At 66.2% G+C, this 56,838-nt stretch carries 52 protein-coding genes, 3 tRNA genes and 1 pseudogene (2 of these 56 running past the window's edge); 30 read left to right on the top strand and 26 right to left on the bottom strand.

Annotation, left to right across the window (positions count from 1 at the left end):
• The 5 genes from IAI53_RS03065 to IAI53_RS03085 all read right to left on the bottom strand — a co-directional run.
• On the bottom strand, positions 1-481 hold the 5' portion of the coding sequence (locus IAI53_RS03065) for an ANTAR domain-containing response regulator (RefSeq protein ID WP_187716674.1). Its footprint begins 137 nt before the window's first position; the window shows 481 of its 618 coding nt (coding positions 1-481); it begins with the start codon at positions 479-481; its stop codon lies off the left edge, out of view.
• A gap of 214 nt (positions 482-695) precedes the next feature.
• Positions 696-2,855, bottom strand: a complete 2,160-nt coding sequence (locus IAI53_RS03070) for a methyl-accepting chemotaxis protein (RefSeq protein WP_187716675.1) — start codon at positions 2,853-2,855, stop codon at positions 696-698.
• Positions 2,856-3,150: 295 nt separating this feature from the next.
• Positions 3,151-3,633 (bottom strand): hypothetical protein, encoded by a 483-nt coding sequence (locus IAI53_RS03075; protein WP_187716676.1) that lies wholly within the window; start codon positions 3,631-3,633, stop codon positions 3,151-3,153.
• Positions 3,634-3,858: 225 nt separating this feature from the next.
• Positions 3,859-3,935, bottom strand: a tRNA-Met gene (locus IAI53_RS03080).
• 39 nt (positions 3,936-3,974) lie between these two features.
• Positions 3,975-4,868 (bottom strand): LysR family transcriptional regulator, encoded by an 894-nt coding sequence (locus tag IAI53_RS03085; RefSeq protein WP_187716677.1) that lies wholly within the window; start codon positions 4,866-4,868, stop codon positions 3,975-3,977.
• A gap of 109 nt (positions 4,869-4,977) precedes the next feature.
• Here IAI53_RS03085 and IAI53_RS03090 point away from each other — a divergent pair, with 109 nt between their 5' ends.
• The 4 genes from IAI53_RS03090 (at position 4,978) to IAI53_RS03105 (ending at position 19,517) form a co-directional block, all read left to right on the top strand.
• On the top strand, positions 4,978-6,177 hold the full coding sequence (locus tag IAI53_RS03090) for a YbfB/YjiJ family MFS transporter (RefSeq protein WP_187717935.1): 1,200 nt from the start codon (positions 4,978-4,980) through the stop codon (positions 6,175-6,177).
• A 432-nt stretch (positions 6,178-6,609) separates the two neighbouring features.
• Positions 6,610-7,314 (top strand): response regulator transcription factor, encoded by a 705-nt coding sequence (locus IAI53_RS03095; RefSeq protein ID WP_187716678.1) that lies wholly within the window; start codon positions 6,610-6,612, stop codon positions 7,312-7,314.
• 381 nt (positions 7,315-7,695) lie between these two features.
• A complete protein-coding gene (locus IAI53_RS03100) occupies positions 7,696-15,384 on the top strand; it encodes a DUF7933 domain-containing protein (protein ID WP_187716679.1) in 7,689 nt (2,562 codons plus the stop codon).
• Positions 15,381-19,517, top strand: a complete 4,137-nt coding sequence (locus IAI53_RS03105; protein ID WP_187716680.1) for an OmpA family protein — start codon at positions 15,381-15,383, stop codon at positions 19,515-19,517. Before IAI53_RS03100 ends, IAI53_RS03105 begins: the two co-directional genes overlap by 4 nt.
• 279 nt (positions 19,518-19,796) lie before the next feature.
• Here IAI53_RS03105 and IAI53_RS03110 read toward each other — a convergent pair.
• Positions 19,797-19,874: transfer RNA gene (locus IAI53_RS03110), tRNA-OTHER, on the bottom strand.
• 156 nt (positions 19,875-20,030) lie between these two features.
• On the opposite strand from IAI53_RS03110, the gene IAI53_RS03115 reads away from it, so the two are divergent.
• From IAI53_RS03115 to IAI53_RS03175, 13 genes and pseudogenes are all read left to right on the top strand, one after another.
• Positions 20,031-21,410 carry a tyrosine-type recombinase/integrase gene (locus IAI53_RS03115; protein ID WP_187716681.1) on the top strand — a complete coding sequence of 460 codons (1,380 nt, stop codon included), beginning with the start codon at positions 20,031-20,033 and terminating at the stop codon, positions 21,408-21,410.
• 82 nt (positions 21,411-21,492) lie between these two features.
• On the top strand, positions 21,493-21,777 hold the full coding sequence (locus IAI53_RS03120) for a type II toxin-antitoxin system RelE/ParE family toxin (protein ID WP_262407726.1): 285 nt from the start codon (positions 21,493-21,495) through the stop codon (positions 21,775-21,777).
• Entirely contained in the window at positions 21,770-22,051 is a 282-nt protein-coding gene (locus IAI53_RS03125) for a helix-turn-helix transcriptional regulator (RefSeq protein WP_187716683.1), read from the top strand. The genes IAI53_RS03120 and IAI53_RS03125 overlap by 8 nt, the downstream gene beginning before the upstream one ends.
• Before the next feature lie 217 nt (positions 22,052-22,268).
• Positions 22,269-22,634 (top strand): annotated as a pseudogene (locus IAI53_RS03130) (JAB domain-containing protein); the annotation flags it as partial.
• A 102-nt stretch (positions 22,635-22,736) separates the two neighbouring features.
• Positions 22,737-23,555: a hypothetical protein gene (locus IAI53_RS03135; RefSeq protein ID WP_187716685.1), complete on the top strand. Its 819-nt coding sequence runs from the start codon at positions 22,737-22,739 to the stop codon at positions 23,553-23,555.
• 91 nt (positions 23,556-23,646) lie between these two features.
• Positions 23,647-23,877, top strand: a complete 231-nt coding sequence (locus IAI53_RS03140) for a MerR family transcriptional regulator (RefSeq protein WP_187716686.1) — start codon at positions 23,647-23,649, stop codon at positions 23,875-23,877.
• A complete protein-coding gene (locus IAI53_RS03145; protein ID WP_187716687.1) occupies positions 23,874-24,197 on the top strand; it encodes a hypothetical protein in 324 nt (107 codons plus the stop codon). The genes IAI53_RS03140 and IAI53_RS03145 overlap by 4 nt, the downstream gene beginning before the upstream one ends.
• A 3-nt stretch (positions 24,198-24,200) precedes the next feature.
• On the top strand, positions 24,201-24,740 hold the full coding sequence (locus IAI53_RS03150) for a hypothetical protein (RefSeq protein ID WP_187716688.1): 540 nt from the start codon (positions 24,201-24,203) through the stop codon (positions 24,738-24,740).
• Between the two features lie 102 nt (positions 24,741-24,842).
• A complete protein-coding gene (locus IAI53_RS03155) occupies positions 24,843-25,220 on the top strand; it encodes a hypothetical protein (RefSeq protein ID WP_187716689.1) in 378 nt (125 codons plus the stop codon).
• 55 nt (positions 25,221-25,275) lie between these two features.
• Positions 25,276-25,464 (top strand): hypothetical protein, encoded by a 189-nt coding sequence (locus IAI53_RS03160; protein ID WP_187716690.1) that lies wholly within the window; start codon positions 25,276-25,278, stop codon positions 25,462-25,464.
• Between the two features lie 80 nt (positions 25,465-25,544).
• Positions 25,545-25,748 carry a hypothetical protein gene (locus tag IAI53_RS03165; RefSeq protein WP_187716691.1) on the top strand — a complete coding sequence of 68 codons (204 nt, stop codon included), beginning with the start codon at positions 25,545-25,547 and terminating at the stop codon, positions 25,746-25,748.
• 4 nt (positions 25,749-25,752) lie between these two features.
• Positions 25,753-26,382, top strand: a complete 630-nt coding sequence (locus IAI53_RS03170) for a hypothetical protein (RefSeq protein ID WP_187716692.1) — start codon at positions 25,753-25,755, stop codon at positions 26,380-26,382.
• A gap of 53 nt (positions 26,383-26,435) precedes the next feature.
• Positions 26,436-26,648, top strand: a complete 213-nt coding sequence (locus IAI53_RS03175; RefSeq protein ID WP_187716693.1) for a hypothetical protein — start codon at positions 26,436-26,438, stop codon at positions 26,646-26,648.
• 63 nt (positions 26,649-26,711) lie between these two features.
• On the opposite strand, the gene IAI53_RS03180 is transcribed toward IAI53_RS03175, so the two are convergent.
• The 3 genes from IAI53_RS03180 to cobA all read right to left on the bottom strand — a co-directional run bounded on the left by IAI53_RS03180 (position 26,712) and on the right by cobA (position 28,033).
• Entirely contained in the window at positions 26,712-26,984 is a 273-nt protein-coding gene (locus IAI53_RS03180) for a hypothetical protein (RefSeq protein WP_187716694.1), read from the bottom strand.
• A 149-nt stretch (positions 26,985-27,133) separates the two neighbouring features.
• Positions 27,134-27,209, bottom strand: a tRNA-Thr gene (locus IAI53_RS03185).
• 29 nt (positions 27,210-27,238) lie between these two features.
• Complete coding sequence (gene cobA, locus IAI53_RS03190) at positions 27,239-28,033, bottom strand: uroporphyrinogen-III C-methyltransferase (protein ID WP_222948150.1); 795 nt, start codon at positions 28,031-28,033, stop codon at positions 27,239-27,241.
• Positions 28,034-28,332: 299 nt separating this feature from the next.
• Here cobA and IAI53_RS03195 point away from each other — a divergent pair, with 299 nt between their 5' ends.
• The 11 genes from IAI53_RS03195 (at position 28,333) to IAI53_RS03245 (ending at position 38,821) form a co-directional block, all read left to right on the top strand.
• A complete protein-coding gene (locus IAI53_RS03195; RefSeq protein ID WP_187716695.1) occupies positions 28,333-30,012 on the top strand; it encodes a cytochrome D1 domain-containing protein in 1,680 nt (559 codons plus the stop codon).
• 91 nt (positions 30,013-30,103) lie between these two features.
• The gene (locus tag IAI53_RS03200; RefSeq protein ID WP_187716696.1) at positions 30,104-30,715 is read left to right on the top strand and encodes a NapC/NirT family cytochrome c; all 612 of its coding nucleotides are present in this window, start codon (positions 30,104-30,106) and stop codon (positions 30,713-30,715) included.
• A 51-nt stretch (positions 30,716-30,766) separates the two neighbouring features.
• On the top strand, positions 30,767-31,639 hold the full coding sequence (locus IAI53_RS03205) for an ethylbenzene dehydrogenase-related protein (protein WP_187716697.1): 873 nt from the start codon (positions 30,767-30,769) through the stop codon (positions 31,637-31,639).
• On the top strand, positions 31,639-32,001 hold the full coding sequence (locus tag IAI53_RS03210; protein ID WP_187716698.1) for a plastocyanin/azurin family copper-binding protein: 363 nt from the start codon (positions 31,639-31,641) through the stop codon (positions 31,999-32,001). Before IAI53_RS03205 ends, IAI53_RS03210 begins: the two co-directional genes overlap by 1 nt.
• A gap of 186 nt (positions 32,002-32,187) precedes the next feature.
• Positions 32,188-32,553, top strand: a complete 366-nt coding sequence (locus tag IAI53_RS03215; protein ID WP_187716699.1) for a c-type cytochrome — start codon at positions 32,188-32,190, stop codon at positions 32,551-32,553.
• Positions 32,550-33,719 (top strand): cytochrome D1 domain-containing protein, encoded by a 1,170-nt coding sequence (locus IAI53_RS03220; RefSeq protein ID WP_187716700.1) that lies wholly within the window; start codon positions 32,550-32,552, stop codon positions 33,717-33,719. Before IAI53_RS03215 ends, IAI53_RS03220 begins: the two co-directional genes overlap by 4 nt.
• Before the next feature lie 2 nt (positions 33,720-33,721).
• On the top strand, positions 33,722-34,738 hold the full coding sequence (gene ahbB, locus IAI53_RS03225; protein ID WP_187716701.1) for a siroheme decarboxylase subunit beta: 1,017 nt from the start codon (positions 33,722-33,724) through the stop codon (positions 34,736-34,738).
• Complete coding sequence (locus IAI53_RS03230; RefSeq protein WP_187716702.1) at positions 34,731-35,210, top strand: Lrp/AsnC family transcriptional regulator; 480 nt, start codon at positions 34,731-34,733, stop codon at positions 35,208-35,210. The genes ahbB (IAI53_RS03225) and IAI53_RS03230 overlap by 8 nt, the downstream gene beginning before the upstream one ends.
• Positions 35,207-35,725, top strand: coding sequence for a siroheme decarboxylase subunit beta (ahbB, locus tag IAI53_RS03235; RefSeq protein WP_187716703.1), 519 nt, complete (start codon positions 35,207-35,209; stop codon positions 35,723-35,725). Before IAI53_RS03230 ends, ahbB (IAI53_RS03235) begins: the two co-directional genes overlap by 4 nt.
• A gap of 154 nt (positions 35,726-35,879) precedes the next feature.
• Positions 35,880-37,100 carry a heme d1 biosynthesis radical SAM protein NirJ gene (gene nirJ / locus IAI53_RS03240; protein WP_187716704.1) on the top strand — a complete coding sequence of 407 codons (1,221 nt, stop codon included), beginning with the start codon at positions 35,880-35,882 and terminating at the stop codon, positions 37,098-37,100.
• A gap of 185 nt (positions 37,101-37,285) precedes the next feature.
• Positions 37,286-38,821 (top strand): nitrite reductase, encoded by a 1,536-nt coding sequence (locus IAI53_RS03245; protein WP_285891454.1) that lies wholly within the window; start codon positions 37,286-37,288, stop codon positions 38,819-38,821.
• A 90-nt stretch (positions 38,822-38,911) separates the two neighbouring features.
• On the opposite strand, the gene IAI53_RS03250 is transcribed toward IAI53_RS03245, so the two are convergent.
• From IAI53_RS03250 to IAI53_RS03325, 16 genes are all read right to left on the bottom strand, one after another.
• Positions 38,912-39,844, bottom strand: a complete 933-nt coding sequence (locus IAI53_RS03250; protein WP_187716705.1) for a hypothetical protein — start codon at positions 39,842-39,844, stop codon at positions 38,912-38,914.
• A 270-nt stretch (positions 39,845-40,114) separates the two neighbouring features.
• Positions 40,115-40,318 carry a hypothetical protein gene (locus IAI53_RS03255; RefSeq protein ID WP_187716706.1) on the bottom strand — a complete coding sequence of 68 codons (204 nt, stop codon included), beginning with the start codon at positions 40,316-40,318 and terminating at the stop codon, positions 40,115-40,117.
• A 154-nt stretch (positions 40,319-40,472) separates the two neighbouring features.
• Positions 40,473-41,246, bottom strand: coding sequence for a Crp/Fnr family transcriptional regulator (locus IAI53_RS03260; RefSeq protein ID WP_432813908.1), 774 nt, complete (start codon positions 41,244-41,246; stop codon positions 40,473-40,475).
• 4 nt (positions 41,247-41,250) lie between these two features.
• Entirely contained in the window at positions 41,251-43,110 is a 1,860-nt protein-coding gene (locus IAI53_RS03265) for a nitric oxide reductase activation protein NorD (protein ID WP_187716707.1), read from the bottom strand.
• A 146-nt stretch (positions 43,111-43,256) separates the two neighbouring features.
• The gene (locus tag IAI53_RS03270) at positions 43,257-44,267 is read right to left on the bottom strand and encodes a 4Fe-4S binding protein (RefSeq protein ID WP_187716708.1); all 1,011 of its coding nucleotides are present in this window, start codon (positions 44,265-44,267) and stop codon (positions 43,257-43,259) included.
• A gap of 7 nt (positions 44,268-44,274) precedes the next feature.
• Positions 44,275-44,682 (bottom strand): magnetosome magnetite crystal formation protein family, encoded by a 408-nt coding sequence (locus tag IAI53_RS03275; RefSeq protein WP_187716709.1) that lies wholly within the window; start codon positions 44,680-44,682, stop codon positions 44,275-44,277.
• 20 nt (positions 44,683-44,702) lie between these two features.
• Entirely contained in the window at positions 44,703-45,503 is an 801-nt protein-coding gene (locus IAI53_RS03280) for a CbbQ/NirQ/NorQ/GpvN family protein (protein ID WP_187716710.1), read from the bottom strand.
• Positions 45,503-45,781: a cytochrome C oxidase subunit IV family protein gene (locus IAI53_RS03285; protein ID WP_187716711.1), complete on the bottom strand. Its 279-nt coding sequence runs from the start codon at positions 45,779-45,781 to the stop codon at positions 45,503-45,505. The genes IAI53_RS03280 and IAI53_RS03285 overlap by 1 nt, the downstream gene beginning before the upstream one ends.
• A gap of 11 nt (positions 45,782-45,792) precedes the next feature.
• Positions 45,793-46,395, bottom strand: coding sequence for a cytochrome c oxidase subunit 3 family protein (locus IAI53_RS03290; protein ID WP_187716712.1), 603 nt, complete (start codon positions 46,393-46,395; stop codon positions 45,793-45,795).
• A 303-nt stretch (positions 46,396-46,698) separates the two neighbouring features.
• Complete coding sequence (locus IAI53_RS03295; protein ID WP_187716713.1) at positions 46,699-48,078, bottom strand: cbb3-type cytochrome c oxidase subunit I; 1,380 nt, start codon at positions 48,076-48,078, stop codon at positions 46,699-46,701.
• Positions 48,079-48,118: 40 nt separating this feature from the next.
• A complete protein-coding gene (locus IAI53_RS03300) occupies positions 48,119-48,544 on the bottom strand; it encodes a c-type cytochrome (protein WP_187716714.1) in 426 nt (141 codons plus the stop codon).
• A gap of 249 nt (positions 48,545-48,793) precedes the next feature.
• Positions 48,794-50,101, bottom strand: coding sequence for a hydroxyacid-oxoacid transhydrogenase (locus IAI53_RS03305; RefSeq protein ID WP_187716715.1), 1,308 nt, complete (start codon positions 50,099-50,101; stop codon positions 48,794-48,796).
• Between the two features lie 153 nt (positions 50,102-50,254).
• On the bottom strand, positions 50,255-50,728 hold the full coding sequence (locus IAI53_RS03310) for a hypothetical protein (protein WP_187716716.1): 474 nt from the start codon (positions 50,726-50,728) through the stop codon (positions 50,255-50,257).
• 136 nt (positions 50,729-50,864) lie between these two features.
• Positions 50,865-51,314, bottom strand: coding sequence for a hypothetical protein (locus tag IAI53_RS03315; RefSeq protein WP_187716717.1), 450 nt, complete (start codon positions 51,312-51,314; stop codon positions 50,865-50,867).
• Positions 51,315-51,365: 51 nt separating this feature from the next.
• Complete coding sequence (locus IAI53_RS03320; protein ID WP_187716718.1) at positions 51,366-51,665, bottom strand: hypothetical protein; 300 nt, start codon at positions 51,663-51,665, stop codon at positions 51,366-51,368.
• Between the two features lie 165 nt (positions 51,666-51,830).
• On the bottom strand, positions 51,831-53,174 hold the full coding sequence (locus IAI53_RS03325) for a hemolysin family protein (protein WP_187716719.1): 1,344 nt from the start codon (positions 53,172-53,174) through the stop codon (positions 51,831-51,833).
• A gap of 638 nt (positions 53,175-53,812) precedes the next feature.
• Here IAI53_RS03325 and IAI53_RS03330 point away from each other — a divergent pair.
• The gene (locus IAI53_RS03330) at positions 53,813-54,775 is read left to right on the top strand and encodes a TerC family protein (protein WP_187716720.1); all 963 of its coding nucleotides are present in this window, start codon (positions 53,813-53,815) and stop codon (positions 54,773-54,775) included.
• 81 nt (positions 54,776-54,856) lie between these two features.
• A complete protein-coding gene (locus IAI53_RS03335; RefSeq protein ID WP_187716721.1) occupies positions 54,857-55,666 on the top strand; it encodes an ion transporter in 810 nt (269 codons plus the stop codon).
• Positions 55,667-55,729: 63 nt separating this feature from the next.
• Here the strand turns inward: IAI53_RS03335 and IAI53_RS03340 are convergent, their stop codons facing one another.
• Positions 55,730-56,838, bottom strand: partial view of a fumarate hydratase gene (locus tag IAI53_RS03340; RefSeq protein ID WP_187716722.1) — the 3' portion only. It continues 424 nt past the right edge of the window; 1,109 of the gene's 1,533 nt are visible here — the last part of the coding sequence; its start codon lies beyond the right edge, outside the window — the gene reads right to left on this strand; the stop codon is at positions 55,730-55,732.

Consider the following 56,838-nt stretch of genomic DNA (forward strand, 5'->3'; position numbering starts at 1 on the left):
ACATGAGGATGCCGACTGCCACGCTGACACTGCGGTCGGCGTTGAGGGCGTTCTCAATCTGGCGGCGGTCTTCACGAAGCTGGCGAATGTCCTCGCCGCGTGCCAGTGCGCCCTGTATTACGGGCACCACTTGGCCGATGTCCACTGGCTTGAGCAGATAGCACAGCGCGCCACATGCGATTGCCGCGCGCACGACGGTATCGTCAGCATTGCCCGAGAGGATGATGAAGGGCGTCGGGGCGTTGTGGCGCAGCCATTCCGCCAGCTTGATGCCGCTCTGGTCCGGCAGCGTGATATCGAGCACCGCAAGATCGAAGGCAGGGGACGTCTGTACGAATTGGCGGGCGGTTTCTGCGTCCGGGGCTTCCGAGACCTCAAATCCGGCGCGCGTCATGCCGTGCTTGAGCGTTCGGCGTACAAGTTCATCATCCTCCACCAGAAGGATGCGCGCCGTGGTACCGGTCTGTGCCGTCTGGTTCATGCCAGCTCTGGGCCTGGTGTCGGCGCTTCGTTTGATCGAGTCGAGATTCTTGTTATCGGATGGTGTGAACACAAGCTGTCACCATTTTATTGGGGCACTCGCAGGCTCCTGTCCGGGAATTCTAGTTCCGTGGGATGGGGTAAGCCATTGAGGCTGATCAACGAGTTTCCTGCGGTGTGGAACACAAACGGATCGCAGCGGTGGGCGATAGGCGCTAGACCTTGAACTGGCCGGCCAGGCGTTCGACCGTGCGGGCGATCTCGTCTACCTGAAGGCTGACGCTATGGGTCTGCTCAGCCGTCGCGGCGTTCTGCTCCGCCATCTGTGCAATGGTTTCGACACCTCTTGCGACCTCCCGTGCGGCGACCGACTGCTCCCGCAGGGTGGTGCGAATCTCATCAACCGCACCAATGGCAGTGTTGGCCTTGTCCTGGATGACTTGTACCGAGTCGCCTGCACCAGTAGCCGCGCTCACCCCTTGTCCAACGCGCTCGACACCGGTTTCCATCTCCGCGACAGCCGCTCCCGTCCGGTGCTGAATCTGTTCGACCATGCGTGAGATCTCTACCGTTGCCCCGGCAGTGCGTTCGGCAAGCTTGCGCACCTCGTCCGCCACGACGGCAAAGCCACGGCCGGTTTCGCCTGCACGGGCCGCCTCGATGGCGGCGTTCAGCGCGAGGAGATTGGTCTGCTCGGCAATCTCCTTGATCGTGGCGACGATCTGTCCGATCTCCGCAGAGATGCCTTTAAGCTCGCCGAGGCTCTCCGCCGCATGGGTGACCGCTTCGGCGATGCGCGAGATCTGAGTGGCCGCCTGACGCACCACTTCCGCCCCATGACGGGCAGCCTCCCCGGATTCGGCCGTGGTCCCGTGTGCAGTGACCGCGTTGTCCTCGAGGTGATCGATGGAAACCGACAACTGCTCGATCGTTGCGGCCATGCTGGACGCTGAAGACGACTGGCGCATCGCGCTATCCGCGGTTGTCTTGCTCGCCCCGGTCAGTTCGCCAGACGCCGCCGCCAGATGATGAGCACCATGCGAAAGTTCAAAGGCAATCTCGAACAGACGATTGCGCATGATCTGCAGGCGATTGAAGATGCTGCCAATTTCGTCTCCCTTGCCCGCCGGAACCGCAACACGCAGGTTGCCGAGCGCGATCTGGTGAGCGATCTCGCCAACCCGGTCCAGGCGCTTGTTCTGCACGCCGATCAGCCACCAGATCAGTGCGATCAGGGCCGTGCCCAGGGCAAACGAAACTGCGAGCGTGGTCAACGCAGGACGGTGAATGGCGGCCGCGAGCGCATCGAGCGGCACGCTTGCCTCAATGACGCCGCGCACGTCACCCATGCGCCAGTCGCGCTTCGGGGAGTCAGGATGGGCGTTGTGGCATGTTATGCAAGTCTGACTGTCCATCACATCTGCGCGAGCCAGTCGCATCACCATCCGCCCGTCCTTCTCGTCGATGCGGGAGAACGATGCGCCTGGATTGGCCCGCAGGTAAGCAAGGGCTTCGGTAGCGAATGCGTCCAGACGAGTATCCGCAGCGCGGCGGAAGCGGAATGGCTGGTCGCTGTAGAGCTGCAGCTGATTGCCGGTGGCCCCGTTGGACATCTCACCAAGCGCGCGCATCACGCTGGCGGGCAGGGGAATGCCATTGGGGTCCGAGGCGAATTCGTGGGTGGGCTGCAGCCCGTTGGCCGACGCCTTGGGAATGACGTGGCGCGCATAGAAGCTGCGCGCGTTGCGTGCAGTATCGATCAGGCTGGACGCATTGGCACGGCCAGCTTCCGCCAGCACGGCATGCTCCAGGTCCTCCATCTTGACTGCGCCGACGCCGCCAATTAACAAACCGCCCAGGAGGATGGGAAGAAGAACCTTCGAGCGCAGCGAAAGGTCTTCGAAGCGGCGGACAATACGATCCGAGAGCCCCCGCAGGCCAGGTTTCAGGACGTAGCCACGGTGCAGTCGGTGGCCGCTCCCGTTCCTCATGCTTGCATAGAGCGCCTCGGCGGCCTGCACTTCGCCCCGGGTCGGCTTCATCCGGACGCTCATGTAGCCACCTTCGGCAAGCGGCGTGGCGGTGGCCTTCACCCAATAGTGATCGCCATTCTTGCGTCGGTTCTTGACGATACCTTGCCAGGCACGCCCTTCCTTGAGCGTCGCCCACATGTCGCGAAACGCTTCTTGCGGCATGTCCGGGTGGCGGATGATGTTGTGAGCCTGGCCGATGAGTTCTTCACGACTGAAGCCGGCGTATTCGACGAAGTCGTCGTTGACGTAGGTGATGCGGCCCTTCTCGTCGGTGTGCGAGATGATTGCGCAGTCGTCGCGAACGACGTACTCGCGTTGGGTCACCGGGAGGTTCTGCTTCATGCTGCACCTGTGCGCGTTGTTCGGCGAACAGGTATGCAGAGTACGGCCGGAGCAGAGAGGGCGAAGACGTGCGAAACCCCGCTGACCGGCTCGACGGAGAGTGTTCACTGTCGCCGGGTCTAGATTGATTCCGCGGGGTTTGGGCGGTTGGTGCCTTGATGACTGCGTGAGCAGGTCATGCATGGGCGTACGCAAATGGTACTACAGCTTTCGTCGGGTATACGGGATTTGTGAAGTAGCCGACGGGGCGCGGGTAGATGTCCCACTGAGAGGTTCTATTGGGCCGGGTTACTGTTCACGGAGGCGCTTGGCATCGCGCGCCGGTGGGCTGTCCGGAAGGTTCGGGAGGAATCATCTTGAGCGCCACGCGAAGTTGTTGAAGTCCTCGCAGATCGTCTGTACAGATCGTCGACGTCCTAGCGACCCGCCTACGTCCCGTACCGTGATCGGCGAAGTCCTCGGGGCACAGCCGCGAGATCATCTTCTGCGCGACGTCGGTCCGGGCCAGGCCGCGAAGGCGGGCGATCTCGCGGTGTTCGGCCGTGGGCGTGCGGCGCCAGCCGATCACGCGCTCCTCGATGAAGCGCTCGATCAGCTCGGCCAGGGTGCAGTCATTGTCGCCGGGGCGGGCGATCAGCAGCCCGTCGTCGGCGGCCGCCTCGAGCCGCCGCGCCCAGCGCTTTGCTTCTTCTTTGCTCTCGAAGGTCTTCGAACGACGAACTCCACCGACACACACTTCGGCTCGCCAGCTCTTGCCACGTGGTTTGATGCTTGCCATGACGCTTGTCTCCGGAAAGTGGAAAAAGCGCTGACGAGCGTCAGAGGGTCGGCATGGCGCCTTCCCGGTGTGCGTAAGCCTGGGTTCTGGGTGGGTTCTGGCCGACGTCTCCGGGTTTCCGGAAACCGCTTCGGTTGGCACGATTGGTGGGGTGCCCCCAAATCGATTTACGCCAGACCCACAAAGCACAAAGGCTTACGCATTGCGTAAGCCTTTGATTTTATTTGGTTGCGGGGGCAGGATTTGAACCTGCGACCTTCGGGTTATGAGCCCGACGAGCTGCCAGACTGCTCCACCCCGCGTCGGAGAGACAGGACTATAGTCGAACCCCATGGGGTGAGTCAAGGATTGATTGCTTTTTCCTTGTCCGGTGCCTGCCGTACGCTGCGACGACCGGCCGCGGCGACTGCTTCGGCGAGGGCTTGCAGCACGCGCATCGGCGGCCGGTCCTGGGGACGGACCATACCGGTGGGCACGTGGGCGATCTCGTCCGGCACCTTGCCGACCTGTAACTGCGCGGCGTGGGCGGATTGCTCGACGACGCGGCGGGGCATCAGCGTCCAGCCGAGCCCGACCGACACGCAACCGAGGATGCCCTCGAGCGTACCGAACTCCATGGCGTCGGACAGCGGGTGGCCGATGGTGCGTTGCCAGGCCAGCGCGCGGGCGCGATAGACGCAGCCTTCGCGAAAGAGGATGAGCGGCGCCCGCGAGGGATCGATGCCGGGGGCGGCGACCTGCACCAGTTCCTCGACCAGCAGTTCGTCGAAGGCCAGTTCCGGGTGGTTCACCGGGCCGGCGACGAAGGCGCAGTCGAGCTTGTGCGACAACACCTTCTCGGCCAGCGCGGCGCTGGTGTCGGTGCATACCCGCAGGTCCAGCCCCGGGTGGGCGGCGCGCAGGTCGCGCAGCGCCGCGGGCAGGTGCAGCGCGGTGAAGGTTTCCATGGCACCGATGCGCAACTCACCGAACGACTCGCCGGCCTGGCGTACCGCGTTGGTGGCCTGCCGTTCCAGCGACAGCATCTTGCGCGCGTAGCCGAGCAGTACGCGCCCGGCGGGGGCGAGTTCGACCCCGCGACCGGAGCGGAAGAACAGCTCGGTGCCCAGCTCGTCTTCCAGACGGCGGATGCGGTTGGTGACGTTGGACTGCACGGTGTTGAGCTTGCGCGAGGCGGCCAGAATGCCGCCTTCGTCGACCACGGCGGCGAAGGTGCGCAGCGTGAGGAGTTCCATGTGTGTATCTCTCGTGGAGATTGAAGCGTTCTGAACAAATCGCTTGAGTCGATATGTTATCTCCCCCTATGGTGTCGACACCAGCAAGAATCAGGGGGAGCAGGGCGAGATGGACGAAGGCGGACAACGCATGAAGGTGCTCGGTGCGGGCATCTTCAGCCTCATTCTGGCGCTGGGGGTGGCGCGCTTCGCCTACACCCCGCTGCTGCCGCTGATGCAGGCGCAGGCCGGGCTGGGCTTGGCGGAAGCGGGCTGGCTGGCCGCGCTCAACTACGCCGGCTATCTGTCGGGCGCGCTGATCGCCGCGTCGATCAGCGACCTGGTGCTGAAGGACCGCCTCTACCGCATCGGCATGGTGGTGGCGGTGTTGAGCACGGTGGTGATGGGCTTGAGCACCGACCTGGCGGTGTGGGCGCTGTCGCGCTTCGTCGCCGGACTCTCCAGTGCGGCGGCGATGCTGCTGGGCACCGGCCTGATCCTCAACTGGCTGATCCGCCACAACCACCGCAGCGAACTGGGCATCCACTTTGCCGGCATCGGCCTGGGAATTGCCGGCTGCGCCGCGGCGGTGGCGCTGATGAGCCAGTGGCTGGACTGGCGCGAGCAGTGGCTCGCCTTCAGCGCCATTGCCTGCGTGTTGCTGGTGCCGGCGCTCGCGTGGTTGCCGGCGCCGGATCGCAGCCCGTTCACCAAGTCTGGCCAGGCCATGCACGACAACCCGCCCAGCGCGCTGTTCCTGCGCCTGTTCATGGCTGCCTACTTCTGCGCAGGGGTGGGCTACGTGGTCAGCGCCACCTTCATCGTCGCCATCGTGGACCGCCTGCCGGGCCTGGCCGGGCAGGGCACGTGGACCTTCCTGGCGATCGGCCTGGCCGCCGCGCCGGCGTGCATCGTGTGGGACCTGATCGCGCGCCGCACCGGCGAACTCAATGCGCTGATCCTCGCCGCGGTGCTGCAGATCGTCGGCATCCTGCTGCCCTTGAGCGGCGGGCTGGGCGGTGCGATTGCCGGGGCACTGCTGTTCGGTGGCACCTTCATCGGCATGGTCAGCCTGGTGCTGACCATGGCCGGGCGCTACTACCCGACTCGTCCGGCGAAAATGATGGGCAAGATGACGCTTTCCTACGGCGCGGCGCAGATCATCGGTCCGGCGGTCACCGGCTGGCTGGCGGCCTCGCTCGGCGGCTATGCGGCCGGGCTGTACCTGGCGGCCGGCGTCATGGTGGTCGGCACCCTGTTGCTGGTAGCGCTGAAGCTGATCGAGTGCCGCGAGGCGGCGCCCGGCGCCGCCTGTCGCCCGGCGGGCTGAACGTTCAGCCTTCGAGCGGGGTCGGAATAGGCAGGAAGGCCAGTCCCTAGGGGCTGGCCTTCCTGCTTACGATGTGCAACCTGCGAGCACGCCGGGCTGGTGATGTCCACAAACGGCGGTGTGCGGCTCCCTCAGAAGGCGGCAGGCCGATCCTGCGTGATCGCCACCTACGGACGTTAGTGCAAGCACGTCGATTGGCGGCTCGCACGCCCACGTCAAGGCTGAGCGTCGCGACCGGCCCGCACTGCAGGCTGATCTGCTGTATTGCTGGCATGAGCTGGCACGTAAGGACGCGAAGAGGCCGGGAGGTTTGGCTCGGCAGAAGGTGAAGTTGTGTCACGAGTACCGATACCAGTGCCGGAATGAGGGTGATACGCGGTAGCCTGGAGTGACAGCGCGTTGAGTGCGAGCGTATCGGTTTCGGCGGAGTACATGAGTAAGTCGATTGGCAAGGGCGTTGCAGTCTGCATCGTCGAAGATGATGAAGGCGTACGTGAACATGTTGCTCTGGCGCTGTCGCGCATGGATTTTTCAGTGCGCAGCTATGCCGATGCACGCGAGCTCTACCTGGGGCTGCTGAAGGCTCCATGTGATGTGCTGATACTTGATCTCGACCTGGCGGGCGAGGACGGCTTTGGCATCGTCGAGCAACTGCGCGGCGTTACTTCACCTGGCATCCTGATCCTTACCGCATGCGACGATCCCGATACGATGGAGCGCTGCCTGCTCAAAGGTGCCGATGCCTATCTGGTCAAGCCGGTCGAACCCCGCCTCCTCGCCGCTACCCTGATCAGCATCAGCCGCCGTACCCAAGGTCTGGCTGCCGGTGCCGGTCGAAGTACCGACTGGCGGCTTGTCGGCGATGGGTGGACCTTGGTCGCGCCTGACGGTCAGCAGGTCGATCTGACGGTATCGGAACGCACACTGCTCGGCCTTCTCTTCGAGCGTGCCAATACCGCGGTACAGCGCGATGCGATCACAAGGGCCCTTGGCCATCAGCCGGACTACTACCTCGACCATCGTCTCGACATGTTGGTCAGCCGTCTGCGCCGCAAGGTGAGTGACGCGCTCGGCACTCCACTGCCGTTAAGGGCGGTCCGGGGCGTTGGTTTCATGCTCTCACTGCGCAGCAGGTAGCCGCGGTCGGCTGCTCCTCATGCTGGTTCCGTGACGCGCGTGGCCCCCTGCGCTAGCCCCGTCCATTGACTCCTGCTCCTTTGCGATCTCCTGCCCATTCGTCGGGACGCGTTCACCTGTCGCGCCCTGTTTCCCACGAGCTTCTGTAAAAACTTGTCACGCCTGCGCGATCTAGAGCCGCGGAACCGTAGCGATGTGAGGTTGGCGTGAGAGACGTGAGCAAATGTGACTGATAGGACGGCGGTATGCCCCTACATTGCCCCCCCGAACGCCTCCTGAAGAGGCTTTGTTTCGATCGGCAGGAATCAGCGCGCAGTGTGCAAACGGAGCGTCATTTCGCCCAATGGACGGGTGAACGCTCCCGACGCAGCACTGCCGTGCTTGATCAAAAGGGTAGGGGTGCGCATGGAACGGAAGGCAGTTTGGTCTGGCAAGGGCGTTGAAGGCGGGAGACTCGGCAGCCTGCTGCGGACGCTGGTCCCTGGTGCGAACAGGCATCTTTCGAAGGCGATGCTGGCCTTCATGCTTGGGTTGACCGCGCCCGCAGCACTGGCGGAGGTCACTCTGACAACCGAATACCTCAACAGCGCCATCGCCTACCGCGGTGATGTGCGGACCCTGAGGATCACGATGCTCAACTCCGCCCTGGTCGATGTGACCAGTGGTGAGTTGAGTTCCTCGGACGTACTGCCGGCGGAGTTCGAAATTGCCAACCCCAATGGAGTGAGCGGCACCTGCGGCGCTGCGGTTACCGCCGCACCTGGAACACGTGCCGTGTCGTTCACAGGGGCGACCATCCCTGCCGCGTCCGGCGGAACCAACGGATCCTGCCACGTGGATGTCGATGTATTGATCGACGTCAATCCGCCATCGACCACCTCCTACACGACTGCCGTGGCCGCCGGTCTGTTTTCGGGCAGCGAGGGGGGGCTGCCGGTATCCAATGCAAATCCTGCATCGATCGGTCTGAGCGTCGGTTCGCTGGGCACGTTGTCGGTGACCAAGGGGTTCAGTCCCTCGACCATTCGCATGGGCGAGCCCAGCACCATCACCATTACCGTCACGAATCCCGCCGGCAGGCCCCGGGAAACCCGTATCACGCAGCTCACCGAGAGTTTGCCCGCCAACGTGACCGCAACCGGTACGGCGACCGGAGGTACGTGTGGCGCCGGTACGGCAAGCGGCACATCCGGGTCGGTGACGATTTCGCTGACTACGCCACCCACGCTCAACCCAGGGCAGTCGTGTACGGTGACCTGGCCCGTGCGCGGCAATGCCGCGAACGGCAATACCTCGACCAACACCAACACCGTGCCGGCGAACTCGGTCATCAATGATCGGGGCATGCCTCATTCGGCCGCGAGCGCCAACATCACCGTTCAGTCGCCGGTTACGCTGACCAAGAGTTTTCAGTACGACAGCGTGCGGCCCGACCAGCCGGTGCGCATGCGGATCGAGCTAGCAAACCGCTCTGCCAATCCGGCGGCGATCGCGTTTACCGACAACCTGCCTGCTGGCATGGTGGTCTCCACGCCCAATGGTCTCAGCGCGACCGATTGCGGCGTTCCGCCGTCGGCCGTGTCAGGCGGGACCGTCGTCAGTCTCGCGGGCGGTACCGTCGGTGCGGGGCAGACCTGCCGCATCGACGTGGATGTTCAGGCGAGCGACTCGAACATCGACGGTGGTGGCAACAGCATCCCCTACACCAACACGATTGCCGGGGCCGACTGGTCGCAGACCGTCGACGGAAGCCCGATCAGTGGGACGACGGGAAGCGCCAGTGATCAGGTCACGGTCTACAACGAGTTCACCATCCACAAGAGCATTGCCGGCCCGGGCGGTGAGTCACTTGCTGTGACCGGTATCGCCGCCGGGGACCTGGTCCGTTTCCAGATCAACCTGCGCAACTACTCTGCCGCTCCGGTGACAGGCGTGAGCGTGACCGACGTGCTGCCGCAGGCCGGCGGCGCGCAGCTGCAAGTGGCAAGCAGCGCGACGCCAGGTGGTTTCGACGCGCTGACGACGTGTGCGGGCACGCCCGTGCTGCCGGCAAATGGAGCGACGACGGCGGTCTTCTCGGGGCTTACCGTCCCCGCCGGCAGCGGTGCCCAGCACGGCGAATGCTATGTACGCTTCTGGGCGCTGGTCCCGGATACCTGGCCGGCCGGAACCAATATCTCGAACGATCTGAGTGCGTCGCCCAATTTCGGTATCGACTGCGACGGGGGCGGCGCAGATTGCCAGATCCAGACTGGCGGGCAGAACGCGTCCGTCACCGTTGCGGGTTCCGCCAATGCCCAGCACCTGGTCGTCAGCAAGGGTTTCTCCCCGAGCACGGTGACCCAGGGACAGGTTTCGGTGTTGACCATCACGCTCAACAACAACGGTTTCTGGGCGCTGAACAACGCGAGTGTGGAGGATGCACTGCCCGCTGGGCTGGTGGTGGCGCCGCTGCCCGGAGCATCCAGCACGTGCGGCGGAACACCGGTGTACGAGTACCTCAATGACCGGGCGCTGTTCCGCGTCAGCGGCCTGAGCGTGCCGGCGCGCAACCTGTGCCGGGTCAGCGTCAACGTGGTCGCCGCCGTCGCCGGCAGCTATGCGAACGTGATTCCTCCGGCAAGCGTGGATGCGACCGACACGCGTGACAACCGCGACGTGGAGCCCGCAAGCCCTGCCAATGCCACGCTCACGGTCACGCCCACCTTCAGCGTCGCCAAGAGCTTCTCGCCAACGACCGTGGCGCAGAGCGGAGGCGTCTCCCGGGTCACCATCGCCGTAAGCAACAACGGCAGTGCCGCGCTCACCGGTTTGCGTATCGACGATCCGCTGGCTGGCACCGGCCTGCTCGTCGCGGACACGCCGGCGGCGAGCACGACCTGCGCCGGCCCGGTTGCGATCACCGCGGTGGCGGGCGCGGATCAAGCTCAACTCAGCGGAGCGCAGGTGCCCGCGGGCACGTCCTGCACCTTCTCCTTCAATGTCGTGACCGACGGTTCCTTGGGGGGCGCGGCCAGCGTCAATACCCTGCCGCCCGGTGCGGTCACCGCCGACGGGGGGCTGACCTCCAACACGCCGAGCAGCGCAACGCTCACCAAGCTGGGCGGTACGGGTGTGCCCTTCGTGCAGAAGAGCTTTACGCCCGCCTCGCTAAACACCCTGGGCGAGACGTCGCTGCTGGCGATCACCATCGACAATACGGCTGTGGGGACGGTCAACCTGACCGGCGTCGGCTTGGTGGACGACATGCCCGAGGCCATCGAGGTGGCCGCCTTGCCGCAAGCCAGCACGACCTGCCCGGGGGGGGTGGTGAGCGCGGTTCCAGGCAGCAATCAGGTGGCGCTGTCCGGTGCCAGCCTGGGTGCGGGGGCCACCTGCCAGATCAGCGTCAGGGTTGCACTCAACCGGACGGGTACGCATACCAATACCGTTCAACCGGGTTGGTTGATCAATGATCAGAATGTAAGCAACACCAATACCTTCCCCGCCAACCTGGGAACGGTGGCAAGCGCCGGGGTGGACAAGTCCTTCTCGCCAGCGACCGTGGCGCCCGGAGAGGCTTCGTTGATGACCATCCGGGTCGTCAACCAGGGCAACATCCAACTGACCAACCTGCAGATCACTGACAATCTGCCGGCCGGTCTTGTGCCGGCCACGCCGCACAACGCGAACACCACCTGCGGTGGCACGCTCAACGTGACGCCGACACAGGTCACACTCAGCGGCGGGAGCGTAGCGCCCAATGCGGTTTGCCTGCTGACGTTGGACATGACCGCAGCTGTGGCCGGCACGTACACCAACGAGCTACCGCCCGGCACCGTGACGGCGGGAGAGGAGCCCAACCTGATTCCGCCGGGGCCGCCGGCTTCCGGAACGCTGACCGTGCGTGATCCGCTGACGGTCACCAAGAGCTTTGCCAACCCTACGCGCCTGGTGAACCAGGCCAACCGCCTGACGATTACCGTCACCAACCCCAATCCGGTGCCGGTGACCGACGTCCGGCTCATCGATACCTACCCCGACAGCGTATTCAACACCACGGCACCGAACCCAACGGTCAACTGCACGAGCGGCGTGAACGGGGTGGTGACCGCAGCGCCGTCGGGAGACTACATCCGGTTGACGGGCGCGACCCTGGCGGCCAACGGCGGAAGCTGCACCTTCTCCGCCGATGTCTTGAGCAACGAGCCGGGGACCTATGTAAACGCGATTCCCGAGTCGGCGGTGTACAGCGCTGAAGGGGTGACAAATACCAACTCCGCACAGGACCAGTTCGTCGTCACCGAGCCGCCGACCCTGGGCAAGTCCTTCGATCCGGTGCAGATCGCCAGCGGTGGTACTGCCAAGCTGCGCATCGTGCTTGGCAACGACAATGCCGCGCCGATTACCCTGAGCGCCAATCTGGACGATGACCTGCCGCAGTCGCCGGGGGCGATGACCGCCACCGCCATCGACAACGCCCTGACCAGTTGCACGGTTGGACAGGTTTCCCTGCAGAACTCCGGTGCCGGTGCCAACACCCGCGTGCGCTATGCCAGTGGAGCGAGCATTCCCGCCGGTGGGTGCGTGATCGTCGTCGATGTCACGGCCACGGTATCCGGTCAGTACAGCAACCAGATTCCCGCGGGTGGCCTGAACACCAGCGCGGGTCCCAACCCGGAACCCGCCACGGCGATCCTGGCCGTCAGCACCAACCATGCGATCACCGGCAAGGTGTACATGGACCATGACGACAACGGTCTGGTGGGCGCCGTAGAACCGGGCGTATCCGCACAGTCCATCGAACTATGGCGAAACGGCAGCCTGTATCAGAGCACCGTTACCGACAGTCTGGGCAACTACGCTTTCCTTGAGCTGCCCGACGGCACCTACGAGGTGCGCCAACCCAACCAGCCGGCCAACACGACGAGCGGACAGACCACGCCGGGCAGTCAGGGAGGCAGTGCCACCGGGCCGGCAGTTGTGCCCAGCGCGATCTCGTCCATCGTATTGAGCGGTGCGGGTGTCACGCCGATGCTGTCGACGGACAACAACTTCGGTGAGCTGGCGTTCGCGGGCATCTCCGGCAAGGTCTTCCTCGATGTGAACAACAACGGCACCCAACAGGGTTCCGAACCGGCCCTTGGCGGCCAGACCGTGTTGCTACAGCGCCAGCAGGGTGCGATGTGGGTGGCTGCCGGATCTTTGGTTACCGCGGCAGACGGCAGCTACGCATTTGCGCAGTTGTTGCCCGGTACCTACCGAGTGGTGCAGCCGGACCAAGCAGCGGGCACGGCCAACGGGCAGACCATTGCTGGAACCGGCAGCACGACCCCGGGCGCGCCGAGCAATCCGAATACGGCAGGTCAGACCAGCCTGATCGAGGGCATCGTACTGGCGTCGGGCGAGAGCTCCGTGGGTAACGACTTTGCCGAGATTCCCGCCGGGCGTAGCGTGTATGGCCGCGTGTTCCTCGACAATGACGACAATGGGGTCGCAAACGGGCCGGATGCCGGCATTGGCGGGCAGACCGTCCGCCTGACGGGCAGCGATGTCAACGGGAATCCGGTGGATCGCACGGCCATCACGACCGCCGATGGCAGCTTCGTGTTCACCGGTCTGCCCGAAAGCGACCTTGGCGGCTACACGCTGACACAGCCCAACCAGCCGCCGGGCACGCTCAACGGCATTACCACCGCGGGCTCCGCCGGGGGCACACCCACTGCGCGCCAAGTGGCGCCCAGCCGCATCGAGGGAATCGTCCTGGCGGGGGGCGTGAGCGTCTCTGCCAACAACCTGTTCGCGGAGATTCTTGCACCGGTCGTCATCCAGCCGGATCTGGTGATCGCCAAGACTCATCAGCCGGACATGTTCTCCTCCGGGGATACCGGCGTCTACACGCTGGTACCCAGCAACATCGGAGCTACCGCAACCAGCGGTCAGATTACGGTAGTCGATACGCTGCCCGCGGGCCTTGCCCTTGCGGGTGTGCCGTCGGGCAGCGGCTGGAACTGCGCGGTGAGCGGCTCGCTCATCACCTGCCGCAGCGCGGCCGTGATCACGCCGCAGGGGCAAGGTGCGCCGATCACCGTGCCGGTGACGGTGGCCGATCATCTGGCCGGCCAGGTGGTGGTGAACGTCGCCACCATCTCCGGCGGAGGAGAGCCGCCCTCGGCTACGGGCAACAACCGTGTAGAGGACCCGACACCGGTGACCGGTGAGCGCTCCTCGCTCGAGGGCCACGTGTGGCGCGATCTCGACCACGATCGCGTACTCGATCCTGACGAACCGCGCCTGCCCGGCTGGACCGTGGAACTGCTGCGCAACGGGGCGCTTATCGACACCCGCATAAGCGATACCGACGGCCACTACATCTTCACCGACCTGCCGCCGGGGGGTGGCTACGAGGTGCGTTTCCGCGACCCGCATACGGGCGTGGTCTATGGACGAGCGGTGCCCAACGAGAAGGGCTTGTCCTTCGATCAAGGAGTGATGCATCCGGAGAACAACCACGGCGGGGCAACGAACACCCATGGCAACCTGCAGGGCATCACTCTACGTCCGGGCACCAACACGCCGGAGCAGAGCTTGCCGCTGGATCCGTCCGGTGTGGTGTACGACTCGGAGTCGCGCGAGCCGGTGGAAGGTGCGGTGGTCTCCATCAGCGGACCGCCGGGTTTCCTGCCCGAGCATGTGTTGGGTGGGCTGGTGAGCCAGACCACCGGGCCGGACGGTTACTACCAGTTCCTGCTGGTGCCTGGAGCCCCGGCCGGTGTCTATACGCTCACGGTGATCTCGCCGCCAGGCTACCTGCCGGCGCCGTCCTCACGGATTCCTGCCTGCTCGGCCACGCTGCAGGTCGGGGCGACACCGGACCCGGCACTGGTGCATGAAAGTCAGTTCGCGCCGGCGCTCTCCGCGCCGCTGCACGACCCCGTCGCGTGCCCGGCGAGTAGCGCCGGCTTGCCGGGCGGAATGCAGAGTACTCAGTACTACTTCAGCATCATGCTCGACGGCAGTTCTGCGGACCTGGTGAACAACCACATTCCGCTGGATCCGATGACCGGCGCCATCTCGATGACCAAGACCACGCCGCTGGTCAACGTTGGCAAGGGTGGTCTGGTGCCCTACGTGATCACCGCGCGCAACACCCTCAGCGACGCTCTGACCGATGTCACGGTGCGCGACCTGATGCCTCCGGGCTTCCAGTACCGGCGTGACAGTGCCAGCGTGCGCCACGGCGGCAGCGAGAACTTCGTCGCGGTGGATACCGATGCAAATGGGCGGGAACTGGCCTGGCGCGGTATGGATTTCGCACCGGGCGAGGAAAAGACCTTCCGTGTGGTCCTGGTGGTCGGCGCGGGCGTCGGCGAAGGCGAGTACACCAACCAGACCTGGTCGGCACTCCTGTCCGCACGCATCTCCAACGTCGCCAATGCGGTGGTGCGGATCATTCCCGATCCGGTGTTCGACTGCGCCGAGATCATCGGCAAGGTGTTCGACGACCGCAACGCCAACGGCTATCAGGACGATGGCGAGCCGGGTATTCCGAACGTCCGTCTCGCCACCGCCCGTGGCCTGCTGGTGACCACCGATGCCGAAGGACGCTTCCACGTGCCCTGCGCAGCGGTGCCCAACGCGGATCGCGGCAGCAACTTCGTCATGAAACTCGACGAGCGCACGCTGCCCTCCGGCTTCCGGGTGACCACCGAGAACCCGCGGGACGTGCGCCTGACGCGCGGCAAGATGAGCAAGCTCAACTTCGGAGCGACCATCCATGTGGTGTATCGCATCGAGGTCGATGGTCGGGCTTGGGACGGTGATGCGCTGCGTTCCGAGTGGGTGGATAGCTTGCGTGCGCTGGCACCGCAGCTCTGGCAGCGTCCGAGCGTGGCTCGTCTGGCCTACGTGGCAGGGGAAGACGATGCCGACTTGGCCCAGGAGCGCCTGGATGCCTTGGGAGCATTGCTGCTGAAGCTGTACCGGGAAGAAGAACCGGATGACGAGAGGGAGGACAAGGACAAGCCGCCTCTGATTGTGGAACAGGAAATCATCGGCGTCGCGGTGCGCGCGGAAGGAGCCCAGCAATGAACCGCTCAACGAATCTCAAGCGCTCCGTGGTGGCGACGATCGCCGCGCTGGCTGCACTGTCGTCCGCTCAGTCCATGGGCGGACAGCAGTCGGCGGAGGCCTCGCAGGGCAAGCGGGTGGACAACGCGCGCAAGGAAGCGCGTGCGCTGGCCGCTCAGGTGGAGCGCGTACCGGTATTGAAGTACGAGATGCCATCCAGTGTGACGGTGGGCGATGCGGCCGCGATGCTGGCCGCCGAACGTCCGGAGGGAGTGCCGCAGGCGCAGGAAACACTGTCCGAGTCGGTCGTGGGAGCGCTGTTCGAGTCCGGCCGGGCAGAACTGCTGCCGGACACGCGTGCCTCGCTCGACGCGCTTGCCGGGCGTTTGCGCGGCAAGGAGCAGTTGCGCCTGAGTGTGGATGGCCATGCTGATATGCAGAGTCTTGCCCCCGCAACCCGTGTAGCGTTTGGCGACAACCAAGGTTTGTCGGAAGCGCGTGCGCTGGTGGTGGCGCAGTATCTGCGCGAGGCGCTCGGATTGCCGGCGGAAGCCGTTTCGGTGACCGGCTACGGCGATTTGCGTCCGGTGGCGAGCAATATCAATGAGGAAGGTCGTGCGCAGAATCGCCGGGTGGAAGTTTCCGCCTGGTACGTGCAGCGGGTGGCCGCACCGCCAGCTCCCGCAGCAAGCGGTCCGTGCGATGCGATAGGTTCGGTCGATCTGCCCTTCCGCATTACGGTGGACGGCGAACCGCTGGTGAGCAGCGAAGGGGCGAACGAAGCGGACCGCCAGCGTTGCGTCGACGTGGCGCTGGCTGCGGCCGACATCCAGGTGAAATACGACGATCTGGCGGCGAATCCTGCGCTCAATGTCTGGAGCGAGCGCGACGCGGCGCTGCAGGGCCAGACTGTACGCTTTGCCGGTTGGGCCAATTACGTCGCCTGGATCCGCAAGGCGGAGGTTCGCATCTTCAGGCACGAGGTGCGCCCGTCAGGCACGCCGTTGGCAGTGGTCCCGTTGACCTGGGGTGAGTCGGCCGAGTGGACGGTACCGGTGGGATCGACCGACGGCTACCGCTATGTCCTGCGAGTGTATGACGAGCAGGGGCGTTTCGACGAAACCGCGGAGAAGACACTCACGGTGGTGGCGTATCAGCGCGAACTCGATGACCTCCAGTCGGAAGTGCGCGAGGCGCGGGTGGGTTGGGGCGAGAACGCGCTGTCATTGCGCAACATTCCGGTGCGTGGCGGCACCATCACCGTGAGCGGGCGCAACGTGGCGCCGGGCAGCACGGTGCGTGCGCTCGGCATGAACGTTCCGTTGGGTGACAACGGCCGTTTCGTAGAGCGCCAGATACTTCCTGCCGGCCCACACGGCGTGGAGGTGCAACTGACCGGTGCCGACGGCGCCGTTGCGAAGTTCCGGCGAAACGTATCGATCCCCACTGACGATTGGTTCTATGTCGCCATCGCGGACCTTACCGTGGGCCGCAACGTGCTGAATCACCGCGACAACGCGGAGCTGATCACCGGCGATGACCGGAGCTACCGCAACGAGACCTACATCGACGGGCGCGGGGCGTTCTACCTCAAGGGCCGGATCAAGGGCGAGTGGCTGCTGACCGCGGCGGCCGATACGCGCGAGCAGCCCCTGGAGCACCTGTTCACCAACTTCACGTCCAAGGATCCGCGCTACCTGCTGCGCAACATCGACCCGGACGCGTACTACCCGGTCTATGGCGACGACAGCACCACGGTGGATGATGCACCCACCCAGGGCAAGTTCTACATGCGCCTGGAGCGCGGGGATTCCCAGGTGATGTGGGGCAACTTCCAGACCGCGTGGACCGGTAGCGAGCTGGTGCAGTATTCGCGAGGCCTTTATGGCGCGCGCGGGCGCTTCGTGTCGGAGGAATCCACCGGATTTGGCGAGCGCCGCACGCGCGCCGAGGTCTTCGCGGCCGATCCCGGTACGCTGGGCGCCCAGCAGGAATTCCGTGGCACGGGCGGTTCGCTGTACTACCTGCGCAATCAGGACATCACGCAGGGTTCCGAGCGCATCTGGGTCGAAATGCGCGACAGGGATTCCGGGCTGGTGATCGAGCGGCGGCAGCTGACGCCTGCGCTCGACTACGAGATCAACTACCTGCAGGGTCGCGTGATGTTGCGTGAGCCCTTGCCCTCTAGCGGTAGCGGCAGCGGCAAGGTTTACACGTCGGCGATCAACGGAAACCCCCTCTACCTCGTCGCCACGTACGAGTTCGTGCCGGGCATGGAGCAGGTGGACAATCTGACCGCCGGTCTGCGCGTTACGCATTGGGTGAACGACTATTTCCGTCTCGGTCTCACCGGCTTCCGCCAGGGCGAGGACGCCATGCGCCAGTCCCTGGGCGGGCTGGATCTGCTGTTCCGCGCCGCGCCGGGGACTACGTTCGAAGTCGAAATGGCACGCTCGACCGGCGCCGGCAGCCTGACCACGGTGTCCGCCGATGGCGGATTCGGGGTGGATACGCTGGCCAGCAGCGGCGGCAATGCAAACGCGGTGCGCGTCGAGGCCACCGTGGATCTTGCCGAGGTGACCGACAGCACGAGGGGCGAGGTTGCGGCCTATTGGCAGAAGAAGGATGCGGGCTACAGCGGCCCGGGGCAGATCGCCATCGCCGGCGAGGAAGCGACCCAGTACGGCGCGCGTGCCAGCGTCGAGCTCAGCGAGCGCGACGAGCTGAGCGTCAAGGCCGATCAGATGCGCGGTGAGGTGCAGGAACGGCGCAACGTCGAGATTGGCTGGGACCGCCAGTTGGACGACGAGTGGGCGCTGGGGATCGGATTGCGCAACGATACCCGAGAGACCCGCACGGCCGGCGTGATCGTCAGCGAGCGCCTGGCCGAGGAGGGCGAGCGGACCGATGCGATCGTCCGCCTGGGCTTCCGTCCGTTGAAGGACGACGGCAATGAAGGCGAGCGCGACGACTGGGATGTATACGGCTTTGTGCAGGGTACGCTGGCGAAGTCCGGCGAACGCCGCGACAACAACCGCGTCGGTGTGGGTGGTGGCTTGCAGCTCAATGACCGCGCGAGACTGAAGGCCGAAGCATCCGGCGGCAACGGAGGTGCGGGAGGGCTGCTGGGTATCGACTACCGTGTGTCCGACCGCAGCAATGCCTATCTCAACTACGTGCTCGAAACCGAAGGCACCGACTACGCATGGCGCGGACGAAACGGCAGCCTGGTAACCGGCGCGGACTTCCGGGTAAGCGAGCAGGTGCGCGTGTTCGGTGAGAATCGGGTCACGCATGGTGCCGGTCCGCAGGGGCTTGTGCAGGCCTTTGGTGTGGATCTCGCGCCCAATGATCGCTGGACCTACGGTCTCAAGCTCGAGTTCGGCCGCATCGAGGAGCCGTTGTCCGAGGATGTGCGCAGACGTGCCGTGGGTATGTCGGTGGCCTACAGCCATGACCGCATCCGTTACGCTGGTGCCCTCGAATTCAGGCAGGACAGGAGCGCCACGGGCACCGGTAGGACCTGGCTGACCCGCAACACCCTGGGCTATCAGATGGATCCCGCCTGGCGTCTGATCGGCAAGTTCAATGCCTCGCAGAGCAGCGGGTCGCGCGGCAGCTTCTGGGACGGCGACTTCCGTGAGGTCGTGATCGGCGCGGCCTACCGGCCCATCGACAACGATCGTTGGAACACGCTGGTTAAGTACACCAACTTCCAGCACGTACCTTCGTCGGGGCAACTGTCGGCCAGCGGGCGCGATGCGGACTACTCGCAGCGCAGCCACGTGTTCTCGATCGACACCATCTGGGACGCGTTCCCGACGTTCTCCCTGGGGTTCAAGTACGGGGTCAGGGTGGGCGAGATCAGGTACACCAACCCGGACAGCCAGTGGTTCCGTAGTCGTGCAGATCTGCTGGTGCTGCGTGGAGACTGGCACTTCGTGCGCGAATGGGATGCCGTGGTCGAGTGGCGCAAGCTTCGCGCCCGTGAAGCAAAGGATGCGCGTGCTGGCGCATTGCTGGCGGTCTATCGGCACGTCGGGAAGAACGTCAAGCTTGGCCTGGGCTACAACTTCACCACCTACTCGGACGACCTTACGGATCTGTCGTATCGCAGCAAAGGCTGGTTCTTGAACGTCGTGGCCACATATTGAGTCAGGCGCGCACCGGGGGGGCGAAGCCTCCCTGGTCGGCCCGTTTGTCGAGCGGACGCGCTAAGCACAGGCGGAAGGTCACTGCAGACTCTTCCGCCTGATCTCGTGTACGGCGCTGGCGGTGTGATCCCGCTGAGTCGTTCCAAGATAACCGAGTTGGAACGGTGTGGGCTGGCCGATTCGTGGGGGGAGCAACGCTAACCTGTTGCCCCTATGCTAACCCGGTGATGGCCCGGCCCAAGTGACAAGGGGTTGCAGCGATGCAACCCCTTGTTTTTTTGGTGCCGGCAATAGGAATCGAACCCACGACCTTCTGATTACAAATCAGATTTTCCGTCAATTTCCATCAACGCCGACCCCACCGAAAGACCCCGAAAAAATGCCTCAAACCATTGATTATGTGATGGCTACAAGAATCACAAGGTTGATTCATGTTGAGCGATGTTGCTAGAATTTGGCTACACCGTGGCTACACGGAGCCGCCGTGTAGCCAAAATGAGGGAGGCATAAAGCATGCAGCGCGAGCGTCTGACCCCTGACCGAATCCGCCGCTTCACCTGCTCCAACGATGCGAAGCAAGCCTTTTTGTGGGACACCGAAGCGCCGCGCCTTGCCGTGCGTGCCACCGCTGGCGCGAAGTCTTTTATCTTCGAGAGCAAGCTGGACCGCCGCACCATCCGCGTGACCATTGGCGACGTGCGCGCCTGGAACCTGGACGACGCCCGCACCGAAGCGCGCCGGCTGCAAACCCTTGTCGACCAGGGCACCGACCCACGCGAACAGAAGCGCGAGCGCATTGCCGCCGCAGAGGCCAAGCGAGCCGCAGCAGAGGCCGCCAAGGGCGAAGCCGAGCGACAGTCCCGCTACACCCTGCGCGCCCTGTGCAATGCGTATGTGGCCCGCCTAGAACGTGCCGGCAAAGCCAAAAGCGCCGCCTCGACCCGTTCTGCCTTCAAGTGCCATGTGTTCCCGCATGCGGAGATTGCCGACACGCCGGCCCGCGCCGTGACCGCGCACCAAATCGCTGCACTGGTGCGCAGGGTGCGCGAGGCCGGCAAAGAGCGCGCCGCCGGAGTCCTGCGCAGCTACCTGAGCGCCGCATTCAACACCGCCAAGCGCGCGCCCTTCGATTCCGCCCTTCCTGCTGATTTGATTCCTTTCGGCATCGAACACAACCCGGTGGACGTCATCCCGGCAATTGCTGTGCAGCGAGGCGAGCGCACGCTATCCGCTGGCGAGCTGCGCGCCTATATTGGGCACCTGCTGCGCATCGGGCACGAAACCGGCCCCGAGCTTGCCGACGTGGCTTTGCTGCTTGCGCTGTATGCGGGAGGGCAACGAATGGCCCAACTGTTGCGCGCCAAGGCTGGAGACTTCGACCAGGACACCGCAACGCTTCGCCTGTGGGATGGCAAGGGCAAGCGCACGCAACCGCGCGAACACCTGCTACCGCTGGCACCGCTCGCCGCCAGGATGGTGGCCAGCCTTGTGGAGCGCGCCAAGGCCCGAGAGACAGACCGCGCCAAGGCAGAAGGCAGAGCGCCCGAGCTGGCCGGCCTGTGGCTTTTCTCGACGCATGGCCGCGTGGCAATGAACCCCGAGACGGTATCCAACCGCGCCGCCGAAATCTGCGCCGCTATCGGTGGCGAACACTTCACCCTGCGCGACATCCGCCGCACGGTGGAGACGATGTTGGCCGGTCTGGGCATCAGCAAGGACACCCGCGCGCAACTGCTGTCGCACGGCATCAGCGGAGTGCAGGCCGCGCACTACGACCGGCACGCATACACCAACGAAAAGCGCGCCGCGCTGGTGGCCTGGGAGGCAAGGCTAGAAGCCATCCGCCAGGCCGAGAAGCAACCCGCGAACGTGCGACGCCTGCGCGCCGCCTGACGACAAGCAACGCGGGAACATATCAATAATGCGATACTCTACACATTGGACCGTTACCGTAATCCCGCAAGCCGAAGCCGAATTGCTGGCGCTGCCGACCGACATGCAGACCCGCTTCCTGCACATCGCGGAGTTGCTGGAATCCTTCGGCCCGCAGAAGGTAGGCATGCCGCATATCCGCCCGCTGGAAGGGAAGCTGTGGGAAATGCGCATGACCGGCCGCGACGGCATCGCCCGCGCCGTCTATGTGGCCCGCACCGGGCAACGGCTGACCGTCCTGCACGTCTTCACCAAGAAGACCCAGAAAACCCCGCGCAAGGCCATCGAAACGGCCCAAGCGCGACTTAGGAGCCTGACCGATGACTGAGCTTGCCGACCTGAAGGCCCGCATCCTGGCGAACCCCGAGGCCCGCGCCGAATACGACGCGCAAGCGCCGGAATTCGACCTTGCCCGCGAACTCATCGCCGCCCGCACCCGCGCCGGCCTCACGCAAGCCGAGCTTGCCGAGCGCATGCACACCACGCAATCGACCATCGCCCGCCTGGAAAGTGGGCGCACCCTGCCGAGCATGCGCACGCTGGCCCGCTATGCCGAGGCCACCGGAAGCCGCGCCGTGGTGCGCCTGGAGCGCGCCGCCTGACCGAGCAAGACCGCCGCCGGCCGGCTGCCGGCAATTGAGCGGGGCATGCGTGGTGCGCCAACACCGCGCCGCCCCTGACCACAACGCAACCGAGGATTGCATCATGGCTACTGCCGATTGTACCGCCCGCCGCGAGCGGGAAGACCGCACCATTGCCCGCGCCCTGCGTATCCTTGAGAAGCGCGTCAGATACGATGCCGCGCGGCCCGAACTCACCAACCCGAACGCTGTCCGGGACTACCTGCGCTTGCGTCTCGACGGGCTGGAGCGTGAGGAATTCTGGTGCATCTGGTTGGACGCGAGAAACCGCCCCATTAAGGCAGAATGCATGTTCGTGGGCACGCTGACGCAGACGAGCGTCTATCCTCGTGAGGTGGTTCGTCGCGCCCTGCACCTGAACGCCGCCGCCGTAATCGTGGCGCACAATCACCCGAGCGGCGACAGCGACCCAAGCATCGCAGACGAAACCATGACGCGCGGGCTAAAGCAGGCGCTGAGCTTGGTTGACGTTCGCCTGCTGGACCATTTCATCATCGGCAAGCCTGCGCGCCCGACATCGCTTGCTGAGCGTGGCCTGATGTAACGAGCACTGCCGCGCCTATCCCGACGGGGAGAAAAGCCCGACACCATCGCCAGCCTGGGGCGGCACCCCATACCGATGGCGGCGCACGATGGAGCGCAAACAATGAGCATGAAATACCGCCTGCCGATGTTCGAACGGTTGGAACCCTGCCGCCCCTGGCGTGGTGGCCGCATCACCGACACCGACCCGCTAACGCTGAATGAGGCCGCCCGCGAGGCATCAAGGCATGCGGGAACCGAAGTGACCGCCGCCGACTTCCTGCGTGCTGCCGCCCGAGGCGAAATAACCCTGCGAGCGATTGTCCACAGCCGCGCGAAGGTGCAGAAGCACGACGGCGGCATTTACTGCAATCAGGGTGAGCCGACCGAAAACACCGTACCCAAGGGGGCAATTCCGACCCTTCCGATAGTGGCCTGCCAGCAACTAGCCGCGACCGGCCGCGCATCCTGGCGTACGTTCGAGGGGTGCGAACTCATTGACGGCATGGTGTGCAGATTCGATAAGGCATGGCTGGCCGACGGGGAGCCCGATTTTGAAACCGTGCTAGATGACTGCCGAGTGATTGGCTTCGACGTGCATGCGCTTGCGGATGCCTTCGCAACCGACGAGGAACCAACCGCGCCAAGTGCTACGCCGACAGAGACGGCCGAGCCCGCAACGGGAGACAGTGCGCGCACCCGTCACGATGACATTCAAATCGAGATTGACGACGTGAGAGCCGGCCTAGAACAGCAAGGTGAGCCCGCAAAGCCGGCAAAGGTTATGGCCCTGCTGAGGGAGCGCGCCGGCAAGCCGGATAGCTGTATTTCGGAGCCAGCGCCCGACGGTGTGATTTGGATAAGGGGCACGACCGGCAAGCCCGCAAAGCTGACGATGGAAGCCCTGACGAAGCGTATCGACAGGACGAGAAAGGGACGCTAGGGACGCTAACGGGAAGCCAAGGACGCTAGCCCGAGCCCATGCATTCCGCTGCATATCGTGAGACCCGTCATCACCGACGGAGGCCCACGAAATGCAAGCCCAAGCTATCAAGACCCAGCGCACGGACTATGCGTCCGTCCTGCGCAACTACTCCACCGAAGAAGCCGCTGCGCTTCTGAAAATCCGCCCGCAGACCCTGCGCGCCGCCGTGTGCCGGGATGGGCACTATGCAGGCATCCGCCCGCACAAGTTGCCGTCGCGCTTCCTGGCGTGGCCTGCTGCGGACGTCGAACGCCTGCTGTCCGGGGAGGCCGCGCAATGAAAAACGCCCGACACCCCGAAGGAATGCCGAGCGCCCTGGAACAGCGCCGATTCTACACCGACAACCCCCGAGAGCTGCGCCTGCTAGGCCACCTGCTTGACCGCGAAGGAGCCTTTCGCGAAGAGCTTGACCGAGCCGTGGGCGCATCGAACAGCCCGGACATCGTGTTCCGCCTGCGCCAGCGAGGATTTGACATCCCCTGCGACCGGGTAACGCGCACTGACCGCGACGGCCGCCCCTGCAAGGTGGGATGGTATCGCCTGACAGCAGAGGCCAAGCGCGCCGCCCGCGCCGTCCTGATGCGCTCGGGGTTGGCGTGATGTATGGGACGCGAGAGCAAAAAGCGCGGCATCGCAGTAACTGGCGCCTGGCTGCCGCTACCGCTGGAGTTCGCGCGCAGCAGAGCGTGCGCGGAGCTGTCGCCGCACGCAGCAAAGCTACTGCTGGACGTTCTTTCGATGCTCGGACCGAACGCGGCGCGCAACGGGGACATCAGCATCACCCCAAAGCTGATGCGCCTTCGTGGCTGGTCTGGCCGGGAAACCCTGAACGCTGCCGTGCGCGAGTTGCTGGAGTTCGGTTTGCTGGCATTGACGAGACAGGGTTCGCGGCTGGATTGCAGCCTGTTCGCCGTCACCCTCTTTCCGCTCGACTGCGACCTGCGCAAGTTGGACGTCGGACCAGGCAGCTACCGCATGACCGACTGGATGCACGGCGGCGCGCTGGCGAACGCCCCGACCGAATCGAGTCCTGCGGTGTGGCGACGCGCCAGAAAAACGCAAACGGTAGCCCCGCCACGGGACGAAGTACCTGCCAAACGTCCCGCCACGGGACGAACGCACCCCGCAAAACCATCGAAATAGGCGAGTTCGTCCCGCCACGGGACAAAACCCCCGTTTTCCGGGTGGGCAGCGTCCCGCCACGGGTCACCTATCTAGATTAACCATCTGTACGGAGATTCAGCGATGAAGTTGGAACGAACCTTTCTTGATCTGCGCATTTGTCGAAATCACAGCGGCCACTGGCACTTGAAACAGGACGTTGGCCCGACCGATGCCACCGATGAGCACTGGGTAATTCTTGCCGCTGAGCAACTGGACGCGCTGGCGCGCATGGCTGGCTACATGCCTGCCGACGAGATCACCAAAGCTTGCGAGCGCGAGCGCGAACGGCTGGCGCTACTGGCTGCGATGGTGCAGGCCCATACCGGGCAAGGCGACCCGCTGCGCGTGGCTGCTGCGCTTCTGCTGACCGGAGCTGCGCCCTACGACCCAACTGCCGGCCAGCCCAACCCCGGAGCGAGCGATGCGGGCCTGGAGGGCGGGCAACTAGAACTGGTTTGATCTGCATCGCCTGGCTGACCGCGCCCAACACCCTGAACCCCTGGAGACCACCCGCATGGATGAACTGACCTTGTACCGGGCAGTTACCGAAGCCCGCAACCTGATCCGCGAATGCTGGCCGGCAGACCTTGCCGCAGCGCAGGCGACCGACGGCACCGGCCTCGACGCTGCGCAGGTTGCGCGCCTGGCCGAAGAGGCCGAGGACGCATGCATCGACGCCCGCCTGGCCCGCGACCGCGCCTAGACCGCACTGACCCAAATCGCCCGGCCGGCTGGTGGCCCTGCCGAGCGAACCCTGACCCTGCCGCCGATGGAGCTTTACCCATGACAGAGACCGACCTGAACGGCCCGACGAGGGCAATCGACATCCTGCGTATTGCGCTTGACCTGCCGACCGCTGCCGAGCGCAAGGCCCGCGTCGAGCGGGAGATTGCAAGCGTGAAGATGGCCGCCAATGACTATGGCGTGATCGTAACGCTTGCAGACGGACGCCGCGTGCTTTTGACTGAAACCGCACTTGAGGACTGACACCATGCAGAACATCACCATCGAAGCCCTGGCGAAAACCCCCGCCTTTGCCGCAGCCCTGCGCGAGCTGGAGGCTGGCCAACTGGCCGACCGACAGGCCCAAATCGACGCCTGGCGCGCCTACCGTGCGCAGTGGCATGCCGAGCAAGCGGAGTTCGCTGCTCGAGCGCATGCCGTTCGTCAGGAGCTTGACCAGGCCCGCGCCCGCGTGCGCGACCTCGAACAGCAAGCCGACCGCGCGAACAGCGAAGCCCTGTGGAGTGCGACCCGTGCAACCGAGCGCGACCGCGCCCTGGAGTCCTCCATCGTGGCCGGAGCAGACCCGCAACTGCATCTGTTCCGAGCATGGGCAGCGCGTGCCGCGAACCTTGCGGGAGTGGCTACATACGAGACGGTAGCTGCCTTTGCTGGATCTGCCGCACCAGCCACGAACGCAGGTCTTGCGCGCGAGGTGGCCCGCATCTGCGCCGAAGCGACCGAACGCGCCGATGCGATGCGCCGGGAAGCCGTCGCCGCCGATGCTGTGGCCCTTGAGCTCGACGCAATGGCTGCCGGCATCCTGCAAGCCCTCAACCGACTGGGAGGCAGCGCACCCGCCCGCCTGCCGCGCGACTGGCGCGCCCCGCTCATCTAACGCAGCCGCCGGCCGTGCCAACCAGTGCGGCCGGCAACACCGGAGACACCATCATGCAACGAACGAATGACGCGCGCCGCCAAGCTGTACGCGATGAGGCGGAGCGCCGGGGATTGACGGTTGAACCGCACGGCCGCAAGGCCTGGCGCATTCACGGGAAGGGGCTGGAGATCCACACGACCGACCTTGCCACGGTTGAGCTGTACGAATTGCGACCGCCGAAGCCCGGCCGGCCCTGGCGCATCACGCACCGGGGGGCGGGTTGAAAGTCTGGGGGAACTGACCCCGGAAACCGCCCGCATACTCGCGCGCGGAATTTTTCACCATATTCAAACGCAATCAAAAGCCGCCAGAAGATAGCCCGGAGCTACCGTCTGGCGAGACCCGCGCCGCCTGCGATTGCGGAGCGGTTGCAGGGGCGGCATGGAGGCCACCGCAAGACGGATCAAGGTGGAAATATTTCCACCTTGGACGAATCCGGCAAGACCCGCGACATCGCCGCAGCCAAAGTCGGCCTTGGTTCCGGCAAGACGCTGGAAGCCGCTCATCGCGCTGTAGAGCATGGCGTGCCGGAACTGGTGGAGGCGCAAAGGCACCGCCATCGCACCTTGCCCACCGACAACCGCCCCCGAGGCGGTTTTTCTTCGCCGGCTGCGTGGCTACACCGTCCGGATTTGGCTACACCGTGGCTACATCGCGCCGATAAGCAAAAAGGCCAACCCCGAAGAGTTGGCCTAAGTGCTTGATTTCATGGTGCCGACAGTAGGAATCGAACCCACGACCTTCTGATTACAAATCAGCTGCTCTACCAACTGAGCTATGCCGGCGCGGGCGGGATTATAGCTCAACTGCCGGTTCAGGCCGTGAGCGCCAGGGCCTCCACGGTGGCCGGACAGAGGACGTGGTGCAGGTCCACCACCGGGCCGATGACGATCAGCGACGGGGTGCGCAGGCCGGCGGCGCGCACGGTGGCGGGCAGGCTGCGGATCGGGCTGGTGACCATGCGCTGGCGCGGGGTGCTGGCCGCATGCACCACGGCGGCCGGGGTGTCGGCCGGCAGGCCGTGGGCGATCAGTTCGCTGCAGATGATCTCGAGCGCGCCCAGGCCCATGTAGATGACCACGGTCTGGTGTGGGCGGGCGAGCGCTTCCCAGTCAAGGTTCACCGTGCCGTCCTTGAGGTGGCCGGTGGTGAATACCAGGGTCTGTGCGTGGTCGCGGTGGGTGAGCGGGATGCCGGTACAGGCGGCCATGCCGGAAGCGGCGGTGACGCCGGGCACCACCTCACAGGCGATACCGGCTTCGACCAGTTCCTGCATCTCTTCGCCGCCACGTCCGAAGATGAAGGGGTCGCCGCCCTTGAGGCGGACCACGCTGAGCCCCTGTCCGGCGAGCTTCACCAGCAGGCGGTTGATCTCCTCCTGGGGCAGCGCGTGGTTGCCCGCTTCCTTGCCGACGTAGATGCGCTGGGCGTCCGCCCGCGCGAGTTCGAGGATGCCGTCGCCGACCAGATGGTCGTAGACGATCGCGTCGGCTTCGGCGATGCGGCGCGCGGCGCGCACGGTAAGCAGTTCGGCGTCGCCCGGGCCGGCGCCGACCAGGCTGACCTGTCCGGTGCGCGCGGGGGGGGAGATGCGGGTGGTGTGGTCCATTTTCTTCGGCCCTCCTGCGGTCGCGCCCGGAGACGCGAATCCGCGTGTATCGAATCCCCGCATCGCAAGTGCAGCGGGGGGCGGATCGCTCAGCATCCTGCTGTCGGTCGAGGGTCGGGTGACACTGCTGGGGGGCCGGGGATTCATGGTTTTTCCTCTCGCCGAAAGCTTGAGACGGACTCTAGCAGTGAGGGTGATTCGCTGAAATTGACTCAAGTTAAAGACGCAATTTTCGTAGGGGAACAAAGTCCGCCCTGGCTGACTTAGGCCGACTCTGGCGATTTTTAGGGAGACCAATCATGCGATTCAAAGGGTTGATGAGTGCCGTGGCGCTGGCAACGCTGCCGATGGCGATGAGCACCGCGTTTGCGGCCGATGCACCGCCGCTCAGCGATGACGAGCGCGCGCAGGCCAAGCAGATCTACTTCGAGCGCTGTGCCGGCTGCCACGGCGTGCTGCGCAAGGGCGCCACCGGCAAGAACCTCGAGCCGCACTGGACCAAGGCCTTGGCCGACGGCACCAAGATGGAAGGCGGTACGCTGAAGCTCGGTACCGATCGTCTGGAGAAGATCATTGCCTACGGTACCGACGGCGGCATGGTCAACTACGACGACATCCTGACCAAGGAAGAGATCAACCTGATGGCGCGCTACATCCAGCACACCCCGGATGTGCCGCCCGAGTTCTCGCTCAAGGACATGGAAAACAGCTGGAAGCTGATCGTTCCGGTTGAAGAACGTCCGAAGAAGCAGATGAACAAGATCAACCTGAAGAACATCTTCGCGGTCACCTTGCGCGACACCGGCAAGCTGGCGCTGATCGACGGTGACACCAAGCAGATCTGGGACATCCTGGATACCGGCTACGCGGTGCACATCTCCCGTCTGTCGGCTTCCGGCCGCTATGTCTACACGGTGGGCCGCGACGGTCTGGTGACCCTGATCGACATGTGGTACGAGAAGCCCAAGACCGTGGCCACCATCCGCATGGGCTCCGACGCCCGTTCGGTGGATACCTCCAAGTTCAAGGGTTACGAAGACAAGTACCTGGTCGGTGGCACCTACTGGCCGCCCCAGTACTCGATCATGGACGGCGAGACCCTCAAGCCGCTCAAGATCGTGTCCACCCGCGGCATGACCGTGGATGGCGAGTACCACCCGGAACCGCGCGTGGCCTCCATCGTGTCCTCGCACATCAAGCCCGAGTGGGTCATCAACGTGAAGGAAACCGGCATGATCCTGCTGGTTGACTACACCGACATCGAGAACCTCAAGACCACCCAGATCGACTCCGCCAAGTTCCTGCACGACGGCGGCTGGGATGCTTCCAAGCGCTACTTCATGGTGGCGGCCAACGCCTCCAACAAGGTGGCCGCGGTCGATACCAAGACCGGCAAGCTCGCCGCCCTGGTCGACACCGCGAAGATCCCGCACCCGGGTCGTGGCGCGAACTTCACCCACAAGCAGTACGGTCCGGTGTGGGCCACCGGCCACCTGGGTGACGACGTGGTGTCGCTGATCTCCACCCCGTCGGAGGAGAAGAAGGATGCCAAGTTCAAGGAGCACAACTGGAAGGTCGTCGAGGAACTGAAGATGCCGGGCGCCGGCAACCTGTTCGTCAAGACGCATCCGAAGTCCCAGAACCTGTGGGCCGATGCGCCGATGAACCCGGAGCGCGAAGTGGCCGAATCGGTGTACGTGTTCGACATGAACGACCTGTCCAAGGAACCGCGCCGTCTCGACGTGGCCAAGGACTCCGGTCTGCCGATGACCACCGCGATCCGTCGCGCCGTGCATCCTGAGTACAGCCAGGATGGTTCCGAAGTGTGGATCTCGCTGTGGGGTGGCAAGACCGACCAGTCCGCCATCGTGATCTACGACGACAAGACGCTGAAGCTCAAGAAGGTGATCACCGATCCCAACATCGTGACGCCGACCGGCAAGTTCAACGTCTTCAACACCCAGTTCGACATTTACTAAGAGCCTCCGTCGGCCCGCACCCGTCGTCCGCAGAACACCGCGGCGGCGGGTGCGTCAGCCGCATCGATGACTACTCGCGGGAAATGGAGACATGACCGATCAAAACGACAAGGAACGCGCCGGCCAGTCCGGCGGGCTGTTCACCCGACTGCGCCAGCCCAGCGTCAAGCATTCTCTCGGTGGGTTGCTGCTGGTCGGTTTCATCGTCGGCGTCCTGTTCTGGGGCGGATTCAACACGGCGATGGAAGCCACCAACACAGAGAAGTTCTGCATCTCCTGCCATGAGATGTATGACAACGTGTACCAGGAGTACAAGGAAACCATCCACTACACTAACCGCACCGGTGTGCGGGCGGTGTGCTCGGACTGCCATGTGCCCAAGGACTGGACGCACAAGATGATCCGCAAGATCCAGGCGTCGCGCGAAGTCTGGGGCAAGATCACCGGCACCATCGACACGCGCGAGAAGTTCGAGGCCAAGCGCCTGACCCTGGCGCGACGCGAGTGGGCGCGGATGAAGGGCAACGATTCGCGCGAATGCCGCAACTGCCACAGCTTCGACAGCATGAACACCGAGGCGCAGAAGAAGCGCGCTTCCCGCCAGCACGAGATGGCGCGCGAAGACCGCATGACCTGCATCGATTGCCACAAGGGCATTGCGCACCACAAGCCCGAAGGCATGACCGAGGAAGACGAAGAGTAAACCCGGAGCCGCGGCACCCCCGCCGCGGCCCCACCTCACGGGAGAACCGAGATGAAGAAAACGATGATCGCCGGCGCGCTCGGAGTGGTGTGCGCCATCGGCTTCAGCGCCGCCCATGCTGCCCCGCCGGCCGACTGGAGCAAGGTTGCCGCCACCAGCATCACCCTGTTCTATCCGGGCGTGTCGCCGATGGAATGGATCACCAAGGGTACCGAGCACGGCGGCGCGCGCGCGCTGAAGAAGGGCGATACCTGTGCCGACTGCCACAGCGACGAAACCGACAAGATGGGCCAGCTGATCTCCAGCGGCGAGAAGATCGAGCCGACGCCGATCGCCGGCAAGGCCGGCTTCATCCCGGTCAAGGTGCAGGCCGCCCACGATGGCGACACCCTGTACCTGCGCTTCTCCTGGAAGCAGCCCAAGGCTTCGGGCGCGGCCAAGATGGACGACAAGAACCCGATGAAGATCGCCTTCATGCTCGACCAGGGCAAGGTGGCGATGGCCGACCAGAGCGGCTGCTGGGCGAGTTGCCACAAGGACTCGCGCACCATGCCGGGCGCGGCCGACAGCAAGAAGAAGTACGTCAAGGACGGCTCCGTCTCCGGCGGCGTGTTCTATGACCTGCTGCAGTGGCGCAGCGGCGAGAAGAAGGGCTTCGACGGCCATGTGGCCGACACCCGCGTGATGGAAGGCGGCAAGGCCCTGGCCTCGGCCGAAGGCAAGCTCGACGGCGACACCTGGTCGGTGGTGTTTGCGCGCAAGTTCGCCGGCGGCGAAGGCGACGTGGCGCTGGCGGCAGGCAAGACCTACAACTTCGGTTTCGCCATCCACGACGACCACGCGGCCGGGCGCTTCCACCACGTCTCGCTGGGCTACACGCTCGGCATCGACGCCAAGGCCGACATCACCGCGGCCAAGCAGTAATGCGTTCCCCACGGCGGCAACAGGGGGCGGCAGCCGGCGCGGTATGCCGGCTGCCGGCCGCCGTCCTCGCGCTGGCGGCCGCCCTGGCCGCACCCGGCGCGCTGGCGGCCGAGCACGAGGTCAGCATCGTCGACTACAAGTTCGAACCGGCGGTGGTCGAGATCCGTCCGGGCGATACCGTCACCTGGGTGAACAACGAGAAGCGCACCAGCCACTCGGTGGTGTTCGACGCCACCGGCGAGGAGTCCGAGCGCTTCTTTCCCGGCGAACGCTGGTCCCACACCTTCGGGCAGGCGGGGGAGTTCTCCTATCACTGCGGCCCGCACCCGGAGATGACCGGCAAAGTCGTAGTCGCTGATTGACATTCCGTCTGTGTAGGAGCGGCCTTGGCCGCGATGCGGCGCGTGGCAACCCCACCGCCGTGATCGCGGCCAAGGCCGTTCTTACGTGAAGCCTGCCGGCCCCCCGACGCGTTGATTCGGGTCAAGGTTTTCCGCCCCCCGCAGGTTCATCTTACGCACCATCCTCAAGGCATCGGGACTCCAGCGATGAAACCACCTCCTATCGTCATCCATGTGGCCGTCCTGCTCGGCACCGCCTTCGTGGCCGCCTACGCGGCCGCTGCCGCCGATCCGCATCCGGCCCCGAAGCCCGAGCGCCAGCGCGAGCTGGTCAGCATGGTCCGCCAGGACTGTGGCTCCTGTCATGGGCTTACCCTCTCCGGTGGGCTGGGCCCGGCGCTGCTGCCGGCCACGCTGGCCGACAAGCCGCTGGATTCCATGGTGGCCACGGTCATGAACGGCCGCCCCGGCACCGCCATGCCCGGGTGGTCGCGCTTCATGAACGAGGCCGAAGCCGAGTGGATCGTGCGAGCCCTGGCCGCCGGCTTCCCGACCGACGGAGCCGGACAATGAAGCGCCTGCTGCTTGCCGCCTCCGCCGCCTTGCTGCTCGCCGGCTGTGCGGCCACGCCGCCCTTGCGCGGCACCGGCGACCTCGGCCTGGTCATCGAACGCTCCACCGGCCAGGTGGCGGTGGTCTCGCACACCAGCCGCGAGCGCCTGGCCACCGTGCCCGGCCTGGGCGACCTGTCGCACGCCCACGTCACCTATTCGCGCGACGGGCGCTACGGCTACGTGTTCGGCCGCGATGGCGGGCTCACCAAGGTCGACCTGCTGCGCGGGCGCATCGAGCGCCGCGTGGTGCAGGCCGGCAACTCCATCGGCGGCTCGATCTCGCAGGACGGCCGCCTGGTGGTGGCGCAGAACTACGCGCCGGGCGGGCTCAAGGTGTTCGACGCCGACACCCTGGAACAGCTCTCCGAGATCCCCGCCGAGTACGCCCCCGGCAAACGCTCCAAGGTGGTCGGTCTGGCGGACCTGCCCGGCCAGCGCTTCGCCTACGCGCTGTTCGAGGCCGGCGAGATCTGGGTCACCGATCTCTCCGACCCGCGCAATCCCAAGACCCAACGCTACCCCGCCGGCCGTCAGCCCTATGACGGCCTGGTGACCCCGGACGGGCGCTACTTCATTGCCGGCCTGTTCGGCGAGGACGGCCTGGCGCTGCTCGACCTGTGGTACCCGGAGCGCGGCGTGAAGAAGATCCTCGCCGGCTACGGCAAGGGCGAGGCGCCGCTGCCGGTGTACAAGATGCCCCACCTGCGCGGCTGGGCGGTGGCCGGCGGCCACGCCTACCTGCCGGCCATCGGCCGCCACGAGGTGCTGGTGGTCGACACGCGGACCTGGCAGGAGGTCGCCCGCATCCCGGTGCACAGCCAACCGGTTTTCGTCATGGCACGCCCGGACGGCCGCCAGGTGTGGGTGAACTTCGCCTTCCCGGACAACGGCACGGTGCAGGTCATCGACACCGAGGCCAAGGCGGTGATCGACACGCTCACCCCGGGGCGCGCGGTGCTGCACATGGAGTTCACCCCGCGCGGCGAGGCGGTGTGGCTGTCTTCGCGCGACGACAACAAGGTGGTGGTGGTCGATACCGACAGCCGCCGCACGCTCGCCGAACTGCCTGCCGAGCACCCCAGCGGCATCTTCTTCACCAGCCGCGCAGCGCGCATCGGATTCTGACCATGGACGAGGCCCGTCGCCTGCGCCTGCTCAACGAATGGCAGCACGGCTTTCCGCTGGTCGATCGGCCCTTCGCCGAACTCGGCCGCGCGGTCGGTGCCAGCGAGGACGAGGTGCTCGACGCCTTCCGCGCCGGGCTGGCGGAGGGGGTGGTGAGCCGCATCGGCCCGGTGGTGGCGCCGCGCCGGGTGGGCGCCAGCGCGCTGGCTGCGCTGGCGGCGCCGCCCGAGCGCCTGGCCGAGGTGGCCGCGCGGGTCAGCGCCCGGCCCGAGGTCAATCACAACTACGAACGCGAGCACAGCCTCAACCTGTGGTTCGTGCTCACCGCGGCCAGCCAGGACGCGCTGGACGCGGCGGTGGCGGCGATTGCCGCCGACACCGGCCTGCAGCCGGTGGTGCTGCCCATGGTCGAGGCCTATCACATCGACCTCGGCTTCGATCTGTGCGGTATCTCCGCCTACCGGGCCGGCCGCCGCGAGCCGGTGAAGCAGGCCGCTCGCCTGGCCAGCAGCCCGCCATGTGCGCTGCCGGGCATCGAGCAGGGTCTGCTGCAGGCCCTGCAGCGCGGCCTGCCTATCGTTCCGCGGCCCTATGAAGTGCTGGGCGAGCGGGTGGAGCTATCGGGCGCGCTGGTGTGCGCCTTCATCGACGAATGGCTGGCCTCCGGCCTGCTGCAGCGCTTCGGCGTGGTGGTGCGTCACCACGAACTCGGCTACACCGCCAACGCCATGTGCGTGTGGGACGTGCCGGACGACAAGGTGGGCGAGATCGGCCACCTGCTCGGCGGCGAGGCGCAGGTCACCCTGTGCTACCGCCGTCGCCGCGCGCTGCCGCAGTGGCGCTACAACCTGTTCTGCATGATCCACGGCAAGGCCCGCGACGAGGTGCTGGCCACCCGCGCGGGCATCGCCGAGCGCCTCGGGCTCGACCAGTGGCCGCACGAGGTGCTGTTCAGCCGCCGCCGCTTCAAGCAACGCGGGGCCTGTTACCTGCCCGACCCGGAGCCCGCCGATGTCTGAAGGACTACCCCCGCCGCGCGACCCGATCGACGAGATCGACCGCCGCCTGATCAACAGCCTGCAGGGCGACTTCCCGCTCAGCCACCGGCCCTACGGCGTGGTCGCCGAGCGCCTGGGGCTGGGCGAGGAGGAGGTCATCCGCCGCCTGCGCCGACTGCTTGCCGACCGCGTGCTGACCCGCTTCGGGCCGATGTTTCAGATCGAACGTGCCGGCGGCGCCTTCTGCCTGGCGGCGATGGAGGTGCCCGAGGCGCGCTGGCCCAACGTGGTGGCGCAGGTCAACCTGCGCCCGGAAGTGGCGCACAACTACCGCCGCGAACACCGCCTCAACATGTGGTTCGTGCTGGCCACCGAGACGCCTGAGGGCATCGGCCGCTGCGCCGGGGAGATCGAGCGCGATACCGGGCTGGCCGTGCATCTGTTCCCCAAGGAGCGCGAGTACTTCGTCGAAATGAAACTGGAGGCGAGATGAGCGCCCGTGAGACCAGCGCACCCGTTCCGCTGGACGATATCGACCGCAGCCTGATGCGTGCCACCCAGGGTGGCCTGCCGCTGCTGCCCAAGCCCTACGAGGCCATCGCCGCGCGCGTCGGCATCGACGAGAGCGAGGTGCGCCGCCGCCTGGCCGCGATGCTGGACAAGGGTGTGATCCGCCGCATCGGCGCGGTGCCCAACCACTACGCCCTGGGCTACACCGCCAATGGCATGAGCGTGTGGGACGTGGACGACGCCGCCATCGATGCGGCCGGCGAGCGCGTCGGCGCGCTGCCCTTCGTCACCCACTGCTACCGCCGTCCGCGCCACCTGCCGGACTGGCCCTACAACCTGTTCGCCATGGTGCACGGCGCCAGCCGCGAGGAAGTGATGGCGCATGTGGACGAGATCCGCGCGCTGCTCGCGCATTGCGTCCCGGGCGCCCTGCGCGGCAGCGACGTGCTGTTCTCCACCGCCATCCTGAAAAAGACCGGACTGCGTCTGAGGGATTGATTCGGATCATTTCGTGGCTGCGGTCCGGCGGTTCTAATCGGTGTGAGCGCGATGCGCGCCCCGCACACTTGGCGGCCGTATCGCTGTAGGAGTGGCCAAGGCCGCTCCTACACGCGCTGACGCAAGACAACCGGACCAGACCAGAAGGCCATCCATGTTCCGCATCTCCCAGTTCATCCGCGAACTCGACAACCCGGTCGCCCCCGGTCCGCGGCGCAACCCGCCCGGCCCGGTGGTGATCTGGAACCTGATCCGGCGCTGCAACCTCACCTGCAAGCACTGCTACTCGATCTCGGCGGACACCGACTTCGCCGGCGAGCTGTCCACCGACGAGGTGTACCGCGTCATGGACGACCTCAAGGCTTTCCGGGTGCCGGTGCTGATCCTCTCCGGCGGCGAGCCGCTGCTGCGCCCGGACATCTTCGACATCGGCCGGCGCGCCAAGGGCATGGGTTTCTACGTCGGGCTGTCCACCAACGGCACGCTGATCGGCCGTCACAACATCGACGCCATCGCACAGATCGGCTTCGACTACGTGGGCGTCAGCCTGGACGGCATCGGCGACACCCACGACCGCTTCCGGCGCATGGCCGGCGCCTTCGACGCCTCGCTGGCCGGCATCCGGCTGTGTCACGAGCGCGGCCTCAAGGTGGGCGTGCGCTACACCATGACCGAGGACAACGCCCACGACCTGCCCGGCCTGCTGCGCCTGGTCGAGGACGAGGGCATCGACAAGTTCTACTTCTCGCACCTCAACTACGCCGGGCGCGGCAACAAGTACCGCGCCGACGATGCCCGCCACCAGACCACCCGGCAGGCCATGGACCTGCTGTTCGACACCTGCCTGGACCGCCAGCGGCGCGGCCTGGCGCACGAGTTCGTCACCGGCAACAACGACGCCGACGGCATCTACCTGATGCACTGGGTGGCGCAGCGCTTCCCGCAGCATCTCGAACGCGTCACCGCCCGGCTGCGCCAGTGGGGCGGCAATGCCAGCGGGGTGAACGTGGCCAACATCGACAACCTCGGGGTGGTGCACCCGGACACCATGTGGTGGCACGAGTCGCTCGGCAATGTGCGCGAGCGGCCGTTTTCCGCCATCTGGAGCGACCTGTCCAACCCGCTGATGGCCGGCCTGCGCCAGCATCCGCGCGCGCTGCGCGGGCGCTGTGGCCAGTGTGCCTGGCTGGACATCTGCAATGGCAGCTCACGCGTGCGCGCCGGGCAGATCACCGGCGACGTATGGTCCGAAGACCCCGGCTGCTACCTCTCCGACCAGGAGATCGGCCTGGCCGAAGGCGCGGCCGGCGAGCGCGTGCGCACCACGCCCTACATTCCGCTGCGGCGCGAACCCGCACAGACGGTGACCCGATGACGACGAACGACGACAAGCCCGACAACGGCTACAAGAAGCTCAGCGACTACATGCCGCGCCCGCTCGAACCCTGGGTGGAGGAAGATTGCGAGCGCGACGCCGCGCCGCGCAAGCCTTCGTCCACCAAGATGCCCTCGCACGCCCGCAAGGTCATCGCGCTGGCGCTGGTCTGGCTGGGACTGGCCATGCTGCTGGCCTTTGCGCCTTCGCACGCGCAGGCGGCCGATGCGACCTCTGCCGGGGTCGCCAGTCACTACCAGCAGCATTGCGCCGCCTGCCACGGCGTGGACCGCCTGGGCGGCATGGGGCCGGCGCTGCTGCCGGAAAACCTCTCCCGCCTGCGCAAGCCGGAAGCGCTCAAGGTGGTGCGCGACGGTCGCACCGCCACCCAGATGCCGCCTTTCGGCGCTGCGCTGTCGGCCGACGAACTCACAGCCCTGGTCGACTGGATCTACACCCCGGTGGTGCCGGCGCCGCGCTGGAGCGAGGCCGACATCCGCGCCTCGCGCATCCAGCATGCGGACCCCGCCGCGTTGGCCGACCGCCCGGTGTTCGACGCCGATCCGCTCAATCTCTTCCTGGTGGTGGAGGCGGGCGACCACCATGTCTCGGTGCTCGACGGCGACCGCCTCGAGCCCATCCACCGCTTCCCCAGCCGCCACGCGCTGCACGGCGGGCCCAAGTTCGCCCAGGGCGGACGCTACGTGTACTTCGGCTCGCGCGACGGCTGGGTCACCAAGTACGACCTGTGGAACCTCACGGTGGTGGCCGAGGTGCGCGCCGGCATCAACACCCGCAACGTCGCGGTGTCGCCCGACGGCAGCCATGTGGCGGTGGCCAACTACCTGCCGCACACCCTGGTGCTGCTCGACGGCGACCTGAACCTGCTCAAGTCCATCGAGGTCACCGACCGCGACGGCAAGCAGAGCTCGCGCGTCTCCGCGGTGTACGAGGCCACCCCGCGCCAGTCCTTCGTCGCCGCGCTGAAGGACGTGCCCGAGGTCTGGGAGATCAGCTACACCCGCGCGGTGGAAGACATCCCGGTGGGCTTCATCCACGACTTCAAGCAGCGCGAGGGCGAGTTCATCCCCGGCTACCTCAACCCGCGCCGCACCCATCTCGCCGACGTGCTGGACGACTTCTTCTTCACCCAGGACTACTCGGAACTGATGGGCGCCTCGCGCGCCGGTAAGGGCCAGGTGGTGAACCTGGACGTGCGCAAGAAGGTGGCCGACCTGCCGCTGGCCGGCATGCCCCACCTGGGCTCGGGCATCACCTGGGAATGGCAGGGCCGCCGCGTCATGGCCAGCACCAACCTCAAGGCCGCGGAGGTTACCGTGATCGACCTCGACAGCTGGGAAGTGCTGCGCCGCATCCCCACCCGCGGTCCCGGCTTCTTCCTGCGCAGCCACGAGAACAGCCGCTACGCCTTCGTCGACTCGATGATGAGCCCGGAGGCCAAGCACCTGCTGCAGGTGATCGACAAGGAGACCCTGGAAGTGGTGCGCGAGATCGCCGGCCAGCCCGGGCGCACGCTCGCCCACGTCGAATTCACCCGCGACGGCCGCTACGCCCTGGCCAGCCTGTGGGAGGACGACGGCGCGGTGGTGGTGTACGACGCGCAGACCCTGGAAGAGGTCAAGCGCCTGCCGATGCGCAAGCCGGTGGGCAAGTACAACGTGTGGAACAAGATCACCCGGGAAGAGGGCACCAGCCACTGAGTGGCGGGGCCTCACGCCGACGCGCGAGTGGATTGGAGGGCGCGCGCCTCGGCGCGGGGGGACCGTTCAAACCTGCGGACCGGTCTCCGGTCACCTGCCGGCCAAGAGGCCGTCCGCACGGTGCGCGTGGTTCGAACCGGTGATTGGCAAGGCCACGGTCAGGCGGTACAAGCCCCAGAGCAGCACCAAGGGCATCACGACCGTCTGCATCAGGAAGACGACGATCAAGCGGATCATCCGTTCCGCAGCGTTCTCGGCGGTGGCTTTCAGGCGCTCGTATTGTTCCCTGACGCTGACCGTGGGGGCTTTGAGGTTCACCAAGGAGTCGCTGGCCTTGTCCCGCGCCGCAGCAAGGGTGGAGCCCGCCCAGTCGAAGAAACCTGAGCCTTTCGACTCCGGGGGCGTAAGCGGCGGTGCCGTTTCCTCGGGGCGCGACGCCGGGGCCGGATCGGCGCGCTCGCCGGCGTCCTTCGCGGCCAAGCCCTGCAGTGCGATCGAGGTGCTGTCCAGCACGGCCTGGCTCTGCTGGTAATCATCCGCAGAGAACTGTTCGAAGACATGTGCGCTGCCGATCATGGTCACTGGCATCACGAAGCGCACGAAGAGCAATGCAAGCATCAGCCGGGTCAACCAGCGCGGCGCCTCGCGCCATAGCAGCAGGGCCGACCATAGCAGCGCGACGATGGTCACGAACGCCGACACCGTCCAGTTCGACCCCATCGTCAGCAGCAGCTTCTCGATCCCGAAGGCGACGCTTGCCATCAGCATGATCGAGGACAGCGACTCGACCAGATCGTTGATCGGGTCCAGGATTTCGCCGACCGACAGCGACACCCCGACGCCAAACGGCTGTGCGGCGATCTCGGTCCCCTGCAGTGCGGAGATCACGCCATTGAGCGCACGTGCGGAGGCGAAACTGATCAGCGAGCGCTTCAGGCCGGCGTCGACACTCTCGGTCGCGAGCTCGGTGATCGGCCGGTACCAGCTGCAGGCCGTCACAATCAGCACGAGCAAGACGAGCACGAAGTTCCTGGTCTTTCTACCGTTCGATGGCACAGGCGGTCCGGAGGTGGTCTGTTTACAGTCGGCGGCAAACCGTCGATCGAGGTGACACGGGGTGCCGGGAAACTGGCGGCCGATGTTGGCGTGCCGAGAAGCATCCCACCACAACCAGGGTCGATCAAGCCCTTGCCGCCGGACCCGGCCCGGGGCCGCCTCGCCATCCTCGGCGGCTGCCGGTGCGCAGGCACCGAACACGCGTTCATCGCGTCGACCCGCGATGAGCTGAAGATGTCAGCCGTTCGCCGCGCCCCCGCCAGGGCGGTGTGCCTTGGCCTGGAACATCAGACACGGCAGACCGGAGGATTCGAGCACGTCCAGCGCGGGGCGGCGGCGGGACTTGAAGGCGAACTGGCGGCAGCCGTAGGGGAAGGCCGGTTCGTGGGTGATGTAGTAGTGCGCGCAGGCCTTGCAGTCGGGGGTGTTGTCGGGGGTCACGGGCAGGAGGCGGGCGGTGTTCCTTGGCGATGGGCGCCATGATACGCCGGCGGAAACCCCATGTAGGAGCGGCCTTGGCCGCGATGCGGCGTTCGCTTCCCCACAGGCCGTATCGCGGCCAAGGCCGCTCCTACCGGGCGTCCGGGGATGCGCGTCAGCTCAGGCTCCTGCGCAGCCGGCAGATGTCCGGGATGTGGATGGTGCGGCCTTCCACGGTGATCAGGCCGCTGTCGATCAGCTCGTGCAGGATGCGCGAGAAGTGTTCCTGGGTGAGGTTGAGGCGCGAGGCGATGGTGCCCTTGCTGGTGGGCAGGCGCACCGACACCGCGCCGCAGGGCGTGCCTTCGCCGTCCATTTCGTCCTCGCGCAGCAGGTAGCCGATGATACGCTCGCGCCCGGAGCGCAGCGAGTAGGTCTCCACGTCGGCGATCAGGTGGTGCAGGCGCTGGGCCAGGCCGGCGATGATCTTGCGGCAGAACAGCGGGTCGCGGACCATCTCCTCGAACACCACCTGCTTGGAGATGTGCAGCAGGGTGCAGTCGGTGAGCGCCTGGGCCATGACCACGTAGGGCTTGTCCATGAACATCACCGCCTCGCCGAAGGTCTGCCCGGCGCGGATGATTTCCACCACCTTCTCGTGACCGTCGGCGGAGATGAAGGCGAGCTTGACCTGGCCGGTGAGGATCAGGTGAAAGCCGTGGCAGGCGTCGCCCTTGTGGAACAGCGCGCTGCCCTTGTCCACCTTCTGCTCGCGCACGCCGCGCGCGAAACGGGCCACTTCGTCCTGCGCCAGGCCGTTGAACAGCGGCGCCTGGGCGAGCAGCTGGGCGATGCGTTCCGCTTCGGGGTTGACCGGCCGTTCGTCCGACTGCAGGTTGCTGCGTTCGGAGACGAACATCGTCGAACAGGGCGTGTCGCGCTGGTTCATCGCTTCACCTCGTCAGTTGGGCGTAGAACAGTGGGAGTCGGGCGGGAAGTTCCTCCGGCTTGCGGATCACCGCGAAGCCGGCGGGGCCGAAGAGGTGGGGCAGGTAGCCGGCGCCTTCGCGGTCGATGGTGACGCAGAAGGGGGTGAGCCCGGCGCGCCGTGCTTCCATGATGGCGACCCGGGTGTCTTCGATGCCGTAGCGGCCGTCGTAAAGATCCAGGTCGTTGGGCTTGCCGTCGGAGAGGATGAGCAGGATGCGGCGGCTGGCGCCGTTCTTTTCCAGCAACTGGGTGCAGCGGCGGATGGCGGCGCCCAGGCGGGTGTAGTAGCCGGGCTTGATCGCCATGATGCGGCCGCGGATGCGGTCGTCGAAGCGCTCGTTGAAGTCCTTGAGGCGGTGGAAGCGCACCTTGCTGCGCTTGACCGAGGAGAAGCCGGCGAGCGCGAAGGCGTCCCCGGTGGCGCCCAGGGCCTCGCCGAACAGCAGCAGGGCGTCGCGGATGACGTCGATCACGCGCGCTTCGGACGACACCCAGGTGTCGGTGGACAGCGACAGGTCGGCCAGCACCAGGCAGGCCAGGTCGCGCTCGCGTTTTTCCAGTGACAGGTAGAGCTGCTCGGAGGGGTGCCGGCCGCAGGCACGGTCGGTCTGCGCGCGCACCGCGGCATCCACGTCCAGCTCGGTGCCTTCGGCCTGCGCCTTGATCCAGCGCCGGCCGGGCTGCAGCGCGGCGAACTGCTGGTGCAGGCGGCGCGCGGTACGCCGCAGCGGCTGGGGCAGCGGGCTGGGCGGAGCGTGGCGGGCGGCCATCTCGGTGAGGCGCACGTGGTCTTCCAGCAGGCGCTGCTTGCGGTAGTCCCACTCGGGCAGCGGGATGCCGTCGCCCAGCACCACGTCGTCCTCGGCTGCGGAAGGCAGGTCGAGGTCGAAGCGCACCTTGGAGGCGACGCGGTCGGTGTCCTCGGCGAGCGCGAGCTGGTCGAGGTCGCGCGCGGCGTCGGCGGCGTTGGGGTCGGGCTCGTCGTCGGTGGGGCGGTTGATCTTGAGGAATTCGGTGACCGCCAGCAGGCTCTCGGCGCGGAACACCATCATCAGGCCGTTCTTCTCCTGCGGCAGGTCCACCCGCTCGGCACGGTGGGCGTGGCGCTCGGTTTCCTCGGCCGGCGGCGGGCCGCCGGTGGTGGTGTTCTCCGGGTCGGGGTCGGAGGCGCGGGTGAAGGGCGCGGGGCCGACCTCGCTGCCGGCCAGCCACAGCAGTACCGGGGCGGCGGGCGGGGTGCCGGCGGGCATCTCGGGGAGCGCCGCGACGCTGCCGGGCTCGCGCAGCGCGGCGACGATGGCTTCTTCGCGGGCGCGTTCGGCCGGCGGCATCTTGGTCGATTTCAGCCGGCGCGGGGCGTAGGCCTCCACCAGGCGGCGGTAGCGTGACACCACGCCCGGCCAGGTGTCGAGCGCGGCCAGCACTGCGCGCTGGTGACGCTGGAAATCGGTTTCGTCGTCCGGGCCGGGCGGCAGCTGCTGCTGCGCGGCGGCCAGCGCCGCCAGCCACAGGTAGAGGTCGCGGTTGAGTGCGCGCTCGGGGAAGGCGTCGATCTCCGGTGGCAGGCGCAGGGTGACGTCGTCCATGCGCGCATGCGCCGTGCGGTCGCCGATGCCGGCGATGCGGGCGATGAAGCCGCGTCGCGCCGCGTGCGGGTCGACGGTGGCGGCGGCCACGCGCAGGCCGGGGTCGCCGCCGAGCGCGCGGAAGAACACCCCGGCGGTGCGCTCGACTTCCTTAAGGCGCACCGCGGCGGCCGGGTAGCTCACCCCGGCGGCGCGGGTGATCAGGCGGTGCCAGATCTTGCCGACGGTTTCTTCCATGTCCGTGCTGTCCTATGTGGCGGGGACGGGTGAATGAGCCTTGGTGCGCGCGTAGGAGCGGCCTTGGCCGCGATCCGGCCGATGCACGATCGACCGCCGCATCGCGGCCAGGGCCGCTCCTGCGGGGGCGAGTCGGGCGCTCATTCTCACTGGCCCCGGCCGGCGCGGAAGCCGGCTTCGTTCTGGCGGGCGGCCTCCTTGCTCACCCAGGTGAGCAAGGGGCCCTGCGGGTTGTCGTGCTGGCTCTGCTCGCAGGCCTGCAGGCACTGACCGCACTGAGTACAGGTGAACATGTGGCGCTTGATGTTGCGCGGGTTCAGGCGCATCGGGCAGACCATGTCGCAGGCCGATTCGCGATCCGGCAGGCAGGTGGCGCACTGGCTGGCGCGCTGGCGCTGGAAGCCCACCACCATGGCGTCGCGGTTGCTCACCCAGGCCAGGCTCTGGAACAGGCCCACCGCACAGGCGAAGCGGCAGAACAGGTGCCGGGCGAAGAGGAACTCCATGCTCAACACGAAGGTGAACACGCCGATGAACAGGGCCTGGTTGCGGGTTAGCGTGCCGCCGAACAGGTTGCCGTACACCTCGCCCGGAGGCAGCAGATAGGTGAGGAAGACCACTGCCCAGGTAAAGGCGAACAGCACCGCCGCCGGCACCACCACCAGCCACCAGCGCGCGTCGCGGCGGCGCGGGGTGCCGTCCGGCTCCCAGGGCGGCAGGGTTTCCTTCTCCCACACGCTGGGCTTGCCCGAGGCGCGCAGCATCAGCTTGTTGATGGTCTCGACCACCGAGAAGTGCGGGCACAGCCAGCCGCAGTACAGCCGGCCCCAGCGGTAGGCCACCCAGATGAAGGCGGCGGCGCCGGCGAAGATCGGCAGGAACAGGCGCAGCAGCACGTTGGCGCCGGCTTCCAGCGCGCCGATGCGCCCGGCCATGAACTCGTCCAGCCCGAGCCGCCATTCCATGCCCAGCAGCCAGGCGTGGCCGGCGTCGAGGTCGTAGCGCAGCAGGTCGAAGATGGGGGCGATGATGAACAGCAGGAAGAAGCCCGCCTGGGTGGCGAGACGCTGCTGCTGCACGCGGTTGAGCCCCAGCCGCCCGGTGGGGGCGGCGGCCTGCACGATGGGGATCACCTTGCGCGGTTTGTCCGATGCCATGACGCGCTCAGTCCTTCAGGCGCGGCCCGAGTACGGGATAGCGGTAGGGGCGTTGCAGGATGGCGGCATTGAGGCCCATCACCCCGAAGATGATCAGCGCGGCGTGCAGGCAGACGAAATACAGTACGCCGATCACCCAGGACCAGGGGTTGTCGAAGCCGCCGAGCAGGAAGACCGCGACCGATAGCCCCACCAGGATGGCGCCGCCGTAGATGCTCACGGTGACGGTCTGCTGCAGGTGGTTGCGCACCAGCGGCGAGGGGTGATTGCGCTTGAACAGCCACAGCAGCATCAGCATGCCGAAGCCGATCACCGGCAGGATCATCAGGTTGATCAGGAACAGCGCCTCGGCGGCCACGGCCAACGGCGGGCCGGGCATGTTTTCCTTGAGCAGGTCGGGTTCGGTATGTGGCATCGGTTCGGGTCCGTGGGGCATCAGTGGCCGAAGGTGGCGGAGACCACTTCCATCAGCGCCTCGGCCACCTCGGGGTCGTCGGTCAGGCTTTCCACGATGGCCACGCGGCAGGCGGGCAGCGGGGCCATGCCGGCGCGCACCAGGGTGGCGGCGTACACCAGCAGGCGGGTGCTGGCGGCCTCTTCCAGGTCCTGGTCCTTGAGCGCGCGCAGTGCGCGGGCGATGCCCACCAGGCGGCGGGCAAGGTCCGCCTCGCAGCCGGTCTCGCCGCGCAGCACCGCCTCTTCGCGTGCGGCGTCGGGGAAATCGAAGCGCAGGCTGACGAAGCGCTGGCGGGTGGAGGGTTTCATGCCCTTGAGCAGGTTCTGGTAGCCCGGGTTGTAGGACACCACCAGCATGAACTCGGGCGGCGCGGCGAGCAGTTCGCCGGTGCGGTCGATCGGCAGCAGGCGACGGTCGTCGGCCAGCGGGTGCAGCACCACGGTGGTGTCCTTGCGCGCCTCGACCACTTCGTCCAGGTAGCAGATGCCGCCTTCGCGCACCGCGCGGGTCAGCGGGCCGTCGCACCACACGGTCTGGCCGTCGCCGATCAGGTGGCGGCCCACCAGGTCGGCGGCGGTGAGGTCGTCGTGGCAGGCCACGGTGTACAAGGGGCGCCCCAGGCGGGCGGCCATGTGGGCGACGAAGCGGGTCTTGCCGCAGCCGGTGGGGCCCTTGATGAGCAGCGGCAGGCGGTTCTTCCAGGCGTGCTCGAAGATTTCGATCTCGTCGCCGGCGGGTTCGTAGAAGGGGATGTCGATATTCGGCGTGGTGAGTTCCATCAGGGCATTCCTTTCCAGTAGGCAAGACCGATCAGCGCGCAGACCAGCGCCAGCCAGCCGAGGGTGATGAGTTTCCACAGCAGCGGCGCGCGGCCGATCGCCATGAAGTCGAGGATGACCGCCGTGCCCTTGAGCAGCGCGACGCCGAGCAGCAGGGCGGCAATCGCCGGGCCGCCGGCGCCGCCTTCGCCCACCGCCCAGGTGAACACGGTGGCGATGATCAGCAGTCCCCACAGCACGGTGCTGCGGCGGTCGGCGGAGCGGATGTCGTGGCTCATGGCGGACCCCTTCAGCGGATGACGTAGACCAGCGGGAAGAGCACCAGCCACACCAGGTCCACCATGTGCCAGTAGGCTGCGCCGCTTTCGATGCCGTTCATGTTGTGCGCGTCGTAGCGCCCCTTGCGCGAGTTCACCCACAGCGCGCCGAGGATCACCATGCCGAGGATGACGTGCATGAAGTGAAAGAAGGTCAGCGACAGGTAGAACATGTGGAAGGTGCTGCTCGACAGGCTGATGCCGGCCGAGAAGGCGGCGGCGTACTCGGCGAACTTGACGGCTACGAAGCCGCCGGCGCAGGCCAGCGCGGCGAGCAACCAGCGCGCGCCCACCGGCGAGCGACCGGCTTCGGCCGCATGCACCGCGCGCACTACGAAGTAGCTGGCGGTGAGCAGCAGTACGGTGTTGATCGCCCCGGCGTCGCGGTTGAGCGCCATCTGTTCGGCGGCGAACAGCTCCGGGTTGTTGGCGCGCGCAAAGGCGTAGGCGATGAAGAACACGCCGAAGGCGAGCAACTCCGCGAGGATGAAGATCCAGATCGCCAGGTCGCCGGCCAGGCGTGCTTGTTGACCGTGTGGCGCGGCGCTTGCGGGAAGGACGGCTGAGGAATTCATGGGCGCATTCTGGCCAAGCGCCCGGGCTTTTCACTTGATCGCGGTTAACTTCAGAAGCTACTGATTCTCAATGGGGTCGCCGGCCGGTGGTCCCGTAGGAGCGGCCTTGGCCGCGATTGCGGCGTACGCACAATCAACGGCCGCGATCGCGGCCAAGGCCGCTCCTACAGGCGTTTCGTGAACGAAAAAAAGGGCGGCTTGCGCCGCCCTTCAAATCCCCTTCCCCTAAGTAGTCCGATGAGGAGGAAGCGGAGAGACACACTCTGTTCGGGACGCCCGCAGCGGGCGCCCCGTTTGCCCGTGTCAGGCCTTGGCCGGCGCTTCCTCACCCTTGATGAAGAAGCTCGCCAGGTAGCACAGCAGGCCGATGAAGAACACCACGCCGCTCCATTCGCGCATCCAGTAGAACAGGGAGACCTGGTCCTGGACGGCCATGAAGGACATCGGGGTGTCCGATACGCGCTGCAGCCACACCTGCAGGATGCCGGCGGCGGTGAGGAACAGGGTGATGAACACCATGGCGATGGTCATCAGCCAGAAGCTCCACATTTCCAGCACCTGGGACTTGCGGCTGTTGCAGGCACGGCCGCGCAGGATGGGCATGGCGTAGCTGATGATGGTGATCACGACCATCACGTAGGCGCCGTAGAAGGCCATGTGGCCGTGCGCCGCGGTGATCTGTGAGCCGTGGGTGAAGTAGTTCACCGGAGCCAGGGTGTGCAGGAAGCCCCACACACCGGCGCCCAGGAAGGCCATCACACCGGTACCCAGCGCCCACAGCACGGCAGCCTGGTTGGGATGCTCGCGGCGGCGGCGGTTCACCATGTTGAAGGCGAACACGGTCATGGCGAAGAAGGGGATCGGCTCCAGAGCGGAGAAGATCGAACCCCACCACTGCCAGTATTCCGGCGTACCGATCCAGTAGTAGTGGTGGCCGGTGCCGATGATGCCGGTGACCAGGGCCAGGGCGATGATGACGTACAGCCACTTCTCGATCACCTCGCGGTCGACACCGGTGACCTTGATCAGCACGAAGGCGAGCAGTGCGGCCATGATCAGTTCCCACACGCCTTCCACCCAGAGGTGCACCACCCACCACCAGTAGAACTTGTCCAGCACCAGGTTGGTCGGGTTGTAGAAGGAGAACAGGAAGAAGATCGCCAGACCCCAAAGGCCGAGCAGCAGCACGACGTTGATCGCGGTCTTGCGGCCTTTCAGCACGGTCATGCTGATGTTGAACAGGAAGGCCAGCGCCACCACCACGATGCCGACCTTGGTGATCAGCGGCTGCTCGAGGAACTCGCGCCCCATCGTCGCCAGGATGTCGTTACCGGTGTATTGGGCGAGCGTGGCGTAGTCCACCGTCAGGTAGCCGACGATGGTCAGCGCGCCGGCCACCAGGAAGACCCAGAACAGCACGAGCGCCAGCTTGGGGCTGAACAGCTCGGTTTCCGATTCTTCGGGCACCAGGTAGTAGGCCGCGCCCATGAAGCCGAACAGCAGCCAGACGATCAGCAGGTTGGTGTGGACCATGCGGGCCACGTTGAACGGGATCTCCGGGAACAGGAAGTCCCCGACGACGTACTGCAGGCCCAGGATCAGGCCGAAGATGATCTGCCCCACGAACAGCCCTATTGCTGCAACGAAGTAGGGCAGGGCGACCGCTTGAGATTGGTATTTCATGACAGCATTCCCCTTGGAGTTTTCGGTTCGCGCATTTCCCTCAGCCCTCGATGTTGGGCGGCCAGTTCTGAGTGTTGATCTCGGAGCTGTACTTCAGGAACTCGACCAGGTTGTTCAGATCCTCCTCCGAGAGGTTGAAGTTGGGCATCTGACGGCGGCCCGGGGCGCCGGTCGGCTGCGACATCATCCAGGCCTTGATGAACTCGGGCCCGCGGCGCGTATAGACGTTGCCCAGCTCGGGCGCGTAGTAGGCGCCTTCACCCAGCAGGGTGTGGCAGCCCAGACAGTTGCGCGTCTCCCAGATGTGCTTGCCCGCAGCCACCGCCGGCGTGATGTTGTGCCGGTTGTCGGTCTTGGGCAGGTTCGACGTGGTGTCGAAGGTCAGCGCAAGGAAGAGCAGGAAGAAGAACACTGTCCCGCCGTAGAAGATGTTGCGGGCCATCGCCTTGGTGAAGGTGCCGCTCATGGTTTTCCCCTCATTGTTTCGTGCGTCCGTGTGAGTGTTTTGAACTGGTCAAGCAAACCCGAAGGTCCGGCGCACTGTATTTTTTGAGGGGGTGGGGCTCCATGATTTGAATCAAATCGCTATCCGCGCGTGCTGTGCTCGGCAAAGGCCGTGCACGCGCCAGTCACCGCCGGGCCTTGCGCTCGGCGGTGTGCGATGTCCGGAGACGGGAGGGGAGCGGCCCGGCTTCGCGGCCGGGCCGGACAGGGCCTACCAGTACTGCAGGGCGTTGCGGAAAAGCGTGGAGAGATGTCCTTCGTCCACCGCCTTCGGTGCGTTCTTCACCAGGCGCTGCTGTGCCCAGGCACCGGCGGTGAGGCTGGGAATGTCGCCTGCGTGGTAGCCCACGCCGCCCACCCCGTTGGGAATGTCGCAGGCCTGCATCAGCGCAATCAGGCGCTGTGCGACGATCTCGCCGGCGTCCGCAGCGGTCGCCCCGCGCGTCTCCGCACCCAGCCAGCCGGCGGCCTGCAGGTGGCGCTCGGGGCAGGCGTCGGCGGTGAAGCGGAACACCGCCGGGGCATTGACGATGACCGACATGCCGTGCGGCACCATCGGGTGTTCGGGCGGGTAGTCCGGGGCGCGGTAGTCGCGCACCCCGCCGGCCACCGCGTAGGCCATGCCGTGCGGCAGATGCACCCCGGCGTTGCCGAAGGCGATGCCGGCCAGCGTGGCGGCCCACATCATGCCGTTGCGCGCTTCATGGTCGGCGGCGTCGCGCACCGCGCGCTCCAGGTACTGGCCGGTGAGCTGCAAGGCCTTCTCGCAGCCGAAGTCGCTCCACGGGTTGGCGCCCTGGCTCATCGGCCGCAGGCTGGGGCGCTCGGCTTTGGCTCGGCAGGTGTGCGGCAGCGCGGTGTAGCTCTCCAGCGCGTGGGAGAGCACGTCGAAGCCCGAGGCCGCCACCACCGTGCGCGGCAGCGTCCACGTGGTGACGGGGTCGATCAGCGCAAGCGTGGGGCGCAGCAGGCGCGAGACGATGCCGGTCTTCACCCCGCGTGCCACCCAGTCGAAGATGGCGATGCCGGTGCATTCCGCGCCGGTGCCGCTGGTGGTGGGGCAGGCGATGTGCGGCTTGAGCGGCCCCGGCACTGCGCGCGCCTCGCCCAGCGGGGCATTCACGTAGGCGGCCAGATCGGCCGGGTAGGTGGCGTAGAGGTTGGCCGCCTTGGCGGTGTCGATCACCGAGCCGCCGCCCACCGAGATGAAACCGTCGAAATCGCCTTCGCGGGCGAAGCGCGCGGCGGCGAGGAAGGAGGCGTCGGTCGGCTCGACCTCGACCGCGTCATAGACCACGCAATCCACGCCCGCGTCGGCGAGCGCGCGGCGGACGATGGCGACATGCTCGCTGTCCGCCAGGCGCGCATCGGTGAACAGCGCGACGCGCTGCAGGCCCAGCCTGAGCGCGTGATCGCCGGCTTCGGCCAGGCAGCCGGGACCGAAGGTGATGGCCGACACGTCGACCGTGAATGCGGCATCGCCGCCGGGGGCGAGGGCGTAGTGGTGGCAGCAGGACATGGCGTCTCCTCCATGGTGGTCTGGCCGCGCGGCAGCGCCCCTGTGCGGGTTGTCGCGGCCGGCGGCGGGCCGGGTGCGAACGCCGATGATACGCGCGGAGCGCTTATCCGCGGGTGCTGGAGGAGAGGTGGCCGGGTCCGCTGCGGCGCGGCTTCAGTCCGCGCAGGTCGCGGTGCAGCCCCCGGCGGCGGTGCAGTCGGCCTGTTCCACCTTGCATTGCACCTTGGTGCGATGGGTCAGCCGGCTGCCGTCGCTGTACTCGCACTCGACCATGGTCAGCTTGCCCTTGCGGTGCACCGCCATGCTGACCGGCGTGGCGCTGCGCAGCGTGGCGGCGGGCTGGTTGCAGGTGAGGTAGCCGGAGAAGGCGCCGTCGGCCGATTCCCACAGCGCGTTGTTCTTGCGCTTGAGGTAGGCCTCGAAGGAGGTGCACACCTCGCCGTCGTTGTCGTAGAGCCGCGCGTTGTCGCTGCAGTAGCCGTTGTAGGTGTACTTGAGCTCGGCGTCCGAAGGACAGGTGGCGACCTGCACCGCCGCGGACAGGTCGGGGCAGGAGAGGGGTGCGGCCAGCACGGGGGTGGCCAGGGGGGCTGACAGCAGGAGCAAAAGGGTCAGTGTCTTGCGCATGGCGACCTCAGCAGATGATGAAACGGGTGCCCCGGGTGCCGGCGGCATGGGGCGATGCTGGACTTTGCCTTGCTCCGCGGGCGGCGTAATTGATGAGCATCATGGTGGCGCGCGCAAGCGGGCGCCGTGTTGCGGCTCAGTCGCCGGTTTCGTCGCCGTACTCGTCTTCCTCCTCGCCGGGCAGGTCGCTGCCCTGGGCGTAGAGCACCGGCAGGCCGGCGGCGCGGGCCTGGCGGGCGAAATCGCGCAGGGTGGCGAGCGCCTCGGCCAGCCCGCGTTCCGTACCTGCGGCGGCCTGCCAGCGGAACGCCGCATCGCCGAGCGCATCCTCGCCCAGCCCGGCCAGCGCAGCGACCAGCTTGGGGTCCATCTCGGTGACGATCTCGTCCGCGCTGTCGCCGTCGAGCACCAGGCGCGGCGTGTAGCCGCCGGCGAGCAGCATGCCGAGGTGGGCGAGCTCGAAGTCCGACAGGCCTTCGATCCGCACGCGGGCGATGCCGTCGTCCCCGTCGGTGTCGCTGCCGTCGTCGAAGAAGGCGCGCTCGGCGTCGCGGCGCGCGGCAATGGCGATATCCAGCCAGAACATGTATGTCTCGTCAGTCGGTGAAGTGTTGGAGCGGATGGGCATCCGCGGCGATCAGATCAGCAGGGTGCAACCCAGCCAGGTGATCGCGGCGCTGCGATGCAGGAAGCGGCTTCCGGTGTGGCGATGCACGCTGATCACCAGGAAGAGATTGTAGGGAATCAACAACAGATGAAGGAGCAGCCAGGCGCCTTCGCCCGCATCCCTGGCGAGCAGGATGAGGGCCAGCACGCCGAAAAAGCTGTTGAGCAGGCTGCCGACGATGGCCATGTCCCACCAGAACAACTTGCGCGCGGACGTGTGGCCGTTCCAGCGTGTGCCGAAGAACTGCCGCAACGGCAGCCTTGCCGGCATCACGGCCGATCACCGCTTGGAGCCGGCTTGTCCTGGGCTGGGGCGATGCGCTGCTTCGCCCCGACGCCGGCCATGTCGGATTCCTCGATCCACGCCCGCCACACCGCCCTCAGCACCGCCGGCGCCACCGGCCGGGCATGGGCGCACTCCCGCACAGGCATGGGGTCAGCGCGCATGCGTTGCGGGTGCTGCCGGTGTTTCGTCATCCGGGCTGGCCTCCGGAGCGGGCTCCGGTAACTGGGTGGCCAGCACCTTGTCGATGCGCTTGCCGTCCAGGTCGACCACCTCGAAGCGCCAGTTTTCCCAGGTGGCGATGTCGCCGGTGGCGGGCAGGCGGCCGAGCAGCCACATCACCATGCCCGACAGGGTGTGGTAGCGGCCTTTGTCCTCCTCCGGCACGGCCTTGATGCCCAGCCGGTCCTTCAGTTCGACGATCGGAATCAGGCCGTCGAGCAGCCAGGAGCCGTCTTCGCGCTGCACGGCCCAGGCCTCCTCGGTATCGTGCGAGAGGAACTCCCCGGTCACCGATTCGATGACGTCATGCAGCGTCACCATGCCCTGCACCTCGCCGTATTCATCAATCACGAAGACGATGTAAGTGCCGGAGGCGCGGAACTGATCGAGCAGTTCCATGCCGGTGAGCGACTCCGGCACATAGACCGGCGCCTGCAGTTCGTGGGTGAGGTCGACCGGGTCGCCGCGCAGCATCTGGGCGAAGATCTGTTTGGCGCTGACGATGCCGAGGATGTCGTCCAGCCCCTCCTTGCAGACCGGAAAGCTCGAGTGGGCGGTGTTGGCCACCAGGGCCAGGTTCTCTTGCAGCGGACGGGTGATGTCGAGCGAGACGATGTCGGCACGCGGCACCATCAGCGAACCGATCTGGCGGTCATCGAGACGGAAGACGTTGCGCACCATCTCGTGTTCGCTCTTTTCGATCACACCGGCTTCCGAGCCCTCGTTGAGCAGGGCATGGATCTCTTCCTCGGTGACGCTGGGGCCGGCGGTCTCGCGCTGCCCCATCAGACGCAGCAGCAGGGCGGTCGAGGCGGCCAGCAGATGAACGAAGGGGCGCGACGAGACCGCCAGCACGTTCATCGGCCGGGCGACGAGGCGGGCGATGCCCTCCGGGTTGAGCTGGCCGATACGCTTGGGCACCAGTTCGCCGACCACGATGGAGACATAGGTGATGACCACCACGACCAGCACCGTCGAGCCGATCTCGCTGACGCGCTGCTCCATGCCTAGGGCCTGCAGCCAGTCGGCCAGCGGACCGGCCAGGGCCGCTTCACCGACGATGCCGTTGAGGATGCCGATCGAGGTGATGCCGATCTGGATGGTGGACAGGAAGCGGGTCGGGTCTTCGCCGAGCTTGATGGCCACCGCCGCGGCGCCGTCGCCATCTTCCGCGAGCCGGACAAGCCGGGCACGCCGGGCGGTCACCAAGGCGATTTCGGACATTGCGAAGACACCGTTGAGCACGATGAGGGCGATCAGTAGGGCTATTTCCATGATGTGGGGTCAGCAGAAGCGAGAATGCGGTCGAGCGGAGACCTGTCCGTAAGCATAGGGGACAAGAAAAGGCGGTGGAGTGCGTGCCTGATGCCGCAACAGCGGTGTCAGGCTGGTCTGGCGGTCGGGCGCACGACGCGCCTGTCGTTCGACGCGACTGGATGGGCAGGCTGCAAACGCTGCGCGGTGTCGAGGGCGGTGAGCTGGAAGGTCTTCCGGACGGAGGCGGTGATCATCGTCCGGGGACGCGGGCGGGGTGCCCGCAAGGCAGGAAAGACAACTCATAGGGCGGAGTGCATGACACCCCGCGCGACCCTTGGTTTATTGAAACGAAAGCGATCATGCCCGATCCGGATCCGGGTGTCGACGGCCGGCCAGGGCGGGCGTGTTTGCCGCGCTTGACTTCGCCGCGGCGTGGCATACACTCGCGCTCCATCAAGGGGAGTAGCTTTTCACGCTGCAGCATCGTCATCACGGTCGGTCCGTCGCCAGACAACCGCCCGGTGCTGCAGGCAACGATCGGTTGATTCGTTGCAAGCGAGACCTTGCCCAAGGGCAAGGTCCGTGCGCGCAAAACCAGTGCAAGGGGCCGTGTCCTTAGGGAACCGGCCCTTTTTTGTTTTTGTGCGGAGCGCGTCTTGGAATCGATCGGTACGTGGTGGATGTGGGCGGTCTTTGCCGCCATCGTGGTGACGATGTTGCTGGTGGATCTGTTCGCCTTCGGCGGCGGCAAGCAGCACCGGGTGTCCTTGAAGGAGGCGGCGGGCTGGTCGCTGGCCTGGGTGACGGTGGCAATGCTGTTCGCCGCCGGGCTGTGGTGGTACCTGGACGGCAGCGCCGGGCGCGCGTTCGCCAACGAGAAGACCCTGGCCTTCGTCACCGGCTACCTGGTCGAGAAGTCGCTGGCGGTCGACAACGTCTTCGTGTGGATGATGATCTTCAGCTTCTTCGCGGTGCCGCTGGAGCTGCAGCGCCGCGTGCTGCTGTACGGCATCGTCGGCGCCATCGTGCTGCGCACCATCATGATCTTCGCCGGCAGCTGGCTGATCAGCGAATTCCACTGGATTCTCTACATCTTTGGTGCCTTCCTGGTGGTCACCGGCATCAAGATGGCGTGGTTCTCCGAGCACGACCCGGACCTGGAGAAGAACCCGCTCATCCGCTGGATACGCCAGCACTACCCGATCACCGAGAAGCTGGAGGGCGAGCGCTTCTTCGTCATGCGCGACGGCGTGCGCATGATGACGCCGCTCTTCCTCGCCCTGGTGCTGGTCGAGATCTCGGACGTGATCTTCGCGGTCGACAGCATTCCGGCGATCTTCGCGATCACCACCGACCCCTTCATCGTGCTGACTTCGAACCTGTTCGCCATTCTCGGCCTGCGGGCGATGTATTTCCTGCTCGCGGACATGGGCGACCGCTTCGAGCTGCTCAAGTACGGTCTGGCTGCGATCCTGGTGTTCATCGGCACCAAGATGCTGATCGTCGACTGGATCAAGATCCCGGTGCTGGTGTCGCTGTCGGTGGTCGCCACCCTCCTTGCCTGCTCGGTGTTCGCCAGCCTGTGGTACTCCGCGCGCAGGGCGAAATTGCAGGCCTGATCACGGCCATTGCATGGCGCGGATAAAACGAGGCCCGGCGCTGCCGGGCTTCATTCCTTCAATCATCAACGGGTTGCCAACATGCTTGCGAGCTTGAAACGGATCGTCGAATCCGCCCGCTTCCAGCACTTCATCGTTGCCGTCATCGTCATCAATGCCATTACCCTGGGCCTGGAAACCTCGCCCACGATGATGGCGCAGGCGGGCGGGCTGTTGCTCGCGCTGGATCGTGCGGCGCTCATCGTGTTCGTGGTGGAGATCGCCATGAAACTGATCGTCTATCGCTTCGGCTTCTTCCGCAGCGGCTGGAACGTGTTCGACTTCACTATCGTGGCGATCACCCTTGCGCCGGTCGGCGAGGGTTTTGCGGTGCTGCGCTCGCTGCGCATCCTGCGTGCCCTGCGTCTGGTATCGGTCATCCCGTCGATGCGCAAGGTGGTGAGCGCGCTGTTGCGCGCGATCCCCGGCATGGGCTCGGTCGTCACCTTGTTGCTGCTGGTGTTCTATGTCGCTGCGGTGATGACCACCAAGCTGTTCGGGAGCGACTTTCCGGAATGGTTCGGCAGCATCGGGGCGTCCTTCTACACCTTGTTCCAGGTGATGACCCTGGAGTCATGGTCCATGGGCATTGCGCGCCCGGTGATGGAAGCTCATCCCTTTGCCTGGGTGTTCTTCGTCGCCTTCATCCTGCTGACGACGTTCGCGGTGCTGAATCTCTTCATCGCCATCGTGGTGGACGCGATGAGCGAGGTGGAGCACGAAGAGCAAGCGAAGACACGCGACCTGGTCGATGTCGATCACAACGAAGTGCTCACCGAACTCAGGGCGCTGCGTGCCGAACTGGCGGCGCTGAGGCAGGAGCAGGCGGCCGCCCGGCACGCAACATCATGAGCCGGCAGTACCATGAAAAACGCCCGGCTGTTGCCGGGCGTCGGGTGCCATGGGGGTGAGGTTTCAGGCCACCGCGACCGGGATCTTGCCGATCTTGGCCTGCCATTCCTTCGGGCCGGTGTTGTGCACGCTGGTGCCGTTGGAGTCGACCGCCACGGTCACCGGCATGTCCTGGACGGTGAATTCGTAGATCGCTTCCATGCCCAGGTCCTCGAAGCCGACCACCTTGGCCTCCTTGATCGCCTTGGACACCAGGTAGGCCGAGCCGCCCACCGCCATCAGGTAGGCGGACTTGTTGTCGCGAATGGCGTCGATCGCCACCGGGCCGCGCTCGGACTTGCCGATCATGGAGATCAGCCCGGTCTGCTCGAGCATCATGCGGGTGAACTTGTCCATGCGGGTGGCGGTGGTCGGGCCGGCGGGGCCGACGACTTCGTCGCGCACCGGGTCGACCGGGCCGACGTAGTAAATCACGCGGTTGGTGAAGTCGACCGGCAGCTTCTCGCCCTTGGCCAGCATGTCCTGGATGCGCTTGTGCGCGGCGTCGCGGCCGGTGAGCATCTTGCCGTTGAGCAGCAGGATCTGGCCAGGCTTCCAGGAGGCGACTTCTTCGCGGGTCAAGGTGTCGAGGTTCACCCGGGTGGCGACATTGGTGTCGGCCTTCCAGGTGACGTCCGGCCAGTCTTCCAGCTTCGGGGTTTCCAGCTTGGCGGGGCCCGAGCCGTCGAGGTGGAAGTGCACGTGGCGGGTCGCCGCACAGTTCGGGATCATCGCCACCGGCAGGCTGGCCGCGTGGGTGGGGTAGTCCATGATCTTGACGTCGAGCACGGTGGTCAGGCCGCCCAGGCCCTGGGCGCCGATGCCCAGGGCGTTGACCTTCTCCATCAGCTCCAGGCGCAGTTCCTCGACGCGGGTGAGGGCGGCGCCGCTGGCGGCCTTGGCCTTCAGTTCATGGATGTCCACCGGCGCCATCAGCGACTCCTTGGCGAGCAGCATGGCCTTCTCCGGCGTGCCGCCGATGCCGATGCCGAGGATGCCCGGCGGACACCAGCCGGCGCCCATGGTCGGCACGGTCTTGATGACCCAGTCGACGATGGAGTCGGACGGGTTGAGCATGACCATCTTGGACTTGTTCTCCGAGCCGCCGCCCTTGGCCGCACAGATCACTTCCA

This window comes from Thauera sedimentorum, assembly GCF_014489115.1.
Classification (GTDB): domain Bacteria; phylum Pseudomonadota; class Gammaproteobacteria; order Burkholderiales; family Rhodocyclaceae; genus Pseudothauera; species Pseudothauera sedimentorum.

Excerpts from the sequence above, each read along its gene's own strand:
- IAI53_RS03070 (WP_187716675.1), bottom strand. The coding sequence starts at position 2,855 with ATGAAGCAGAACCTCCCGGTGACCCAACGCGAGTACGTCGTTCGCGAC.
- IAI53_RS03075 (WP_187716676.1), bottom strand. The coding sequence starts at position 3,633 with ATGGCAAGCATCAAACCACGTGGCAAGAGCTGGCGAGCCGAAGTGTGT.
- IAI53_RS03085 (WP_187716677.1), bottom strand. The coding sequence starts at position 4,868 with ATGGAACTCCTCACGCTGCGCACCTTCGCCGCCGTGGTCGACGAAGGC.
- IAI53_RS03090 (WP_187717935.1), top strand. The coding sequence starts at position 4,978 with ATGGACGAAGGCGGACAACGCATGAAGGTGCTCGGTGCGGGCATCTTC.
- IAI53_RS03095 (WP_187716678.1), top strand. The coding sequence starts at position 6,610 with ATGAGTAAGTCGATTGGCAAGGGCGTTGCAGTCTGCATCGTCGAAGAT.
- IAI53_RS03105 (WP_187716680.1), top strand. The coding sequence starts at position 15,381 with ATGAACCGCTCAACGAATCTCAAGCGCTCCGTGGTGGCGACGATCGCC.
- IAI53_RS03115 (WP_187716681.1), top strand. The coding sequence starts at position 20,031 with ATGCAGCGCGAGCGTCTGACCCCTGACCGAATCCGCCGCTTCACCTGC.
- IAI53_RS03125 (WP_187716683.1), top strand. The coding sequence starts at position 21,770 with ATGACTGAGCTTGCCGACCTGAAGGCCCGCATCCTGGCGAACCCCGAG.
- IAI53_RS03135 (WP_187716685.1), top strand. The coding sequence starts at position 22,737 with ATGAGCATGAAATACCGCCTGCCGATGTTCGAACGGTTGGAACCCTGC.
- IAI53_RS03140 (WP_187716686.1), top strand. The coding sequence starts at position 23,647 with ATGCAAGCCCAAGCTATCAAGACCCAGCGCACGGACTATGCGTCCGTC.
- IAI53_RS03145 (WP_187716687.1), top strand. The coding sequence starts at position 23,874 with ATGAAAAACGCCCGACACCCCGAAGGAATGCCGAGCGCCCTGGAACAG.
- IAI53_RS03150 (WP_187716688.1), top strand. The coding sequence starts at position 24,201 with ATGGGACGCGAGAGCAAAAAGCGCGGCATCGCAGTAACTGGCGCCTGG.
- IAI53_RS03155 (WP_187716689.1), top strand. The coding sequence starts at position 24,843 with ATGAAGTTGGAACGAACCTTTCTTGATCTGCGCATTTGTCGAAATCAC.
- IAI53_RS03160 (WP_187716690.1), top strand. The coding sequence starts at position 25,276 with ATGGATGAACTGACCTTGTACCGGGCAGTTACCGAAGCCCGCAACCTG.
- IAI53_RS03165 (WP_187716691.1), top strand. The coding sequence starts at position 25,545 with ATGACAGAGACCGACCTGAACGGCCCGACGAGGGCAATCGACATCCTG.
- IAI53_RS03170 (WP_187716692.1), top strand. The coding sequence starts at position 25,753 with ATGCAGAACATCACCATCGAAGCCCTGGCGAAAACCCCCGCCTTTGCC.
- IAI53_RS03175 (WP_187716693.1), top strand. The coding sequence starts at position 26,436 with ATGCAACGAACGAATGACGCGCGCCGCCAAGCTGTACGCGATGAGGCG.
- IAI53_RS03180 (WP_187716694.1), bottom strand. The coding sequence starts at position 26,984 with ATGGCGGTGCCTTTGCGCCTCCACCAGTTCCGGCACGCCATGCTCTAC.
- cobA (WP_222948150.1), bottom strand. The coding sequence starts at position 28,033 with ATGGACCACACCACCCGCATCTCCCCCCCCGCGCGCACCGGACAGGTC.
- IAI53_RS03195 (WP_187716695.1), top strand. The coding sequence starts at position 28,333 with ATGCGATTCAAAGGGTTGATGAGTGCCGTGGCGCTGGCAACGCTGCCG.
- IAI53_RS03200 (WP_187716696.1), top strand. The coding sequence starts at position 30,104 with ATGACCGATCAAAACGACAAGGAACGCGCCGGCCAGTCCGGCGGGCTG.
- IAI53_RS03205 (WP_187716697.1), top strand. The coding sequence starts at position 30,767 with ATGAAGAAAACGATGATCGCCGGCGCGCTCGGAGTGGTGTGCGCCATC.
- IAI53_RS03210 (WP_187716698.1), top strand. The coding sequence starts at position 31,639 with ATGCGTTCCCCACGGCGGCAACAGGGGGCGGCAGCCGGCGCGGTATGC.
- IAI53_RS03215 (WP_187716699.1), top strand. The coding sequence starts at position 32,188 with ATGAAACCACCTCCTATCGTCATCCATGTGGCCGTCCTGCTCGGCACC.
- IAI53_RS03220 (WP_187716700.1), top strand. The coding sequence starts at position 32,550 with ATGAAGCGCCTGCTGCTTGCCGCCTCCGCCGCCTTGCTGCTCGCCGGC.
- ahbB (WP_187716701.1), top strand. The coding sequence starts at position 33,722 with ATGGACGAGGCCCGTCGCCTGCGCCTGCTCAACGAATGGCAGCACGGC.
- IAI53_RS03230 (WP_187716702.1), top strand. The coding sequence starts at position 34,731 with ATGTCTGAAGGACTACCCCCGCCGCGCGACCCGATCGACGAGATCGAC.
- ahbB (WP_187716703.1), top strand. The coding sequence starts at position 35,207 with ATGAGCGCCCGTGAGACCAGCGCACCCGTTCCGCTGGACGATATCGAC.
- nirJ (WP_187716704.1), top strand. The coding sequence starts at position 35,880 with ATGTTCCGCATCTCCCAGTTCATCCGCGAACTCGACAACCCGGTCGCC.
- IAI53_RS03245 (WP_285891454.1), top strand. The coding sequence starts at position 37,286 with ATGCTGCTGGCCTTTGCGCCTTCGCACGCGCAGGCGGCCGATGCGACC.
- IAI53_RS03260 (WP_432813908.1), bottom strand. The coding sequence starts at position 41,246 with ATGAACCAGCGCGACACGCCCTGTTCGACGATGTTCGTCTCCGAACGC.
- IAI53_RS03265 (WP_187716707.1), bottom strand. The coding sequence starts at position 43,110 with ATGGAAGAAACCGTCGGCAAGATCTGGCACCGCCTGATCACCCGCGCC.
- IAI53_RS03270 (WP_187716708.1), bottom strand. The coding sequence starts at position 44,267 with ATGGCATCGGACAAACCGCGCAAGGTGATCCCCATCGTGCAGGCCGCC.
- IAI53_RS03275 (WP_187716709.1), bottom strand. The coding sequence starts at position 44,682 with ATGCCACATACCGAACCCGACCTGCTCAAGGAAAACATGCCCGGCCCG.
- IAI53_RS03280 (WP_187716710.1), bottom strand. The coding sequence starts at position 45,503 with ATGGAACTCACCACGCCGAATATCGACATCCCCTTCTACGAACCCGCC.
- IAI53_RS03285 (WP_187716711.1), bottom strand. The coding sequence starts at position 45,781 with ATGAGCCACGACATCCGCTCCGCCGACCGCCGCAGCACCGTGCTGTGG.
- IAI53_RS03290 (WP_187716712.1), bottom strand. The coding sequence starts at position 46,395 with ATGAATTCCTCAGCCGTCCTTCCCGCAAGCGCCGCGCCACACGGTCAA.
- IAI53_RS03295 (WP_187716713.1), bottom strand. The coding sequence starts at position 48,078 with ATGAAATACCAATCTCAAGCGGTCGCCCTGCCCTACTTCGTTGCAGCA.
- IAI53_RS03300 (WP_187716714.1), bottom strand. The coding sequence starts at position 48,544 with ATGAGCGGCACCTTCACCAAGGCGATGGCCCGCAACATCTTCTACGGC.
- IAI53_RS03305 (WP_187716715.1), bottom strand. The coding sequence starts at position 50,101 with ATGTCCTGCTGCCACCACTACGCCCTCGCCCCCGGCGGCGATGCCGCA.
- IAI53_RS03310 (WP_187716716.1), bottom strand. The coding sequence starts at position 50,728 with ATGCGCAAGACACTGACCCTTTTGCTCCTGCTGTCAGCCCCCCTGGCC.
- IAI53_RS03315 (WP_187716717.1), bottom strand. The coding sequence starts at position 51,314 with ATGTTCTGGCTGGATATCGCCATTGCCGCGCGCCGCGACGCCGAGCGC.
- IAI53_RS03320 (WP_187716718.1), bottom strand. The coding sequence starts at position 51,665 with ATGCCGGCAAGGCTGCCGTTGCGGCAGTTCTTCGGCACACGCTGGAAC.
- IAI53_RS03325 (WP_187716719.1), bottom strand. The coding sequence starts at position 53,174 with ATGGAAATAGCCCTACTGATCGCCCTCATCGTGCTCAACGGTGTCTTC.
- IAI53_RS03335 (WP_187716721.1), top strand. The coding sequence starts at position 54,857 with ATGCTTGCGAGCTTGAAACGGATCGTCGAATCCGCCCGCTTCCAGCAC.